Annotated in this window: 48 protein-coding genes and 1 riboswitch (1 of these 49 only partly in view); of the genes, 34 read left to right on the top strand and 14 right to left on the bottom strand. The window is 71.8% G+C overall.

The genetic code is table 11. From position 1 onward, the window contains the following. From ACFW9Z_RS22600 to ACFW9Z_RS22590, 3 genes are all read left to right on the top strand, one after another. On the top strand, positions 1-1,819 hold the 3' portion of the coding sequence (locus ACFW9Z_RS22600; protein ID WP_384643765.1) for a type IIA DNA topoisomerase subunit B. The gene continues 308 nt to the left of window position 1, outside the view; only the last 1,819 of its 2,127 coding nucleotides appear in the window; its start codon lies beyond the left edge, outside the window; the stop codon is at positions 1,817-1,819. A gap of 275 nt (positions 1,820-2,094) precedes the next feature. After that, entirely contained in the window at positions 2,095-2,595 is a 501-nt protein-coding gene (locus ACFW9Z_RS22595; RefSeq protein ID WP_384643763.1) for a DUF485 domain-containing protein, read from the top strand. Then, entirely contained in the window at positions 2,592-4,184 is a 1,593-nt protein-coding gene (locus tag ACFW9Z_RS22590) for a cation acetate symporter (RefSeq protein ID WP_384643761.1), read from the top strand. Before ACFW9Z_RS22595 ends, ACFW9Z_RS22590 begins: the two co-directional genes overlap by 4 nt. Here ACFW9Z_RS22590 and ACFW9Z_RS22585 read toward each other — a convergent pair. Both ACFW9Z_RS22585 and ACFW9Z_RS22580 read right to left on the bottom strand, forming a co-directional pair. Further along, positions 4,181-4,891: a response regulator gene (locus ACFW9Z_RS22585; RefSeq protein ID WP_384643759.1), complete on the bottom strand. Its 711-nt coding sequence runs from the start codon at positions 4,889-4,891 to the stop codon at positions 4,181-4,183. The genes ACFW9Z_RS22590 and ACFW9Z_RS22585 overlap by 4 nt on opposite strands. Further along, positions 4,888-6,558: an ATP-binding protein gene (locus ACFW9Z_RS22580; protein WP_384643757.1), complete on the bottom strand. Its 1,671-nt coding sequence runs from the start codon at positions 6,556-6,558 to the stop codon at positions 4,888-4,890. The genes ACFW9Z_RS22585 and ACFW9Z_RS22580 overlap by 4 nt, the downstream gene beginning before the upstream one ends. Positions 6,559-6,695: 137 nt before the next feature. Between ACFW9Z_RS22580 and ACFW9Z_RS22575 the strand changes: the two genes are divergently transcribed. Beyond that, on the top strand, positions 6,696-7,715 hold the full coding sequence (locus tag ACFW9Z_RS22575) for a LacI family DNA-binding transcriptional regulator (protein WP_384643755.1): 1,020 nt from the start codon (positions 6,696-6,698) through the stop codon (positions 7,713-7,715). An 84-nt stretch (positions 7,716-7,799) separates the two neighbouring features. On the opposite strand, the gene ACFW9Z_RS22570 is transcribed toward ACFW9Z_RS22575, so the two are convergent. Continuing rightward, positions 7,800-9,089, bottom strand: coding sequence for a citrate synthase (locus ACFW9Z_RS22570; RefSeq protein ID WP_384643753.1), 1,290 nt, complete (start codon positions 9,087-9,089; stop codon positions 7,800-7,802). Positions 9,090-9,200: 111 nt separating this feature from the next. Here ACFW9Z_RS22570 and ACFW9Z_RS22565 point away from each other — a divergent pair, with 111 nt between their 5' ends. Further along, positions 9,201-10,352, top strand: a complete 1,152-nt coding sequence (locus ACFW9Z_RS22565; RefSeq protein WP_384643752.1) for a citrate synthase — start codon at positions 9,201-9,203, stop codon at positions 10,350-10,352. A gap of 24 nt (positions 10,353-10,376) precedes the next feature. Continuing rightward, positions 10,377-11,570, top strand: a complete 1,194-nt coding sequence (locus ACFW9Z_RS22560; RefSeq protein ID WP_384643750.1) for a CobW family GTP-binding protein — start codon at positions 10,377-10,379, stop codon at positions 11,568-11,570. Between the two features lie 60 nt (positions 11,571-11,630). Here the strand turns inward: ACFW9Z_RS22560 and ACFW9Z_RS22555 are convergent, their stop codons facing one another. Then, on the bottom strand, positions 11,631-14,084 hold the full coding sequence (locus ACFW9Z_RS22555) for a DNA topoisomerase (ATP-hydrolyzing) subunit A (RefSeq protein ID WP_384643748.1): 2,454 nt from the start codon (positions 14,082-14,084) through the stop codon (positions 11,631-11,633). A gap of 246 nt (positions 14,085-14,330) precedes the next feature. Between ACFW9Z_RS22555 and ACFW9Z_RS22550 the strand changes: the two genes are divergently transcribed. The 4 genes from ACFW9Z_RS22550 (at position 14,331) to ACFW9Z_RS22535 (ending at position 19,332) form a co-directional block, all read left to right on the top strand. Then, positions 14,331-15,740 (top strand): M16 family metallopeptidase, encoded by a 1,410-nt coding sequence (locus tag ACFW9Z_RS22550; RefSeq protein WP_384643747.1) that lies wholly within the window; start codon positions 14,331-14,333, stop codon positions 15,738-15,740. Between the two features lie 26 nt (positions 15,741-15,766). Further along, positions 15,767-17,137, top strand: coding sequence for a M16 family metallopeptidase (locus ACFW9Z_RS22545; RefSeq protein ID WP_384643873.1), 1,371 nt, complete (start codon positions 15,767-15,769; stop codon positions 17,135-17,137). Positions 17,138-17,359: 222 nt separating this feature from the next. Continuing rightward, positions 17,360-17,528: riboswitch (cyclic di-AMP (ydaO/yuaA leader) on the top strand. A 13-nt stretch (positions 17,529-17,541) separates the two neighbouring features. Beyond that, positions 17,542-18,375: a M23 family metallopeptidase gene (locus ACFW9Z_RS22540; RefSeq protein WP_384643745.1), complete on the top strand. Its 834-nt coding sequence runs from the start codon at positions 17,542-17,544 to the stop codon at positions 18,373-18,375. A 249-nt stretch (positions 18,376-18,624) separates the two neighbouring features. Beyond that, positions 18,625-19,332, top strand: coding sequence for a GntR family transcriptional regulator (locus tag ACFW9Z_RS22535; RefSeq protein ID WP_384643743.1), 708 nt, complete (start codon positions 18,625-18,627; stop codon positions 19,330-19,332). Between the two features lie 201 nt (positions 19,333-19,533). Here ACFW9Z_RS22535 and ACFW9Z_RS22530 read toward each other — a convergent pair whose 3' ends face one another. Beyond that, positions 19,534-19,815 carry an HPr family phosphocarrier protein gene (locus ACFW9Z_RS22530; RefSeq protein WP_018105371.1) on the bottom strand — a complete coding sequence of 94 codons (282 nt, stop codon included), beginning with the start codon at positions 19,813-19,815 and terminating at the stop codon, positions 19,534-19,536. Positions 19,816-19,980: 165 nt separating this feature from the next. Between ACFW9Z_RS22530 and ACFW9Z_RS22525 the strand changes: the two genes are divergently transcribed. The 4 genes from ACFW9Z_RS22525 to ACFW9Z_RS22510 are packed head-to-tail and all read left to right on the top strand — an operon-like array spanning position 19,981 to position 25,446. Further along, positions 19,981-22,902, top strand: coding sequence for a GNAT family N-acetyltransferase (locus ACFW9Z_RS22525; protein ID WP_384643740.1), 2,922 nt, complete (start codon positions 19,981-19,983; stop codon positions 22,900-22,902). A gap of 50 nt (positions 22,903-22,952) precedes the next feature. Further along, positions 22,953-23,549, top strand: a complete 597-nt coding sequence (locus tag ACFW9Z_RS22520; RefSeq protein ID WP_070199656.1) for a DUF5998 family protein — start codon at positions 22,953-22,955, stop codon at positions 23,547-23,549. After that, positions 23,549-24,736, top strand: coding sequence for an alkaline phosphatase family protein (locus ACFW9Z_RS22515; RefSeq protein WP_384643738.1), 1,188 nt, complete (start codon positions 23,549-23,551; stop codon positions 24,734-24,736). Before ACFW9Z_RS22520 ends, ACFW9Z_RS22515 begins: the two co-directional genes overlap by 1 nt. A 56-nt stretch (positions 24,737-24,792) precedes the next feature. After that, the gene (locus ACFW9Z_RS22510) at positions 24,793-25,446 is read left to right on the top strand and encodes a thymidine kinase (protein ID WP_084750577.1); all 654 of its coding nucleotides are present in this window, start codon (positions 24,793-24,795) and stop codon (positions 25,444-25,446) included. 51 nt (positions 25,447-25,497) lie between these two features. On the opposite strand, the gene ACFW9Z_RS22505 is transcribed toward ACFW9Z_RS22510, so the two are convergent. Then, positions 25,498-26,274 (bottom strand): VOC family protein, encoded by a 777-nt coding sequence (locus ACFW9Z_RS22505; protein WP_384643737.1) that lies wholly within the window; start codon positions 26,272-26,274, stop codon positions 25,498-25,500. Between the two features lie 257 nt (positions 26,275-26,531). Between ACFW9Z_RS22505 and ACFW9Z_RS22500 the strand changes: the two genes are divergently transcribed. Beyond that, positions 26,532-27,362 (top strand): sulfurtransferase, encoded by an 831-nt coding sequence (locus ACFW9Z_RS22500; RefSeq protein ID WP_384643735.1) that lies wholly within the window; start codon positions 26,532-26,534, stop codon positions 27,360-27,362. A gap of 72 nt (positions 27,363-27,434) precedes the next feature. Here ACFW9Z_RS22500 and sepH read toward each other — a convergent pair whose 3' ends face one another. Continuing rightward, the gene (gene sepH, locus ACFW9Z_RS22495) at positions 27,435-28,490 is read right to left on the bottom strand and encodes a septation protein SepH (RefSeq protein WP_364692685.1); all 1,056 of its coding nucleotides are present in this window, start codon (positions 28,488-28,490) and stop codon (positions 27,435-27,437) included. A gap of 495 nt (positions 28,491-28,985) precedes the next feature. On the opposite strand from sepH, the gene ACFW9Z_RS22490 reads away from it, so the two are divergent. Next, entirely contained in the window at positions 28,986-30,242 is a 1,257-nt protein-coding gene (locus tag ACFW9Z_RS22490; RefSeq protein ID WP_384643733.1) for a hypothetical protein, read from the top strand. A 66-nt stretch (positions 30,243-30,308) separates the two neighbouring features. Here the strand turns inward: ACFW9Z_RS22490 and ACFW9Z_RS22485 are convergent, their stop codons facing one another. Then, positions 30,309-31,631, bottom strand: coding sequence for a D-arabinono-1,4-lactone oxidase (locus ACFW9Z_RS22485; RefSeq protein ID WP_384643731.1), 1,323 nt, complete (start codon positions 31,629-31,631; stop codon positions 30,309-30,311). After that, the gene (locus ACFW9Z_RS22480) at positions 31,588-32,835 is read right to left on the bottom strand and encodes an MFS transporter (protein WP_384643729.1); all 1,248 of its coding nucleotides are present in this window, start codon (positions 32,833-32,835) and stop codon (positions 31,588-31,590) included. The genes ACFW9Z_RS22485 and ACFW9Z_RS22480 overlap by 44 nt, the downstream gene beginning before the upstream one ends. Positions 32,836-33,235: 400 nt before the next feature. Between ACFW9Z_RS22480 and ACFW9Z_RS22475 the strand changes: the two genes are divergently transcribed. Both ACFW9Z_RS22475 and ACFW9Z_RS22470 read left to right on the top strand, forming a co-directional pair. After that, positions 33,236-34,363, top strand: coding sequence for a ferrochelatase (locus ACFW9Z_RS22475; RefSeq protein ID WP_384643727.1), 1,128 nt, complete (start codon positions 33,236-33,238; stop codon positions 34,361-34,363). A gap of 122 nt (positions 34,364-34,485) precedes the next feature. Further along, complete coding sequence (locus ACFW9Z_RS22470) at positions 34,486-35,286, top strand: inositol monophosphatase family protein (RefSeq protein WP_384643725.1); 801 nt, start codon at positions 34,486-34,488, stop codon at positions 35,284-35,286. Between the two features lie 101 nt (positions 35,287-35,387). Here the strand turns inward: ACFW9Z_RS22470 and ACFW9Z_RS22465 are convergent, their stop codons facing one another. Continuing rightward, positions 35,388-35,561, bottom strand: a complete 174-nt coding sequence (locus ACFW9Z_RS22465) for a hypothetical protein (RefSeq protein WP_162888441.1) — start codon at positions 35,559-35,561, stop codon at positions 35,388-35,390. Positions 35,562-35,911: 350 nt separating this feature from the next. Between ACFW9Z_RS22465 and ACFW9Z_RS22460 the strand changes: the two genes are divergently transcribed. The 4 genes from ACFW9Z_RS22460 to ACFW9Z_RS22445 all read left to right on the top strand — a co-directional run bounded on the left by ACFW9Z_RS22460 (position 35,912) and on the right by ACFW9Z_RS22445 (position 39,502). Continuing rightward, a complete protein-coding gene (locus ACFW9Z_RS22460; protein WP_069736840.1) occupies positions 35,912-36,565 on the top strand; it encodes a response regulator transcription factor in 654 nt (217 codons plus the stop codon). A 5-nt stretch (positions 36,566-36,570) separates the two neighbouring features. Next, positions 36,571-37,815, top strand: coding sequence for a sensor histidine kinase (locus tag ACFW9Z_RS22455; RefSeq protein WP_384643723.1), 1,245 nt, complete (start codon positions 36,571-36,573; stop codon positions 37,813-37,815). 405 nt (positions 37,816-38,220) lie between these two features. Next, positions 38,221-38,517, top strand: a complete 297-nt coding sequence (locus ACFW9Z_RS22450; RefSeq protein ID WP_003965732.1) for a DUF4193 domain-containing protein — start codon at positions 38,221-38,223, stop codon at positions 38,515-38,517. A gap of 13 nt (positions 38,518-38,530) precedes the next feature. After that, complete coding sequence (locus ACFW9Z_RS22445; protein ID WP_384643721.1) at positions 38,531-39,502, top strand: hypothetical protein; 972 nt, start codon at positions 38,531-38,533, stop codon at positions 39,500-39,502. 77 nt (positions 39,503-39,579) lie between these two features. On the opposite strand, the gene ACFW9Z_RS22440 is transcribed toward ACFW9Z_RS22445, so the two are convergent. After that, positions 39,580-40,038 (bottom strand): DUF3093 domain-containing protein, encoded by a 459-nt coding sequence (locus tag ACFW9Z_RS22440; protein WP_384643719.1) that lies wholly within the window; start codon positions 40,036-40,038, stop codon positions 39,580-39,582. Between the two features lie 58 nt (positions 40,039-40,096). Here ACFW9Z_RS22440 and ACFW9Z_RS22435 point away from each other — a divergent pair, with 58 nt between their 5' ends. The 8 genes from ACFW9Z_RS22435 (at position 40,097) to ACFW9Z_RS22400 (ending at position 47,962) form a co-directional block, all read left to right on the top strand. Beyond that, positions 40,097-40,681 carry a PaaI family thioesterase gene (locus ACFW9Z_RS22435; RefSeq protein WP_084750609.1) on the top strand — a complete coding sequence of 195 codons (585 nt, stop codon included), beginning with the start codon at positions 40,097-40,099 and terminating at the stop codon, positions 40,679-40,681. Next, positions 40,681-41,208: a dUTP diphosphatase gene (gene dut, locus ACFW9Z_RS22430; RefSeq protein ID WP_384643717.1), complete on the top strand. Its 528-nt coding sequence runs from the start codon at positions 40,681-40,683 to the stop codon at positions 41,206-41,208. Before ACFW9Z_RS22435 ends, dut begins: the two co-directional genes overlap by 1 nt. Before the next feature lies 1 nt (position 41,209). After that, positions 41,210-41,983, top strand: coding sequence for a DUF3710 domain-containing protein (locus tag ACFW9Z_RS22425; protein ID WP_384643715.1), 774 nt, complete (start codon positions 41,210-41,212; stop codon positions 41,981-41,983). A 350-nt stretch (positions 41,984-42,333) separates the two neighbouring features. Beyond that, a complete protein-coding gene (locus tag ACFW9Z_RS22420) occupies positions 42,334-43,068 on the top strand; it encodes an ABC transporter ATP-binding protein (protein ID WP_384643714.1) in 735 nt (244 codons plus the stop codon). A 279-nt stretch (positions 43,069-43,347) separates the two neighbouring features. Further along, positions 43,348-45,891: a DUF4118 domain-containing protein gene (locus tag ACFW9Z_RS22415; RefSeq protein WP_384643712.1), complete on the top strand. Its 2,544-nt coding sequence runs from the start codon at positions 43,348-43,350 to the stop codon at positions 45,889-45,891. Between the two features lie 76 nt (positions 45,892-45,967). Continuing rightward, complete coding sequence (locus ACFW9Z_RS22410; RefSeq protein ID WP_384643710.1) at positions 45,968-46,660, top strand: response regulator; 693 nt, start codon at positions 45,968-45,970, stop codon at positions 46,658-46,660. A 75-nt stretch (positions 46,661-46,735) separates the two neighbouring features. Beyond that, positions 46,736-47,152, top strand: a complete 417-nt coding sequence (locus ACFW9Z_RS22405) for an OB-fold nucleic acid binding domain-containing protein (RefSeq protein WP_384643709.1) — start codon at positions 46,736-46,738, stop codon at positions 47,150-47,152. Between the two features lie 3 nt (positions 47,153-47,155). Next, positions 47,156-47,962, top strand: a complete 807-nt coding sequence (locus ACFW9Z_RS22400; RefSeq protein ID WP_384643707.1) for a DUF3159 domain-containing protein — start codon at positions 47,156-47,158, stop codon at positions 47,960-47,962. A 139-nt stretch (positions 47,963-48,101) separates the two neighbouring features. Here ACFW9Z_RS22400 and ACFW9Z_RS22395 read toward each other — a convergent pair whose 3' ends face one another. Together ACFW9Z_RS22395 and ACFW9Z_RS22390 are read right to left on the bottom strand one after the other, a co-directional pair. Next, positions 48,102-48,782, bottom strand: coding sequence for a potassium channel family protein (locus ACFW9Z_RS22395; protein WP_384643705.1), 681 nt, complete (start codon positions 48,780-48,782; stop codon positions 48,102-48,104). Continuing rightward, positions 48,782-49,450, bottom strand: coding sequence for a TrkA family potassium uptake protein (locus tag ACFW9Z_RS22390; protein ID WP_364788335.1), 669 nt, complete (start codon positions 49,448-49,450; stop codon positions 48,782-48,784). The genes ACFW9Z_RS22395 and ACFW9Z_RS22390 overlap by 1 nt, the downstream gene beginning before the upstream one ends. Positions 49,451-49,770: 320 nt before the next feature. Here ACFW9Z_RS22390 and ACFW9Z_RS22385 point away from each other — a divergent pair, with 320 nt between their 5' ends. Both ACFW9Z_RS22385 and ACFW9Z_RS22380 read left to right on the top strand, forming a co-directional pair. Next, the gene (locus ACFW9Z_RS22385) at positions 49,771-51,819 is read left to right on the top strand and encodes an APC family permease (protein WP_384643704.1); all 2,049 of its coding nucleotides are present in this window, start codon (positions 49,771-49,773) and stop codon (positions 51,817-51,819) included. A 114-nt stretch (positions 51,820-51,933) separates the two neighbouring features. Beyond that, on the top strand, positions 51,934-53,262 hold the full coding sequence (locus ACFW9Z_RS22380; protein ID WP_384643700.1) for a class I SAM-dependent RNA methyltransferase: 1,329 nt from the start codon (positions 51,934-51,936) through the stop codon (positions 53,260-53,262). 158 nt (positions 53,263-53,420) lie between these two features. On the opposite strand, the gene ACFW9Z_RS22375 is transcribed toward ACFW9Z_RS22380, so the two are convergent. Beyond that, on the bottom strand, positions 53,421-53,729 hold the full coding sequence (locus ACFW9Z_RS22375) for a GntR family transcriptional regulator (RefSeq protein WP_384643697.1): 309 nt from the start codon (positions 53,727-53,729) through the stop codon (positions 53,421-53,423). Between the two features lie 544 nt (positions 53,730-54,273). Here ACFW9Z_RS22375 and lspA point away from each other — a divergent pair. After that, a complete protein-coding gene (gene lspA, locus ACFW9Z_RS22370) occupies positions 54,274-54,804 on the top strand; it encodes a signal peptidase II (RefSeq protein ID WP_384643694.1) in 531 nt (176 codons plus the stop codon). 783 nt (positions 54,805-55,587) lie between these two features. Beyond that, positions 55,588-56,352 carry a sensor histidine kinase gene (locus tag ACFW9Z_RS22365; protein ID WP_384643692.1) on the top strand — a complete coding sequence of 255 codons (765 nt, stop codon included), beginning with the start codon at positions 55,588-55,590 and terminating at the stop codon, positions 56,350-56,352. Positions 56,353-56,442: the final 90 nt, after the last annotated feature.

Genomic DNA, 56,442 nt, shown 5'->3' with positions numbered 1-56,442 from the left:
CAAGACCGGGCTCTCCGGCATCGAGGTCGTCATGACCAAGCTGCACGCCGGAGGCAAGTTCGGCGGCGGCTCCTACGCGGCCTCCGGCGGCCTCCACGGGGTCGGCGCCTCCGTGGTCAACGCCCTCTCCGCCCGCCTGGACGTCGAGGTGGACCGCAACAGCGCGACCCACTCCATCAGCTTCCGGCGCGGCGTCCCCGGCATGTTCACCGAGCAGGGCCCCGACAGTCCCTTCGACCCGGCCAACGGCCTGCGCAAGGGCAAGCGCGTCCCCAAGACCCGTACCGGTACGCGGGTCAGGTACTGGGCGGACCGGCAGATCTTCCTCAAGGACGCCAAGCTCAACCTGGAGACGCTCTACCAGCGCGCCCGCCAGACGGCCTTCCTCGTCCCCGGCCTCACGATCGTCGTCCGCGACGAGCGGGGGATCGACGGTGAGGGCAAGACCGAGGAGACGTTCCGCTTCGACGGCGGCATCAGCGAGTTCTGCGAGTACCTGGCTCAGGACAAGGCCGTCTGCGACGTCCAGCGGCTGACCGGCACCGGGACGTTCAAGGAGACCGTCCCGGTCCTCGACGACCGCGGCCACATGACCGCGACCGAGGTCACCCGGGAGCTCGGCGTCGACATCGCGCTCCGCTGGGGCACCGGCTACGACACCACCGTCCGGTCCTTCGTCAACATCATCGCCACCCCCAAGGGCGGCACCCACGTCAGCGGGTTCGAGCGCTCCCTCACCAAGACGGTGAACGAAGCGCTCCGCTCCGCCAAGATGCTGCGGGTCGCCGAGGACGACGTGGTCAAGGACGACGCCCTCGAAGGGCTCACCGCCGTCGTCACCGTACGGCTGGCCGAGCCGCAGTTCGAGGGGCAGACCAAGGAGGTGCTCGGCACCTCGGCGGCCAACCGGATCGTCGCGGCCGTGGTCGCCCGGGAGCTCAAGGCGTTCCTGACCTCCACCAAGCGGGATGCCAAGGCCCAGGCCAGGGCGGTCCTGGAGAAGGCCGTCGCCGCCGCCCGCACCCGGATCGCGGCCCGCCAGCACAAGGACGCCCAGCGCCGCAAGACCGCGCTGGAGTCCTCCTCGCTGCCCGCCAAGCTCGCCGACTGCCGCAGCGACGACGTCGAGCGCAGCGAGCTCTTCATCGTCGAGGGCGACTCGGCGCTCGGCACCGCGAAGCTGGCCCGGAACAGTGAGTTCCAGGCGCTCCTGCCGATCCGCGGCAAGATCCTCAACGTCCAGAAGTCGTCCGTCTCCGACATGCTGAAGAACGCCGAGTGCGGCGCCATCATCCAGGTCATAGGAGCCGGGTCCGGACGGACCTTCGACATCGACGCCGCCCGGTACGGCAAGGTCATCATGATGACCGACGCCGATGTGGACGGCTCCCACATCCGCACCCTGCTGCTGACTCTCTTCCAGCGCTACATGCGCCCGATGGTCGAGGCCGGACGGGTCTTCGCGGCGGTGCCGCCGCTGCACCGGATCGAGCTGGTCCAGCCCAAGAAGGGCCAGGACAAGTACGTGTACACGTACTCGGACAACGAGCTGCGCCAGACCCTGCTGGAGTTCCAGCGCAAGAACGTGCGCATCAAGGAGTCCATCCAGCGCTACAAGGGCCTGGGCGAGATGGACGCCGACCAGCTGGCCGAGACCACGATGGACCCGCGCCACCGCACGCTGCGCCGGATCAACATCGGCGACCTGGAATCCTCCGAGCAGGTCTTCGACCTCCTGATGGGCAACGAGGTCGCCCCCCGCAAGGAGTTCATCACGCGCTCGGCGGCGACCCTGGACCGCTCGCGCATCGACGCGTAACCCGTAATCAACGCGTAACCCGTAATCAACGCGTAAGCCGTAAAGGCTCACGCGTCGGCTTCTGAGGCCCCCGCTCCCCGGACCCATGTGGCCCCCGTTCCCCGGACCCACCGGAGAGCGGGGGCCTCGGTACGTTCCGGGGCCCGCGTCGCAGCCGTCCGGGACTTCTGTCACCTGAAGGGGTGAATTCGGGCGAATGACGCGCCCGGCATCTTCCCGAACCGCCCATGGTTGGTTACGCGGCCGAAAAGGTCCGTGGACAAGGGAGTTGCTCGGTGGAGAAGGAAGCAGGACCGGCGACCGCGGGAGTGCGGCTCGACGATCCGTGGTACGAGGCGTCGGCCGCCGGCTGGGACGGGGCGGAGGGCGCGGGAGGCACCGCGACCGACGGCGGACCCGGCCCCGAGGAGCCCCGGCCGGGGCCCGACGCGGCCGAGATCTACCTTGCGGTGCACCGGAGCGCCGCCTTCCGCGAGGTGCGCCGCCGCTACCGCCGCTTCGTGGTGCCCGCCGCCCTCGCCTTCCTCCTCTGGTATCTCGCCTATGTCGTCGCCGCGACCACGGCACCCGGGCTGATGGCCCGCCCGGTCGTCGGTGCGGTCAACGTGGCGATGGTGGCCTGTCTCGGCCAGTTCCTCACCACCTTCCTCCTCACCTGGGCGTACGCACGCCACGCACGGCTGCGCAGGGACCGGGCGGCGCTCGATCTGCGGTGGGACACCCAGGAGATGACGCGGGGAGCCGGACAGCCGGTGACGGGAGGGCCGGTCCGTTGAGAGGCGACCACCAGACACTCGCCCTGCTGCTGTTCTGCGCGTTCATCGCGGTGACGCTCTTCATCACCACCTGGGTCAGCCGCAACCGGCAAGGTTCCGCCGAGGAGTTCTACGCGGGCGGACGCCTGTTCTCGCCGATGGAGAACGGATTCGCCATCGCCGGCGACTACATGTCGGCCGCCTCCTTCCTCGGCATCTCCGGCCTGATCGCACTCTTCGGCTACGACGGCATGCTCTACTCCGTGGGCTTCCTGGTCGCCTGGCTGGTGGTCCTGCTCCTCGTCGCCGAACTCGTCCGCAACTGCGGCCGGTTCACCCTCGCCGACGTGGTCGCCGCCCGGCTGGCCGCGCGCCCGGTGCGCACGGCGCTCGGCACCTCCTCCGTCACCGTCTCCGTGCTCTACCTGGTCGCCCAGATGGTCGGCGCGGGCTCCCTGGTGGCCCTGCTGCTCGGCGGTACGAGCGACGCGGCCCGCTCCTGGACCGTGGTCGGCGTAGGGGCGCTCATGGTCATCTACGTCTCCTTCGGCGGGATGCGCGCCACCACCTGGATCCAGATCGTCAAGGCCGTGCTGCTGATGGGCGGGGCCGTCGCCCTCACCGTGCTCGTCCTGGTCCACTTCCGCGGGGACATCAACAGCCTGCTCAACACCGCCGCCGAACGCAGCGGCCACGGCAAGGACTTCCTCGCCCCCGGCCTGCGCTACGGCGGCGACTGGATCTCCCGGTTCGACTTCATCAGCCTGGGCGTGGCCCTCGTCCTCGGTACGGCGGGGCTGCCGCACATCCTGGCGCGCTTCTACACCGTGCCCACCGCCCGCGCCGCCCGCCGGTCCGTCGTCTGGTCCATCGGCCTCATCGGCAGCTTCTATCTGATGACGATCGCGCTCGGCTTCGGCGCCGCCGCCCTGGTCGGCTCCGCCGAGGTCCGCTCCTCGAACGCCGCGGGCAACACCGCCGTACCGCTGCTGGCCCTCAACCTCGGCGGCGGCGAGGGCTCCACCGGCGGAACGGTTCTCTTCGCCGTCGTCGCCGCCATCGCCTTCGCCACCATCCTGGCCGTCGTCGCGGGGATCACCCTCGCCTCCTCGGCCTCCGTCGCCCACGACCTCTACGCCTCGCTCCGCCGCCCCGGCCGCAAGCAGTACGGCGAAGTGGCCGTCGCCCGGTTCGCCGCCGCCGGGATCGGGGCGGTCGCCATCGCGCTCGGCCTCCTCGCCCAGAACCTCAACGTGGCCTTCCTGGTCGGCCTCGCCTTCGCCGTGGCCGCGTCGGCGAACCTCCCGGCCCTGCTCTACTCGCTGTTCTGGCGGAACTTCACCACCCGGGGCGCGGTCTGGGCGGTGTACGGCGGCCTCGTCCCGGCCGTCGTCCTGGTCCTGGTCTCACCCGTCGTGTCGGGCAGCCCCGCGTCCCTCTTCCCGGGCGTCGACTTCCAGCTCTTCCCGCTGGAGAACCCGGGGCTCGTCTCGATCCCGCTCGGCTTCCTGGCGGGCTGGCTCGGTACGGTCACCTCGCGGGAGAAGCCGGACGAGGCCAAGCACGCCGAGACCGAGGTCCGGGCGCTGACGGGGGCGGGGGCCGCCTAGGAAGCCTCCTGGGGGCCGTCGGGCGCGTCGGACGGCCCCTGGGACCACGCGTACCGGTGCTCCGGGCGGCCCGTCTCGCCGTACCGCAGCGTCAGCCGGACCCTGCCCGTCCGCTCCAGCAGCTTCAGATAGCGCTGCGCGGTCTGCCTGCTCATCCCCGCGCTCTCCGCGACCTCCTGCGCGGAGAGCGGGCCGTCCGCCTCGCGCAGCGCCCGCCGGACCAGCCCGGCAGTGGTGGGGGAGTGGCCCTTGGGCAGCTCCGGCTCGCCCGCCGCCCACAGGGCGCCGAAGATCCGGTCCACTTCCGCCTGCTCGGCCTCGCCACCGCCGTCGAGCGTGCGGCGCAGGGCCGCGTACGCGGTCAGTTTCGAGCGCAGACCGGCGTACGTGAACGGCTTCACCAGGTACTGGAGCGCACCGTGCCGCATCGCGTCCCGCACGGTGGCCACATCGCGGGCGGCGGTCACCATGATCACGTCGGCCCGGTGGCCCAGCCGCCGCAACTCCCGTACGACGGCGAGGCCGTTGCGGTCCGGGAGGTGGTGGTCGAGCAGGATCAGGTCCACCGGGACCTCCTCGGCCACGGCCAGCGCCTGCGCCGCCGAATGGGCCTGCGCGGCCACCCGGAACCCGGCGACCTTGGCCACGTACGCGGCATTGATCCGCGCCACCCGGACGTCGTCGTCCACGATCAGGACCTGGATCACCGGTTCTCTCCCGTCGTGGCAGTGTCCGTGGCCGTGTCCCGTACGGGCTCCGAGGCTGCCAGCGCCTCCGGGAGGACCACGGTGAACACCGCCCCGCCCCCGTCGGCCCCGGCGACACTCACACCGCCGCCCTGCCGCTCCGCGAGTCGGCGCACCAGCGGGAGCCCGAGGCCGCGCTTGCCGTGGGCCGGGAGGTCCTTGGTGGACCAGCCCTCGGTGAAGATCGACCCGTACTGCTCCGGCGGGATGCCGGGGCCGCTGTCCCGCACCCGCAGCACCACCGTACGGCCCTGAGCCCGCAGCCCGACCTCGATCCGGGCGTCCTGCGACCCGGCCGCCGCGTCCGTGGCGTTGTCGACGAGGTTGCCGACCACCGTGACCAGGCCGCGCGGGTCCACCACCCGGTCCGGCAGCAGCGTGCCGGGGGCCAGCCGCAGCGCGACACCGCGCTCGGCGGCCACCGTCGCCTTGCCGACCAGCAGCGCGGCCAGCAGCGGGTCCCGTACCTTCTCGGTGACCTGCTCCGCCGTCGCCCGGTGGACGCCCACCACCTCCGTGACGAACTCCATCGCGTCCTCGTGCAGCTCCAGCTCCAGCAGGCCCAGCAGGGTGTGGAGCCGGTTGGCGTGCTCGTGGTCCTGGGCGCGCAGCGCGTCGATCAGCCCGGTGGTGGAGTCGAGTTCACGGCCGAGGTGTTCCAGCTCGGTCCGGTCCCGCAGGGTCACCACCGCCCCGCCGTCGTCCGTCGCCATCCGGTTGGCCAGCAGCACCCGGCCGCCCCGGACGGCCAGCAGGTCCTCGCCCACCACCCGGCCCGCCAGCACGTCCGCCGTCCGGCCGCCGTCCAGCACCTCGTCCACCACCCGGCCCGCCGCCCCGGGACCCAGCCCGAGCAGCCGCTGCGCCTCGTCGTTGAGCAGCCGGATGCGGCCCGTGCCGTCGAGCGCGACGACCCCTTCGCGGATGGAGTGCAGCATCGCCTCGCGCTCGGTCAGCAGCGCGGAGATATCGGAGAAGGCCAGGTCATGGGTCTGCCGCTGGAGCCGCCGGGAGATCAGGTAGGCGGCCAGCGCGCCGACGGCCAGGGCCGTGCCCGCGTACGCGAGGAGCCCCGGGATCGCGCCGAGGAGGCGCGCGCGGACGCTGTCGTACGCGATCCCGACCGAGACCGCCCCGGCCACCTCGCCCGAGGCGTCCCGCAGCGGCGCCTTGCCCCGGGCGGAGCGGCCGAGGGTCCCGCTGTCGATCTCCATCACCTCCTCGCCGCGGAGCACGTCCCCGGGGTCGGTGGAGACCACCTCGCCGATCCGGTCCGCCTCCGGGTGCGACCAGCGCACGCCCCGGCGGTCCATGACGACGACGTACTCCGCGCCGGTGGCCCGTCTGACGCCCTCGGCGGTGGACTGTACGGGGCCGGGGGCGGACGGCTCCGTGGTGCGCAGGTCCTCCGCGATCCCCGGCTGGGCGGCCGTGCTGCGGGCGATGGCCAGTGCGCGGCGCATGGCCTCCTCGTCGAGCTGGGCGCTGAGGGGGGCCAGGAACAGGCCGGTGACCAGCACGGTGACGCCCGTGATGATGGCCAGCTGCATCAGCAGCACCTGAGAGAAGACCCGCTGCGGCCAGCCGAACCGGTGCGGTCCCCGGTCGGAGAGCTGTGGGGCGTTCATCGTACGAACGGTAGCTCCCTTCCCCTTGCCTGCCGACGCGCCTTCTGTGAGCGTTCGCGTACGGGCGTTCTGGGGGCGTTGCGGAGAGTTCGTCAGTAACGCAATCCACTTGCACTTCTTGCGCTAATCTTGCGCTCATGACGCGACGACTTGCTCAAGTGGCCCAGAAGGTGGGAGTCAGCGAGGCGACGGTCAGCCGGGTGCTGAACGGTAAGCCGGGCGTCTCCGACGCCACCCGGCAGGCCGTGCTCTCCGCGCTGGACGTCCTCGGCTACGAGCGGCCCACCCAGTTGCGGGGCGAGCGCGCCCGGCTGGTCGGGCTCGTCCTGCCCGAGCTGCAGAACCCGATCTTCCCGGCCTTCGCCGAAGTGGTCGGCGGCGCACTCGCCCAGCAGGGGCTCACCCCGGTGCTCTGCACCCAGACCAAGGGCGGGGTCTCGGAGGCCGACTACGTGGAACTCCTCCTCCAGCAACAGGTCTCCGGCGTGGTCTTCGCGGGCGGCCTCTACCACCAGGAGGACGCCCCGCACGACCACTACAAGGTGCTCGCCGACCGCAAGATCCCCGTCGTCCTGATCAACGCGGCCATCGACCGCCTCGGCTTCCCGGGCGTCTCCTGCGACGACGCCGTCGCCGTCGAGCAGGCCTGGCGCCACCTCGTCTCGCTCGGCCACGAGCGCATCGGCCTCGTCCTCGGCCCCTCCGACCACGTGCCCTCGCAGCGCAAGCTCGCCGCCGCCCGGACGCTCGCGGAGGAGACCGGCACGAGCATCCCGGACGAGTGGGTGGCGCGGGCCATGTTCTCGCTGGAGGGCGGGCAGGCGGCCGCCATGCGGCTGCTGGAGCGGGGCGTCACCGGCATCATCTGCGCCAGCGACCCGCTCGCCCTGGGCGCGGTCCGGGCCGCCCGCCGCCGGGGGCTCTCGGTGCCCGGCGACGTATCGGTCGTGGGCTACGACGACTCGGCGTTCATGAACTGCACCGAGCCGCCGCTGACCACCGTCCGCCAGCCCATCGAGGCCATGGGGCGCGCGGCCGTGGAGCTGCTCTCGGTGCAGATCGGCGGGCGGACCGTGCCCTCGGACGAGCTGCTCTTCGAGCCCGAGCTGGTGGTCCGGGGATCCACCGCACAGCCGCCACGCGGGAATTCCCTCTGATCCGTAGCTAATTTGCGCTGGTACGGACCTAAGGGTCCAAGGGACCATGGGCTTATGGGCTTATGGGCTTATGGGCTTATGGGCTTATGGGACGGGCTGGGGCGGCCGGGGGCCGACGTACTGCCCGCTCGGGCGGATGCGGAGCGGGCGCTCCCCGTACTCCTCCAGCGCGTGCGCGATCCACCCCGCCGTGCGGGAGACCGCGAACACCGTCTCGCCCGCCTCCGCCGCCATCCCGCAGGCCACGGAGAGGACGGCGAGCGCCAGGTCGATGTTGGCGTGCAGCGGCGCGTGGCGGGCCGTCGTGCTGACCACCTCACGGGCCGCCGCCAGTGCCCCGGCTGCCTGCGGCACGTCCTCCAGCAGGGCGAACAGGGCCCGGGCCCGGGGGTCCTCGCCCCGGTACAGCCGGTGGCCCAGGCCCGGCACCCGGCGCCCGGTCCGCAGATGGTCGGCGACCACGGGGACCGCGCTGCCCCGGTCCACGGCCTCCTGGAGCATGCGGTGGGCCAGCCCGCTCGCGGCGCCGTGCAGCGGGCCCTCCAGGACCCCGAGGCCGGCGGAGACCACGGCGTACGGATGGGCGTGCGCCGAGGCCGCGACCCGGGCGGCCAGGGTGGAGGCCGCCAGATCGTGGTCGATGAGGAGCACCAGGGCCGCGTCCAGGACGGCGAGGGCGGGGGCGTCCACCGGCCGCGTGGTCAGCCGGGGCCACAGCTGCCGGGCCAGGGAGCCGGGATCGCTGTCTTCCTTTGCCGCCGCGCTGTCCACGGCGGCTTCTTCCGCCACCGCGTCGCCCACCAAAGGCAACGCGCCCACCAGTGTGGGGATCAGACTCCGCGCACTGCTCAGCACCGCCTCGGGCGAGAGGTCGAACCGCAGCGGGTCCGTGGCGGCGGCAGCGGTCACCGCCGCCCGCAGCCGGTCCGCCGAGCCGCTGTGCGCGGGCAGCGCGCCCATGGTCCGACGGGCCGCGGCAAGGGTCTCCGGCGGCGCCTGGAACCGTGCGCCCGGCCGCAGCTCACCCGTCCACAGCCACTCCGCGACCTCCTCATAGCCGTGGCTCCGGGCCAGCTCCGTGGCGTCGACCCCCCGGAAGAAGAACCGGTCCTCCTCGATGAGGGTGATGCCGGTACGGAACACGAGGTCGCCCCCGGCCGGTGAGGGCTCGCGGCGCCCCGAACGCCGGGCCAGGGTCCGCACCTCCTCGGCGTCGAACGTGCTGCCCCGGCCCCCGGCCGCCCGCACACTGCTGAGCTGCCCCCGGCTGACATACGCGTACACCGTCTCGGGCTTCACCCCCAGCAGCTCGGCCGCCTCCCGGGTGGTCAGTCGGGGTGCGTCCCGCACGCCGGGCTCTGGTTGATCCGTCATGGGCACCACCGTATCCACTCCGCCTATGCATTGATTCAATCAACATTGACAGATTTCAAGTCAAGCATGGACAGTCGAATCAATGTCAGATGTACGGAGGAGAGAACAGCCATGACCACGACCACCACCCCTGTCGTCCCCCGAGGTCTGGCCGGCGTCGTCGTCACGGACACTGCCCTCGGCGATGTCCGTGGCCGCGAGGGCTTCTACCACTACCGCCAGTACTCGGCGATCGAGCTCGCGCGGACCCGCGGCTTCGAGGACGTCTGGTACCTGATGTTCCACGGCGAGCTGCCCGACCGGGCGGCGGCCGCCGACTTCGCGGCCCGTACGGCGAAGCTGCGCGCGCTCCCCGCCGACGTACGCGAGGCGCTGCCCGCCCTCGCCCGCGCGGGAGCCGTCTCGGGACCGCTCGCCGGACTCCGTACGGCCCTGTCGCTGCTCGGCGCCTCCGCCGGATTCCGCCCGGTCTACGACCTCGACACCGACCGCCGCCGTACGGACGCGCTGGCCGCCTGCGCCGCCGTACCCACGATCCTGACCGCCCTCCAGCGCCTTGGCGAGGGCCTCGAACCCGTCGAGCCCCGCGAGGACCTGCCCTACGCGGCCAACTACCTGTACATGCTCACCGGCACGGAGGCGGAGCCCGAGCGGGTCCGGGCCGTCGAGCAGTATCTGATCTCCACCATCGACCACGGCTTCAACGCCTCCACCTTCACCGCCCGCGTCGTCGCCTCCACCGGCGCCGACCTCGCCGCCTGTCTGGTCGCCGCCGTCGGGGCGCTCTCCGGACCGCTGCACGGCGGGGCGCCCAGCCGCGCCCTGGACACCCTGGACGCCATCGGCACCCCGGACCGCATCGACGGCTGGATCCGCGAACAGGTCCTCTCCGGCCGCCGCGTCATGGGCTTCGGCCACCCCGTCTACCGCACCGAGGACCCGCGCTCCCGGATGCTCAGGTCCATCGCGCAGGGCTTCGGCGGGCCGCTCGTCGACTTCGCCGTGGAGGTCGAGAGCCAGGTGGAGGCCATCCTCGCCGAGCTCAAGCCGGGGCGGGAGCTGCACACCAACGTGGAGTTCTACGCCGGGGTCGTCATGGAGCTCTGCGGGCTGCCGCGCGCGATGTTCACGCCCACCTTCGCCGCGGCGCGGGTGATCGGGTGGAGCGCCAATATCCTGGAACAGGCGGAGGACTCGAAGATCATCCGCCCGGCGGCCCGCTACATCGGCACACCCCCGCCGCAGCCGGTCCCCGCGCCCTGACCGCCCCTCCGAGGAAGGCCCCCGTTGACCCCGCCCCGCACCCCGCAGATCCCGGTCGTCGTCCTGGCGGGCTTTCTCGGATCAGGCAAGACCACCCTCCTGAACCACCTCCTCCGCAACCGCGAAGGCACCCGGATCGGCGTGATCGTCAACGACTTCGGGTCCATCGAGATCGACGCCATGACCGTCGCGGGGCAGGTCGGCTCGACGGTCTCCCTCGGCAACGGCTGCTTGTGCTGCGCGGTCGACGCGAGCGAACTCGACACCTTCCTGGAGACGCTGACCCGCCCCTCCGCCCGGCTGGACGTGATCGTCATCGAGGCGAGCGGCCTCGCCGAGCCCCAGGAGCTCGTACGGATGCTGCTGGCCAGCGAGAACCCGCACATCCTGTACGGGGGACTGGTCGAGGTCGTCGACGCCGCCGAGTTCGACGGGGTCCGGGAGCGCCATCCGGAGATCGACCGCCATCTGGCCGTCGCGGACCTCGTCGTCCTGAACAAGACCGACCGGGTGGGGGAGGCCGAGCGGGAGCGGCTGCGCCGAGCCGTCGCTGAGCTGAGCGGGCCCGCCGCCGTCATCACCGCCGTGCACGGCCGGATCGATCCCGAGCTGCTCTTCGATCCGGCGATGCGGCCGGACGGCGAGGAGAAGATCCGTCAGCTGACCTTCGAGGACCTGCTGCGGGAGGAGGCGTGCGGCGACCACGACGACCACGGGGACCATCTGCACGCGGCCTACGAGAGCGTCGACTTCACCTCGGACATCCCCATGGACCCGCGCCGCTTCATCGCGTTCCTGGACTCCCGGCCCGAGGGGCTCTACCGGATCAAGGGGTTCGCGGACTTCGGGGCGGGGGACCGGGACAACCGGTACGCGCTGCACGCGGTCGGCCGGTTCCTGCGCTTCGTGCCGCAGCCGTGGGCGCGGGGCGAACAGCGGCTCACCCAGCTCGTCATGATCGGGGCCGGGATCGACGCCGAGGCGCTGCGCGCCGGGCTCGCCGCCTGCCGGGCGGAGCCGACAGACCGCCCCGTGGCGGAACACCGCCCCGACACCCCGGACGCCGAACGTGCCATGTGGGGCGTGCTCCGGTACGTACAACAGGAGCGGGAACCCGAGGACGTATACGTACAACAGGAGCGGGAACCCGAGGACGTATACGTACAACGGGAGCCGGAACCCGAGGACGTACGAGAAGAAGCGGCCGCGGAGGCGTAACAGGAAGCGGCCCGGAGGCGTGAACACCCCAGGCCGCTCCCCATCGCACGATGAGCGCGCCTACAGCGGCGGCCCCGCGATCACGGCCACCGGCTGCACCAGCGGCGTGCCCGAGCCGTCGCGGCGCGGGTCCGGCTCCGGCAGTTGCGCCGGGGTGCCGTTCTTCTGGGCGGCGCGGGCCGGGGTGGCGCCCGCCCAGGCGAAGACCAGGACGTCCTCGCCCTTCAGGAACCGCTGGCAGCGCACCCCGCCGGTCGCCCGGCCCTTGCGCGGATACTGGTCGAACGGGGTGAGCTTCGATGTCAGCACCGAGTCGTCCAGCGTGCCGTGCGAACCGGCCACCGTGAACACGATCGCGTCCACCGCCGGGTCGACCGCCGTGAACGACAGCACCTCGGCCCCGGCCGCCAGCTTGACGCCCGCCATGCCTCCGGCGGCCCGCCCCTGCGGACGCACCGACGCCGCCGGATAGCGCAGGAGCTGGGCGTCGGAGGTGATGAAGACCAGATCCTCCTCGCCCGTACGCAGCTCGGTCGCGCCCACGATGCGGTCACCGTCCTTGAGGGTGATGACCTCCAGCTCGTCCTTGTTGGCCGGATAGTCCGGCACGACGCGCTTCACCACGCCCTGGAGCGTGCCGATCGCCAGCCCCGGTGAGGCCTCGTCGAGCGTGGTGAGGCAGATCAGCTCCTCGTCCGGATCGAGATTCAGGAACTCCGAAATCATCGCCCCGCCCGACAGGTTGGGCTCCGCGTGGGTGTCCGGCAGCTGCGGCAGGTCGATCACCGAGAGCCGCAGCAGCCGCCCGGTGGAGGTCACCGCCCCCACATCGCCGCGCGCCGTCGCCGCGACCGCCGAGACGATCACGTCGTGCTTCGTCCGCCGGGCGTCCTCGGCGATCCCGACCGGCTCCGCGTTGGCCGTACGGGCCAGCAGACCCGTCGAGGAGAGCAGCACCCGGCACGGGTCGTCGGCGACCTCCAGCGGTACGGAGGCGATCTGCGAACCCGCCGACTCCAGCAGCACCGTGCGCCGGTCCGTGCCGAACTTCTTCGCCACGGCGGCCAGCTCCGAGGAGACCAGCTTGCGCAGCTCCGCGTCCGACTCCAGGATCGCCGTCAGCGCCTCGATCTCGCCGTTGAGCTTGTCGCGCTCGCTCTCCAGCTCGATCCGGTCGAAGCGGGTGAGCCGGCGCAGCGGGGTGTCCAGGATGTACTGCGTCTGGATCTCGCTCAGCGAGAAGTGCGCCATCAGACGCTCCTTCGCCTGCGCCGAGTTGTCGCTGTCCCGGATGATCCGGATGACCTCGTCGATGTCGAGGAGGGCGACGATCAGACCCTCGACCAGGTGCAGCCGGTCGCGGCGCTTGGTGCGGCGGAACTCGCTGCGCCGGCGCACCACCTCGAAGCGGTGGTCGAGATAGACCTCCAGCAGCTCCTTGAGGCCCAGGGTGAGCGGCTGGCCGTCGACCAGCGCCACGTTGTTGATGCCGAAGGACTCCTCCATCGGCGTCAGCTTGTAGAGCTGCTCCAGCACCGCTTCCGGCACGAAGCCGTTCTTCACCTCGATGACCAGACGCAGGCCGTGCGCCCGGTCGGTGAGGTCCTTGACGTCGGCGATGCCCTGGAGCTTCTTCGACGAGACCAGGTCCTTGATCTTGGCGATCACCTTCTCCGGGCCGACGGCGAAGGGCAGTTCGGTGACGACGAGGCCCTTGCGGCGCGCCGTCACGTTCTCCACGGCCACGGTGGCACGGATCTTGAACGTGCCTCGGCCCGCCGTGTACGCGTCCTTGATGCCGGTGAGTCCGACGATGCGGCCGCCGGTGGGCAGGTCGGGGCCCGGGACGAAGCGCATCAGCGTCTCGACGTCGGCGCCCGGGTGCTTGATCAGGTGGCGGGCGGCGGCGATGACCTCGCCCAGGTTGTGCGGGGGCATGTTGGTCGCCATGCCGACGGCGATCCCCGAGACCCCGTTGACCAGGAGGTTGGGGTAGGCGGCGGGGAGGACGACCGGCTCGCGCTCCTGGCCGTCGTAGTTCGACTGGAAATCGACGGTGTCCTCGTCGATCGCCTCGGTCATCAGTGACGTGGCGTCGGCCATCCGGCACTCGGTGTACCGCATGGCGGCCGGCGGGTCGTCGTTGCCGAGGGAGCCGAAGTTGCCGTGGCCGTCGACCAGGGGCAGCCGCATCGAGAAGGGCTGTGCCATCCGCACCAGGGCGTCGTAGATCGACGCGTCACCGTGGGGGTGCAGCTTGCCCATGACCTCACCGACGACGCGCGCGCACTTCACATAGCCGCGGTCGGGGCGCAGTCCCATCTCGTTCATCTGGGACACGATGCGCCGGTGCACCGGCTTCATGCCGTCGCGGGCGTCGGGCAGGGCCCTGGAGTAGATCACCGAGTACGCGTACTCGAGGAAGGAGCCCTGCATTTCGTCGACGACGTCGATGTCGAGGATCTTCTCCTCGAAGTCGTCCGGCGGCGGGGTCTTCGTGCTACGGCGGGCCATCGCGGCTGCGACTCCTTCTCGGATTCACGGATTCTGATCGGACAACCTGGGGTACTGATGCGGACCATTGTGGACCGCCGCACTGACAACGCGGACCTCGACCCGTCCGAAGCGGTCCGAGGCGGCCCGACCCGGGACACCATCGACGGAAACTTCCGCGGAACGGGAACTTCGCCAGGTGCCGGTGCGCTTGCTTAGAGTGGCAGGTCTGGCAGAAAGTCCAGCATCGCGATCGAAGGGACGTACATGCCCATGGGTCACACGGCCACAGCACAGGCCGGTTCCGGCGGTTTGACAGCGACCGAGCACCGCCTGGCCAACGGCCTGCGTGTGGTGCTCTCCGAGGACCATCTGACCCCGGTCGCCGCGGTCTGCCTCTGGTACGACGTCGGTTCGCGCCACGAGGTCAAGGGACGCACCGGTCTGGCTCACCTCTTCGAGCACCTGATGTTCCAGGGCTCGGGACAGGTCAAGGGAAACGGCCACTTCGAGCTCGTCCAGGGAGCCGGCGGCTCGCTCAACGGGACGACGAGCTTCGAGCGGACCAACTACTTCGAGACCATGCCCACCCACCAGGTGGAGCTGGCTCTCTGGCTGGAAGCCGACCGTATGGGCTCCCTCCTCGCCGCGCTCGACGAGGAGTCCATGGAGAACCAGCGCGACGTCGTCAAGAACGAACGGCGCCAGCGCTACGACAACGTGCCCTACGGCACCGCGTTCGAGAAGCTGACCGCCCTCGCCTACCCCGAGGGCCACCCGTACCACCACACCCCGATCGGCTCCATGGCCGACCTTGACGCGGCCACGCTGGAGGACGCCCGCGCGTTCTTCCGTACGTACTACGCGCCCAACAACGCGGTGCTCTCGATCGTCGGGGACATCGACCCCGAGCAGACCCTCGCCTGGGTCGAGAAGTACTTCGGCTCCATCCCGTCCCACGACGGCAAGCAGCCGCCGCGCGACGGCACCCTGCCTGAGATCATCGGCGAGCAGCTGCGCGAAGTGGTCCACGAGGAGGTCCCGGCGCGTGCGCTGATGGCCGCCTACCGCCTCCCGCACGACGGCACCCGCGCCTGTGACGCGGCCGACCTGGCGCTGACCGTGCTGGGCGGCGGCGAGTCCTCCCGGCTGCACAACCGCCTGGTCCGCCGCGACCGTACGGCGGTGGCGGCGGGCTTCGGGCTGCTGCGGCTCGCCGGGGCGCCCTCGCTGGGCTGGCTGGATGTGAAGACCTCCGGCGGTGTCGAGGTGGCGACGATCGAGGCCGCGGTCGACGAGGAGCTGGCCCGGTTCGCCGAGGAGGGGCCCACTCCGGAGGAGATGGAGCGCGCCCAGGCGCAGTTGGAGCGCGAGTGGCTGGACCGCCTCGGTACGGTCGCGGGCCGCGCCGACGAACTGTGCCGCTACGCGGTGCTGTTCGGCGACCCGCAGCTCGCCCTGACCGCCGTGGGACGCGTCCTGGACATCACCGCGGAGGAGGTGCGCGAGGCGGCCCGGGCGGCCCTGCGCCCCGACAACCGGGCGGTGCTGGTCTACGAGCCCATCGAGCCGGCCGAGGAGTCCGATGAGTCCGGCGACGGCGTCGGGGCCGCCGGGGCCGCCGGGGCCGTCGAGGACGCAGCAGGCACCGACGCGCCCGAGGGGGCGGACAAGTGAGCGACGCCGCCGTGACTGGAGTAGCCATGGAGTACCACCCGCAGCCGACCCCGGGCACCGCCCGGCCGTGGGCCTTCCCCGCCCCCGAGCGCGGTGCCCTGCCCAACGGGCTGACCGTGCTGCGCTGCCACCGCCCCGGCCAGCAGGTCGTCGCCGTGGAGATCTTCCTGGACGCCCCGCTGGACGCCGAGCCCGAGGGCCTGGACGGTGTGGCCACGATCATGTCGCGGGCGCTCTCCGAGGGCACCGACAAGCACAGCGCCGAGGAGTTCGCCGCCGAGCTGGAGCGGTGCGGCGCCACCCTGGACGCGCACGCCGACCACCCCGGCGTCCGGGTCTCCCTGGAGGTCCCGGCCTCCCGGCTGGCCAAGGCACTCGGACTGGTCGCCGAGGCCCTGCGCGCCCCGGCCTTCTCCGAGAGCGAGATCGAGCGGCTCGTCGGCAACCGCCTCGACGAGATCCCGCACGAGCAGGCCAACCCGTCCCGGCGCGCCGCCAAGCAGCTCTCCAAGGAGCTCTTTCCGGCCACCGCCCGGATGTCCCGCCCGCGCCTGGGCACCGAGGAGACGGTGCGGCGGATCGACGCCGCCGCCGTGCGCGCCTTCTTCGACGCCCACATCCGCCCGGCCACCGCGACGGCCGTGATCGTCGGCGACCTCACGGGCATCGACCTGGACGCCCTGCTCGCCGACACCCTCGGCGACTGGTCGGGCAACCCGGGCCAGGCCCGCCCGGTCCCGCCGATCACCGCCGACGACACCGGCCGTGTGGTCATCGTGGACCGCCCCGGCGCGGTCCAGACCCAGCTGCTGATCGGCCGCATCGGCGCCGACCGGCACGAGCGCGTCTGGCCCGCCCAGGTGCTCGGCACGTACTGCCTGGGCGGCACCCTCACCTCCCGGCTGGACCGGGTGCTGCGCGAGGAGAAGGGCTACACCTACGGCGTACGGGCCTTCGCCCAGGTCCTGCGCTCGTCCGGCCCCGAATCGGGCGGCGCGGCGATGCTCGCCATCAGCGGTTCGGTGGACACCGAGTCCACCGGCCCGGCGCTGGAGGACCTCTGGAAGGTCCTGCGGACGCTGGCGGCCGAGGGGCTGACCGACGCCGAGCGCGAGACGGCCGTGCAGAACCTGGTGGGCGTCGCCCCGCTGAAGTTCGAGACGGCCGCCTCGGTCGCGAGCACCCTGGCCGACCAGGTCGAGCAGCACCTGCCCGACGACTACCAGGCCCAGCTGTACGCCCGCCTCGCCGAGACGGGCACCGTGGAGGCGACCGCGGCCGTGGTCAGCGCCTTCCCGGTGGACCGGCTGGTCACGGTCCTCGTCGGGGACGCCTCCCGGATCGAGGAGCCGGTGAAGGCGCTCGGCATCGGAGAGGTGACCGTCGTCAGCGGCTGACGCACCGTCGGCACATCAGGACGAAAGGGACCCCGGTGGACAGCAGTCCGCCGGGGTCCTCCCTTTTGTCCACTTAGTGCCATTTACCTGCTCTCAGGGGGGTAACTCCCTCTACGCCCTGTGGGATGCGCGACAAATCCCCCTGTCCGTTTGGTGCTGGGAAGGCGGCCCGCCTAGCGTCGGCCCGGCTGTCCGTCACCCGTACGCCGCATCCGCGGCCCCGGGCAGCCATCGCCGAGTCCCCGTCAGGCGCGAGCCTGGGGAGCCGGGGACCCACACGCAGTCCCTGGGGTGAATCGGATCCCCGTGCCGTGACCCGGCGCGGACATCCGTAGGAGACCTTCCTGCTCCGAACCCGTCAGCTAACCCGGTAGGCGAGAAGGAAGGAAAGGATCAGCCCCTCCATGGCGTTCACCCGTGCCACCGGGAAGCACCGTGCCCCGAGCCGCCTGAAGTGCCGCGGCGCCCGGGCCACCGGCATCGCGGCCCTGGCCACCACCGGAGTCATCGGCTCCCTGGCCTCCCCGGCCGCCGCGGCGGACTCCGGGTCCCCCGAGGCAGCCGAGACCGGACTCACCCGGACCATCGCCCTCGACGCCACGATCGCCGAGCAGATCCAGGCCCAGGCCCGGGCGCAGAAGCAGCGCGCCGAGGCCGTCGCGAAGGCGGAGGCCGAGGCGGCAGCGGCGGCCAAGGTCAAGGCCGCGAAGGCCAGGGCGAAGGCGGAGGCCAGGGCGAAGGCGGAGGCCCAGCGCAAGGCCGAGGCCCGCGCCCAGGAGGTCCGCGAGGAGAAGGCCCGGGCCGCCCGCGCCGCCGAACGCGCCCGGCTCAACGCCTTCCACCTCCCGGTCGCCGGTTCGTACGTCACCACCGGCTACAAGTCGGGCGGCGCGCTCTGGTCCTCCGGCAGCCACTCCGGCGTGGACTTCCGCGCCGCCTCCGGCAGCTCCGTCGTCGCGGTCGGCGCCGGTACGGTCGTCGAGGCCGGCTGGGGCGGCGCGTACGGCAACAACGTCGTGCTGCGGATGGCCGACGGCACGTACACCCAGTACGGCCACCTCTCCTCGATCGGCGTCTCCGTCGGCCAGAGCGTCGCCTCCGGCCAGCAGATCGGCCTCTCCGGCTCCACCGGCAACTCCACCGGCCCCCACCTCCACTTCGAGGCCCGGACCACCCCGGAGTACGGCTCGGACATGGACCCGGTCGCCTACCTGCGCTCGCACGGCGTACGCGTCTGACCCGGCCCCGTACGACCTGCCCGCAGGACCTGCCCGTACGTCCTGCTCGTCCGAAGGCCCCGGCTTCCCGCCGGGGCCTTCGGCAACGCACCCGAAAAGCCCCGCCGCCGGTCTCTCCGCCCCCGGTCCCTGGCCGGAAGATATCCATGGATTCCGGCCCGCCATCGGAAATTGCGGCAGATTGCAATAGAGTCACGGAACAGGCGTCGGCCGGCCGCGTTTCGCGGGGATTAAGGCGGAGGTTCGGACATGCGCATTCCCGCGCATTCGGTATGCACGGCAATCCGTGACGACATCGTCTCCGGTGTCTACGAGCGCGGCGGCCGCCTCACCGAGGAGCTGCTGGCACGGCGGTACGGGGTCTCCCGCGTCCCGGTGCGCGAGGCGCTGCGCACCCTGGAGTCCGAAGGCTTCGTCACCACCCGCAGGCACGCCGGGGCCTGTGTCGCCGAACCCACCGAGCGGGAGGCGGCCGACCTGCTGGAGGTCCGGATGCTCCTGGAGCCGCTGGCCGCCGCGCGGGCCGCCCAGCGCCGTACGGAGGCCCACCTCAAGGTGTTGCGCGGGCTGGTCAGACTGGGCCAGGAGCGGGCGCGCAGGGGGGAGGGGGAGGATCTGCGGTCGCTGGGCGGCTGGTTCCACGAGACCCTCGCCCAGGCCTCCGGCAGCCCCGGCCTCATCGCGCTGCTCACCCAGCTCAGACACAAGGTCGCCTGGATGTACGCGGTCGAGCAGCCGGCCCGCCCGGCCGACTCCTGGGCCGAGCACGGCGCCATCGTGGACGCGGTCGCGCGCGGCGACGCGGAACGGGCCAGGGCGCTCACCGCCCAGCATGCGGAACGGGCCGCGGGCGCCCACCGGCTGCGCCGCCCGGACCGGCCCGGCCGGCGCACTGCGCCCCCGCCCCGGGTGAGTTCTTCGCAACACGGCGTAAACATCGCGGGTGTCCGTCATTAACAAGGACGCCGTATACAAAGAGAAGTAATTGCCGAGGGTTTTATTCGTGCTGCCCGAATAATTCCCGAGTGGTCGATACGCCGATATGCCGATGCAGTCCGTTCGTCGGTGCGTCGGTGCCGGGAATAACGAAAGAGCCGTGGTTCCCCTCGGGGGAACCACGGCTCGGGTCCGTCGCCGTTGGATACGGGCCCGGGATCGTCAGACGGTCTCGGGAAGCTCTTCGAGACCCTCGGCGACCAGCTTCGCCAGACGGTCCAGGGCGGCCTCGGCGTTGTCCGCGTCGGAGGCGAGCACGATCTCCTCGCCGCCCTGCGCACCCAGACCGAGCACCGCGAGCATGGAGGCGGCGTTGACCGGGTTGCCGTCGGCCTTGGCGATCGTCACGGGGACGCCGGAAGCCGTGGCGGCACGGACGAAGATGGAAGCGGGGCGGGCGTGCAGGCCCTCGGCCCAACCGACGTTTACGCGGCGCTCAGCCATGGTTCTGCCCTTCACATATCAACGGTTGTCTAGACCAGTCTCTCATGCGGTGCGCAATGCTCTGCCCGGCCTCCCTCCCCTCCGGCAGGCCCTGGCCGGGGCCGTCCTCAGACTGCCCCGGTACCGGTCCCTCCGCGACCGGGATGTCAGCCGTAGGCTTTGCCCATGGAGCCCACCCCGGAGCCGATTCCGCATCACGCGTACCCCGACCACTGGGAAGCGGACGTGGTCCTCCGCGACGGTGGCACCGCGCGCATCAGGCCGATCACCACGGACGATGCCGAGCGGTTGGTCAGCTTCTACGAGCAGGTGTCCGACGAGTCGAAGTACTACCGGTTCTTCGCCCCGTACCCCCGCCTTTCCGACCGGGACGTGCACCGCTTCACCCATCACGACTACGTCGACCGGGTGGGACTGGCCGTCACGATCGGCGGCGAGTTCATCGGAACCGTCCGCTACGACCGCATCAACGAACAGGGCAGGCCCGCCTCCGCCCCCGCCGACGAGGCCGAGGTCGCCTTCCTCGTCCAGGACGCCCACCAGGGCCGCGGAGTCGCCTCGGCGCTGCTCGAACACATCGCCGCCGTCGCCCGCGAGCGCGGCATCCGGCGCTTCGCCGCCGAGGTGCTCCCCGCCAACAACAAGATGATCAAGGTGTTCCGGCACGCCGGCTACACCCAGCAGCGCAGCTTCGAGGACGGCTCCGTCCACCTCACCCTCGACCTCGAACCCACCGAGAAGTCCCTCGCCGTCCAGCGCGGCCGGGAGCAGCGCGCCGAGGCCCGCTCAGTGCAGCGCCTCCTCGCCCCCGGCTCCGTCGCCGTCATCGGCACCGGCCGCACGCCCGGGGGAGTGGGCCGCACGGTCCTGCGCAACCTCCTCGCCGCCGGGTTCACCGGCCGCGCCTACGCCGTCAACCGCGCCTTCGACGAGGACCTCACCACCCTCGACGGGGTCCCCGCCCACCGCTCCGTCGGGGAGATCGACGAGCAGGTCGACCTCGCCGTCATCGCGGTCCCCGCCCACCGGGTCCCCGAGGCCGTCGCCGACTGCGGCGAGCACGGCGTCCAGGGCCTGGTCGTCCTCTCCGCCGGTTACGCCGAGCGGGGCTCCGCGGGCCGCGAGCTCCAGCGCGAACTGGTCCGACAGGCCCGCTCGTACGGCATGCGCATCATCGGCCCCAACGCCTTCGGCATCATCAACACCGCCGACTCCGTCCGGCTGAACGCCTCCCTCGCCCCCGAGTCGCCCGCGCGCGGCCGGATCGGCCTCTTCACCCAGTCCGGCGCGATCGGCATCGCCCTCCTCTCCGGCCTCCACCGGCGCGGCGCGGGCCTCTCCTCGTTCATCTCGGCGGGCAACCGGGCCGATGTCTCCGGCAACGACTTCCTTCAGTACTCGTTCGAGGACCCGGACACCGACGTCGCCCTCCTTTACCTCGAATCGCTCGGCAACCCCCGCAAGTTCACCCGCCTCGCCCGCCGCACCGCCGCCGTCAAGCCCGTCGTCGTGGTGAAGGGCGCCCGCCACAGCGGCTCCAACCCGCCCGGCCACGCCGTCCCGGTCAGCCGCATCCCCGACACCACCGTCTCCGCCCTGATGCGGCAGGCGGGCGTCATCCGGGTCGACACGGTGACCGAGATGGTCGACGCCGGACTGCTCCTGGCCGACCAGCCGCTCCCGGCCGGGCCCCGGGTCGCGATCCTCGGCAACTCCGAGTCCCTCGGCCTCCTCACGTACGACGCCTGCCTCGCCGAGGGGCTTCGCCCGCGACCGCCGCGCGACCTCACCACGGCCGCCTCCCCGCAGGACTTCCGGGACGCGCTGGCCGAGGCGCTCGCCGACGGGACCTGCGACGCCGTGATCGTCACCGCCATCCCGTGGGTGGGGGAGAACGGTGAGGCCGAGACCGGTGACGGCGAGGTGCTGGCAGCCGCCCTGCGCGGGGCCGCCGCCGGGGGACCGGCCAAGCCCGTCGCCGTCGTCCATGTGGAGATCGGCGGCCTCGCGGAGGCCCTGGCCGCCGCGAGCAGCACGGCCGCGCCCCACCCCCGGCCCACGACACGCGCCGCCCAGCCCTCCGGCCCGCCCGCCGCGACCACCCCGCCCACCCCCACGGAGCCCGCGACCGTAGAAGCCGCAGGAACCGCAGGAACCGCAGGAACCACAGGAACCGAGGAAGCCCAAGGGGCCCAGCCCCCCGCCCGCCCCGGCCGCATCCCCGCCTACCCGGCCGCCGAACGTGCCGTACGGGCCCTCGCCGAAGCCGTGAAGTACGCGCAGTGGCGGCGCCAGGCGGCCACCCCCGGCAAGGTGCCCGAGTTCCTCGACGACACCATCGACGGGCCCGGCGCCGCCGCCCTGATCGAGACCCTGCTCGGCACCGCCCCCGACCCGCGCGGCCGCCCCCTCACCCACGACGAGGCCCGCGAGCTGCTCGGCCGCTACGGCATCCCCGTACCCCCCACGTTCCCCGCCCCGGACGCCGAGGCCGCCGTGGCCGCGGCCGCCCGCCTCGGCTACCCGGTGGCGCTGAAGACCACCGCACCCCATCTGCGCCACCGCGCCGACCTCGGCGGCGTACGGCTGGATCTCGCGGACGAGGACGCCCTGCGCCGCGCGTACGGCGACCTCACCGACCTCCTGGGCAAGCCCGCCGAACTCCTCCCGGTCGTCCAGTCCATGGCCCCGCGCGGTGTGGACACGGTCGTACGGGCGTCCATCGACGCCGCCGCCGGGGCGGTCCTCTCCTTCGGCCTGGCGGGTGCCCCCTCCGAGCTGCTCGGCGACACCGCGCACCGGCTGGTTCCGGCCACCGACCGCGACGCAGCCGAACTGATCCGGTCGATCAAGGCGGCCCCGGTGCTGTTCGGCTGGCGCGGCTCGGCGCCCGTCGACACCCCGGCCCTGGAGGAGCTGCTGCTGAGGCTGTCCCGGCTGGTCGACGACCATCCCGAAGTGGTCTCCGTGGCGCTGGAACCGGTGGTCGTCGCCCCCCACGGCCTCACCGTGCTCGGCGCGAGCGTCCGTCTCGCCCCACCGCCCCCACGCGGCGACCTGGGCCCCCGCCGCCTCCCGAACTACTGACCGCCCCAGAGCGTCCCCGGCAGTCACCGGCCCCCCGTAGGATGGTGCACATGGCAAAGACCGGTACGACGACCCAGGGGCTGCGCGCGGCGATCGAGCGCAGCGGCTACTACCCGGCCCTCGTGGCCGAGGCGGTCGAGGCCGCCGTCGGCGGGGAGCCGGTCGCCTCGTACCTGGTCCACCAGGAGACCACCTTCGACTCCAACGAGGTGCGCCGCCATGCCACGGTCCTCGTCCTGACCGAGAACCGGTTCATCGTCAGCCACACCGACGAGCAGGCCGCGGACACCAGCTCCCCGACGCCGTACGCCACCACCTCCACGGAGTCGGTCAAGCTGGAGCGGATCTCCTCCGTCGTGGTCAGCCGGGTGGTGGCCAACCCGGAGAAGTACGTCCCGGGCACCCTGCCCCGCGAGGTCGTCCTCACCATCGGCTGGGGTGCGGTCTCCCGGATCGACCTGGAGCCCGCCGCCTGCGGCGACAGCAACTGCGAGGCCGACCACGGCTACACGGGCAGCTCGACCGCCGACGACCTGAGCCTGCGCGTCAGCGAGGCCGGTGACGGCCCCGACGCCGTCCGGCAGACCCTCGCCTTCGCCCAGTCGCTCTCCGAGGCCACGGCCGCCACCGCGGCGACCGGCCGGTGATGGCCCAGGCCGCCTGGCAGGACCCCGTCCCGCTCGCGCTCGACACCGCCCCCGTCCCCGCGTACGGCAGCGGCTCGCTGGCCGACCTGCTGCCGACGCTCGCCGCCGGGCAGGGGGTGGAGGGCTGCACCGCCGTCATCCCCGAGCTGGAGCCCGCCGACCGCAACTGCGTCTTCCTGGTCGACGGCCTCGGCTGGGAGCAGATCAAGGCCCACCCGGACGAGGCCCCCTTCCTGCACTCCCTGCTCCCCACCTCGCGCGGCGGCACCGGGCAGCCGATCACCGCGGGCTTCCCCTCCACCACCGCGACCTCGCTCGCCTCGGTCGGTACGGGGCTGCCGCCCGGCGCCCACGGCCTGCCCGGCTACACCGTGCGCAACCCGGAGACCGGCGCGCTGATGAACCAGCTGCGCTGGCGGCCGTGGACCGAGCCGAAGGTCTGGCAGCCCCACCCCACGGTCTTCCAGCTGGCCGACGCGGCGGGCGTGCGCACCGCGCAGGTCTCCTCCCCGGACTTCGAGCAGACCCCGCTCACCAAGATCGCTCTCAGCGGCGGCTCCTTCCTCGGCCGGCTCTCCGGCGAGGACCGGATGGACGTCTCCGCCCAGCGGCTCGCTGCAGGTGACCGCTCGCTCGTCTACACGTACTACAGCGAGGTCGACGGCAAGGGCCACCGCTTCGGCGTCGACTCCGACGCCTGGCGCGGCCAGTTGATGTACGTCGACGGGCTCGCCCAGCGCCTCGCCGAGCAGCTTCCGCCGCGCTCCGCGCTCTACATCACCGCCGACCACGGCATGATCGACATCCCGTTCGACGAGCAGTCCCGGATCGACTTCGACGAGGACTGGGAGCTGCGCGCGGGCGTCGCCCTGCTCGGCGGCGAGGGCCGCGCCCGCCATGTCTACGCGGTGCCCGGCGCCCAGGGGGACGTCCTGGCCGTCTGGCGCGAGGTGCTCGGCGAGCAGTTCTGGGTGGCGAGCCGGGACGAGGCGATCGCGGCGGGCTGGTTCGGGCCCGTCATCGACGAGCGGGTGTACGGTCGGATCGGCGATGTGGTCGCCGCCGCCCACGACGACGTGGTCATCACGGCCTCGGTCAACGAGCCGCACGAGTCGGCGATGGTCGGCATGCACGGCTCCCTGACCCCCGTCGAACAGCTCGTCCCGCTGCTCGAAGTACGCTCGTAACCGCGTTTTCTCCCCTGAACGTTTCCCCTGCCGCTGTGAAAGGTGCTCGACCCCTCATGCCCGAGCTGGTGTTCTTCTCCGGAACCATGGACTGCGGAAAGAGCACGCTGGCCCTGCAGATCGGTCACAACCGCTCCGCACGCGGCCTCCAGGGCGTGATCTTCACCCGCGACGACCGGGCGGGCCAGGGCAAGCTCTCCTCCCGGCTCGGCCTGGTGACGGACGCGGTCGAGGCCGACGAGGGCATGGACGTGTACGCGCACATCGTCGACCGGGTCAGCCGCGGCGGCCGGGTCGACTACGTGATCGTGGACGAGGCGCAGTTCCTCGCCCCGGTCCAGATCGACCAGTTGGCCCGGGTCGTCGACGACCTCGGCCTGGACGTCTTCGCCTTCGGCATCACCACCGACTTCCGCACGAAGCTCTTCCCGGGCTCCCAGCGGCTGATAGAGCTGGCCGACCGGATAGAGGCCCTCCAGGTCGAGGCGCTCTGCTGGTGCGGCGCCCGCGCCACCCACAACGCCCGTACGGTGGACGGCGAAATGGTCGTGGAGGGCGCCCAGGTGGTCGTCGGGGACGTCAACCGGCAGGCGGGCGAGGTCGGTTACGAGGTGCTGTGCCGGCGCCACCACCGCCGCAGGCTCACCGCGGAGACGGCCCGCGCCGGAGCCCTCTCCCCGGACGTGCTCCCGGTGGCCGCCGAGGGCTGAGGGCTCCGGCGCGGGACCGTCAGCCCCCGGGGCGTCGTACGAGAGGGGTCCTCAGCCCTCGGACGTCCGTACGATCGTGAAGGCAGCGCCCTCCGGATCGGCCACCGTCGCCAGCCTGCCGCTCGCCCCCTCGCGCGGCGGCTGAAGGATGTGTCCGCCCAGCTCCACCACCCGGGCGGCGGACTCGTCCACGTCCGCGACCTCGAAGTACGTCATCCAGTGCGGGCCCCGGTCACGCGGCAGCGCCTGGCCCACCCCGTGCAGGGCGGCCACCGGGCTGCCGCCCAGGTGCAGGGTCTGGTAGTCGAAGTCGGCGGAGACCACCGCCTCGGTCTCGTAGCCGAAGACCGTCTGGTAGAACTTCGCGACCATCGAGGTCTCCCGGGTCACCAGCTCGTTCCAGACGGGGGTGCCGGGGGTGCCCGCCGTCATGGTCCCGATGTGCTCCGAACCCTGCCAGGCGCCGAAGACCGCCCCGCCCGGGTCCGAGGCGATGACGAGCCGCCCCGCCTCGCCCGCGTCGAGCGGGCCGACCGCGACCGTGCCGCCGCAGGAGCGGATCGCCTCGGCCGTCAGGTCCGCGTCATCCGTGGCCAGATAGGTGGTCCAGGCGATCGGGAGATGCCGGTCGGGCGGCAGCTGGCCGATGCCCGCGACCTCCTTCCCGTCGAGCAGACCGCGCACATAGGGGCCCAACTGGTCGGGTCCCGGCCGGAACTCCCAGCCGAACAGGGCTCCGTAGAACTCCTGGGTCGCGGTCAGACCGTGCACGATCAGACTCACCCAGCAAGGTGTTCCGGGCGTGCGCCGGGCAGCAGCCTCGGTCATCGTCTTGTCTCTCCTCGGACCGTTGTGGTGGCCGTACGGGGGAACGGGGCGGGGGGCGGCCGTCCCGGGTCAGGACGCGGTCCGCACACCCCGTGCAGATGCTCGCACCACCCGGCGCCGGTGCGGCTCCGGCCGCGCCGCGTTCTCCAGGTTCTCCGGCTTCTCCGGGTTCTCGACGGGGGCAGGAACGCTTCGGTGGGGTATATCGGTTCATGCGTCGGTACGGGTGCCACGGCCTCTGCGCGAGGATGGCACCCATGAAGCCCATCATCACCGCATCCGAATACGCGAGCGAGTCGGCGGGACCGCGGCCCCCGGTGCTCCTGGACGTCCGCTGGCAGTTGGGTGGTCCGCACGGCCGCCCCGCCTACGAGGCCGGTCATCTGCCCGGTGCCGTCTTCGTCGACCTCGATACGGAACTGGCCGGACCGGCGGGCAGCGGCGGCCGCCACCCCCTCCCGGACCCGGAGGCCTTCGGCGCCGTGATGCGCCGCGCCGGGGTCGGGCAGTCCACCCCGGTCGTGGTCTACGACGGCGGACAGGGCTGGGCCGCCGCCCGCGCCTGGTGGCTGCTGCGGTGGACGGGGCATCCGGACGTACGGGTCCTGGACGGCGGGCTCGCCGCGTGGACCGGCGACCTCTCCACCGGGATCCCGCACCCCGCCGAGGGCGATTTCCGGCCGAAGCCGGGCGCCCTGCCCACCCTGGACGCGGACGGGGCCGCCGCGCTCGCCCGTACGGGGCTGCTCCTGGACGCCCGGGCGGCCGAGCGCTACCGGGGCGATGTCGAGCCGATCGACCGCGTCGGCGGCCATATCCCCGGCGCGGTCTCCGCCCCGACCACGGAGAACGTGGCCGAGGACGGGCGCTACCTTCCGGCCGACCGGCTCGCCGAGCGGTTCGGCGCCCTGGGAGCGGGGAAGAGCGCCGAAAACGTCGGCGTCTACTGCGGATCCGGGGTCTCCGGCGCGCACGAGGTGCTCGCCCTGGAGATCGCCGGAATCAGTGCCGCGCTCTACCCCGGTTCCTGGTCCGAGTGGTCCGCGGACCCGTCCCGTCCGGTCGCCACCGGCCCCGAGCCGGCCTGATAAGCGCGACGACGGAGAGGGGCCCGTACGCCATCGCGTACGGGCCCCTCTCCTGCCGACCGTCACTCCCGGTCAGTCCTGCTTCTTGCGGCGGGTGCCGAAGACGATCTCGTCCCAGCTGGGCACGGCGGCCCGGCGGCCCGGCCGGACCCCGTCCGCCTCGGCCTGACGGTCCGTCGTCCCGGTCAGCCGGTCGCGGTGACCGGCCACCGCGCGGGGCATCAGCACATCCGCATACGCCGAACCGGCACCGGCGGAGGCCGCGGCGGCGGGCGGCTCGTCCGCCTCGCTCTCCTCGACGGCGGGTTCGAGCGCGGGCGGCTCGGGCTGCGTGGGCCGCTCCGGGACCACCATGTCGCCGCGGAAGCTCGGCACCGCCTCCAGCAGGCTGGTCAGCGAGTCGCGCTCACCGGCCGACGCGCTGCTCACGTACTCCTCCGGCTCGGCGGCCGGTGCGGGCCGCTCGATCTGCCGGTCGAGCGCGCGGTCCAGCGGCCGGTCGCGCGGCAGCCGGGCGATCCGGGGCACGAACGGGAAGCTCGGCTCGGGCGCCGCGCCGTCGGTCTCACCGATCAGCGAGCGCGCCTCGTCGTCGACGGCCTGGACCAGCCTGCGCGGCGGGTCGTACGTCCAGCTCGCCGAGTGCGGTTCCCCCGCGACCCGGTAGACCAGCAGGACCTCCCACGTGCCGTCGTCGCGGCGCCAGGAGTCCCACTGGACGGTCTCCTTGTCGGCGCCGCGCAGCAGAAGCCTCTCCTGCACCGCCTCGCCGAGCTGGGGGCCGGTGTTCTCGCCGGGACGGCGCACGGGGGTCTTCCGGGCCCGCTCGGCCATGAAGGCGCGCTCCGCGAGCACGGGGCCCTCGAAGCGGCGCACACGGTCGACCGGGATACCGGCGAACTGAGCGACCTCCTCCGCGGAGGCACCGGCCCGTATGCGGGCCTGGATGTCGCGGGGGCGGAGGTGGCTCTCCACCTCGATCTCGATCTGGCCGAGCCGGGCGCGGTCGTTGCGCACGGCGGCGCGCAGCCGCTCATCGATCGGAAGCGTGTATTCCGTGCTGTCCGCAGCCTTGAGCACCAGTCGTGTGCCGTCGTTGGAGACGGCCACGACACGCAGTTCGGGCATGGGGACCTCCCGGGTGGTGCCTGCCGACGTCACGTGCGTCGCTGCTTCCGCTAGTCGAGTGTGACCTGCCCGGGTGCAGCCTGCCACAACCTTGCCAAGTTGCCCGGCGTGTCGGGCGCTCGCCCTGGAACGCCGCCATGGCACGGTTGCCTCTTGCGTCCCAAAGTGACCGATTTGGCCGCTCTGTGCAGCAAGCATCCGTGCAATGCCTTGGCGCCGCCGGTCCGAGTGGAGCCGCCGGCCCCCTCCCGTAGCTGCGGATACCCGTGTGGGAGTCCGCCCCAGGGCTCGTCACAGTACTCCATTCGGGCCACCGGGGTGGACCGGCGCGCCGCCGAACTTCTCGGGAGGCACGGGAGTTGGGTTACCCAGTTCTCCGCGAAATGCCCCTGATGCGTGTTGTGCTTCACACAATCGCCGGAAACGGAACTATCCACTTCGCTCATTTGTCCCTTCCTGTTGCATGGTGGGAGAGATGTCAAGCAAGGGCTGGTAATGGTTCAGAAGCCGGAAAGTGACACAGAACCCAAGGAAAGGCGCATAGATCTGAGTCTGCCGCAGGTCGCCGGGAGCGCGGTGGCGGCCGTCGCGGCAGCCGTGGCGGCCTCGCAGCTGGGCGTGTACGGCACCATCGCCGGGGCCGGCGTGATGAGCGTCGTCGCCACCTGCGGAGGCTCGGTCTTCCAGCACTTCTTCCGCCGCACCGGAGAGCAGATCCGCGAGGTGACGGTCCAGGTGACCCACCCGGAGGGCCGCCAGGTGACGGTGCACACCAAGGAGACGACGCCGGCCGGGCGCAGAGGCGCCGAGCGGCGGACGGAAGCAGCGCCGGAGCACGCGCCGGAGCCGCCCGAGGACGCCACCACGGTGCTTCCCACGGTCGACCCGGGCACGGTCCCGGAGGTGCTCCCGGACCCGGAGAGCACGCAACTGCTGCGGCCCGCCGCCGATACGGACCGTACGCAGATGCTGGACCTCGGCGACGCCCGGACCCGGATGCTGCGGGCGCGGCCCGGCGCGGCGGCGGGTGCCGGACAGGACCCGGAGCGTACGCGGCTGCTGCGGCAGGCCGGAGACCGTACGCAGGCGCTGCCGCAGGCCGGAGACCGTACGCAGGTCCTGCGGCAGGCCGCACCGGGCCAGGCCGGCGCCGGTGCCGTGGCCGCCGACGACACGTTCACCCAAGGCACGACCCACGGCACCCGGCTGCGCGGCTGGAAGCGTCCCGCGCTCGCGGCGGCGGCCGTCTTCGCCGTGGCCATGGGCGGGATCACCGTCTTCGAGGTGATTGCGGGCAACGACCTCAGCGGTGGCAAGGGCACCACCTTCGGTTCCGCCGTCCGGGGCGGTGGCGGCGACCGCGACTCCGGACCCGCCGACCCCGCGCCCTCCGGCGACACCGGCCGGGACGGGGGAGAGGGCGAGCAGCGGCAGACCCCCGGCAGCGGTGACGGTGACGGCGGGAGCGACGGCAGCGGTACGGGCTCCGCCACCGACCCCGGCAGGGGCGGCGGTACGAGCCCCGACCCCGGCACGGGCACCGGCACCGGCGGCGAGAGTCCGGACACCGGCTCCACCCCCACGCCCACCCCCTCCGGCGGCGGCCAGACCACTCCCGCTCCCACACCGACCCCGTCCGACCCGGGCGACAACGGGACCGGTGCCCCCGACCCGACGACCGGCACGGGCCCCGGCGGTGCCCCCGGCCAGGGCGAGCAGGCCCCGCCCGCCAACGGCACCGGCGCCGAGTGACGACGTACCGCGGGAAACATCTCGGCCCCCTTGACGGATCAAGGGGGCCGACGCCGTATGGGTGCCTCAGTCGCCGAGGACCCGCCGCAGATAGTCGTTGCCGAACATCCGGTCCGGGTCGAGCCGGTCCCGTACGGCGGTGAACTCGCCGAAGCGCGGGTAGACCCCGGACAGATACTCCGCGTCCCGGGTGTGGATCTTGCCCCAGTGCGGCCGGCCCGCGTGCGCGGTCATGATCCGCTCGACCGCCGTGAAGTACGAGCGGTGGGGCGTGCCCTTGTAGAGGTGTACGGCGATGTACGCGCTGTCGCGGCCCGAGGCCGTCGAGAGGGCCATGTCGTCGGCGGGCGCGGTGCGCACCTCGACCGGGAAGCTGATCTTCAGCGGTGAGCGCTCCACCATCGCCTTCAGCTCCCGCAGCGCCGCCACGGCCCGCTCGCGCGGAACGGCGTACTCCATCTCCACGAACCTCACCCGGCGCGGGCTGGTGAACACCTTGTACGGGATGTCGGTGTAGGTCCGGGCGGAGAGGGCCCGGCTGGAGAGCTTCGCGATGGAGGGGATGGTCGCCGGGACCGCCCGGCCGACCGAACAGGCCACCTGGAAGACCCCGTTGGAGAGCAGCTCGTCGTCGATCCAGCCGCTCACCTTCCCGGGCGGGGCGGCCGGGCCCGCGCTGCGGTTGTTGCGCTTGGTGTTGCAGTTGCCGGTGTGCGGGAACCAGTAGAACTCGAAGTGCTCGTTTTCGGTGACCAACTGGTCGAAGTCGCTCGTGACCCGGTCGAAGGTCATCGGTTCCTCACGGGCGGTCAGCAGGAAGACCGGCTCCACGGCGAGGGTGACCGCGGTGATCACCCCGAGGGCGCCGAGCCCGACCCGGGCGGCGGCGAACACCTCCGGGTTCTCCCGCTCCGAGCAGACCAGCACGGTGCCGTCGGCGGTGACCAGTTCGAGGGCGCGGATCTGGGCGGATATCGACGCCGAGTCACGGCCGGTGCCGTGCGTTCCGGTGGAAGTCGCCCCGGCGATCGTCTGCTCCATGATGTCGCCCATGTTGGTGAGCGAGAGCCCCTCGCGGGCGAGCGCGGTGTTGAGGCGCTTGAGCGGAGTGCCAGCCTCCACGGTGACGGTCATCGCCCCGCGGTCGATGTCCCGGATGCCGGTGAGCAGGTCCGGGCGTATCAGCACGCCTTCGGTGGCGGCGGTGGCCGTGAAGGAGTGGCCCGTGCCGACCGGCTTCACCGTCAGGCCGTCGGTGTGCGCCCGGCGCAGTACGTCCACGAGCTCGTCCACGGACGCGGGGGACTCGGCCCGGGCCGGCCGGGCGGTGACATTGCCCGCCCAGTTACGCCACGCGTTCGTCGTCGTCCGTGCGTAGGTGTCGGTCATCTTCCCCGCGCCCTCCCGTAGGAACCGGCTTGGCCAGCCGGCGATACCCCAGGAACGCCACCGCCGCCGCGATCGCTCCCGCCACGGCGGGCACCGCGTACCCCGCCTTCGCCCCGGCGGCGTCGACCACCCAGCCGGCGGCCGAGGAGCCGAGCGCCACTCCGACCGCGAGCCCGGTACTGGTCCAGGTCATGCCCTCGGTCAGCTTGGTGCGCGGTACGTGCGCTTCGACGAGGGCCATGGTGGTCACCATCGTCGGTGCGATGGCGAGGCCCGCGACAAAGAGCGCCACGGCCAGCAACGCAAGGTTCCCGGCCAGTTGGAGGGGGATCATACTCACGGCCATCGCGCAGACACCCACCAGCCACCTGGTCGCGGGCTTCCCCTTCAGGTGCAGCAGCCCGAAAACGGCCCCCGCGAGGCACGAGCCGAGCGCGTAGACGGCCAGCACGAGGGAGGCCGCCGCCTTGTGGCCGCTCTCCTCGGCGAACGCCACGGTCACCACGTCGACAGCTCCGAAGATCGCGCCCGTCGCCACGAACGTGATCACCAGGACCTGGAGGCCGGGTGAGCGCAGCGCCGAGCCGCCGGTGTGCTGCGACTTGGGGTGCGGGACCGGCTCGGTGGCGCGCTGGGCGGTCAGCCAGAAGACCCCGACCAGCAGGAAGGCGGCGGCGATCAGCGGACCGGCCTCCGGGAACCAGGCGGTGGAGAGGCCGATCGAGATGATCGGGCCGAAGATGAAGCACACCTCGTCGACGATCGACTCCCAGGAGTACGCCGTGTGCAGCTCGCGGTCGGAACCCCGGTAGATCGCCGCCCAGCGGGCCCGGACCATCGACCCCACGCTCGGCACACAGCCCGCGCCCGCCGCGAAGACGAACAGCGTCCAGTCCGGCGCCCCCTGCTGGGCGCAGATCAGCAGCCCCGCCACCGCCGCCACCGCGACCAGCGTGACGGGGCGCAGCACCCGCCGCTGGCCGTAGCGGTCGACCAGGCGCGAGACCTGCGGGCCGAAGACCGCGGCCGCCATGGCCAGCGTGGCGGTGAGCGCCCCGGCCAGCCCGTAACGGCCGGTGAGCTGCGAGATCATGGTCACGACGCCGATGCCCATCATGGACAGCGGCATCCGCCCGAAGAACCCGGCGGCGGAGAACCCCTTGGAGCCGGGGGCGGAGAAGATGGCGCGGTAGGGGCTGGGCAAGGGGGTACTCCGGTCGTGCCTGTCAGGGGTATAGCTGGCTGATACAGCTTACGGTCGGCGGAGGGCGACGGACACCGGGTTTCGGAGCGGCCCCGGGGGCGCGCGCGGAAGCATGGCTTCGGGGCGGCGGGGGGCGTACGGGAGCATGCGGCTCCGGGGTGGCCGGAGGCGCGCGGAAGCATGGCTTCGCGGTGGCCGTGGCGCTGGCCGAAAGCGGATCCTGGTGCTCCGGGGTGGTGGCCGAAGGTGGATCCCGGCGCTCTGGGGCGCTGGCCGAAAGCGGATCCCGGTGTTCCCGGGTGGTGACCGGACGCGGCTGCCGGAGCGGTCCGGCCGGTTGCCGACGCGGCGTCGGATGTCGGTTGCCGCCCTGTCGGCGGCGGGTGGCAGGATCGGTGTCATGTCCGATCTGCGCGATCCCGCTCCCTACGACGCCCTGTTGCTGCTCTCCTTCGGCGGTCCCGAGGGCCCGGACGACGTGGTCCCGTTCCTGGCGAACGTGACCCGTGGCCGGGGCATCCCGGAGGAACGGCTGAAGGAGGTCGGCAAGCACTACTTCCTGTTCGGCGGGGTCAGCCCGATCAACGCCCAGAACCGCGCGCTGCTGGACGCCCTGCGCAAGGACTTCGCCGACCACGGCCTGGACCTCCCGGTCTACTGGGGCAACCGCAACTGGGCGCCGTACCTGACCGACACCCTGCGCGAGATGACCGCCGACGGGCACCGCCGGATCGCCGTCCTGGCCACCAGCGCCTACGCCTCGTACTCGGGCTGCCGCCAGTACCGCGAGAACCTCGCGGACGCGCTGGCCGCCCTGGAGGCGGAGGGGCTCGATGTGCCGCGCGTGGACAAGCTGCGCCACTACTTCAACCACCCCGGCTTCGTGACGCCCATGGTGGACGGGGTCCTCGCCTCGCTCGCCGATCTCCCCGAGGACGTCCGCGCGGGCGCCCACCTCGCCTTCACCACCCACTCCATCCCGACCTCCGCCGCCGACGCCTCCGGCCCCATGGAGACGCACGGCGACGGCGGCGCGTACGTCGCGGAGCACCTGGACGTGGCCCGGCTGATCGTGGACGCGGTGCGGGAGGAGACCGGCGTCGACCACCCCTGGCAGCTCGTCTACCAGTCGCGCAGCGGCGCCCCGCACATCCCGTGGCTGGAACCCGACATCTGCGACCACCTGGAGACGCTGCACGGCGAGGGCGTCCCCGCCGTCGTGATGGCGCCCATCGGCTTCGTCTCGGACCACATGGAGGTCCTGTACGACCTCGACACCGAGGCCACCGCGAAGGCGGCCGAGCTCGGCCTGCCGGTCCGCCGGTCCGCGACGGTGGGCGACGACCCGCGCTTCGCCGCCGCCGTACGGGAGCTGCTGCTGGAGCGCGCCGCGAGTGAGCGGGGGCGTGAGGTGAAGCCCTGCGCGCTGGGCTCCCTCGGCCCCTCCCACGACCTCTGTCCGGTCGGCTGCTGCCCGGCCAGGGCCCCCAGGCCGGCCGCGGCGGGCGCCGACAGCCCGTACGCGTAAGAGCCCCGCACGCCGTATGAGCAAGAGCCCCCGCCGTACGCGTAATGAAGTCCTCGCCGTACGTGTAGTGCCTCCGCCGTACACGTAAAGCCCCTGATTCCGTCGAGCCCTCTGGGAGCACCGTGACCGACCCCGCCCTGACCGAACTGCTCGACCTCGCCCTGGAGGCCGCGCGCCGGGCCGGAGCCCTGCTGCGCGACGGCCGCCCCGCCGACCTGGGGGTGGCGGCGACCAAGTCCAGCCCCATCGACGTGGTCACCGAGATGGACATCGCCGCCGAGAAGCTGATCACCGGCTACCTCTCCGACTTCCGCCCCGACGACGGCTTCCTCGGCGAGGAGGGGGCCAGCTCCCCGGGTTCCACCGGCATCCGCTGGGTCATCGACCCGCTCGACGGCACCGTCAACTACCTGTACGGCCTGCCCACCTGGGCGGTCTCCATCGCCGCCGAGCGCGACGGCGAGCGGGTCGTGGGCGTCGTCGAGGCCCCGATGCGCGGGGAGACGTACCGGGCGGTCCTGGGCGGCGGCGCGTACGCGAACGGCAACGCCCTGCGCTGCCGCCCCGCCCCGCCGCTTGACCAGGCCCTCGTCTCGACCGGCTTCAACTACGTCGGCCACGTCCGCAGCCACCAGGCGGACGTCGCCCAGCGGCTGATCCCGAGGCTGCGCGACATCCGGCGCAGCGGTTCGGCCGCCGTCGACCTCTGCGATGTGGCGGCGGGGCGGCTGGACGGCTACTACGAGCGCGGGCTGCACCCCTGGGACCTGGCGGCGGGCGACCTCATCGCCCGGGAGGCGGGCGCGCTGACCGGCGGCCGCCCCGGACTGCCGGCCGACGGCGACCTGACGGTGGCGGCCACCCCCGGCGTCTTCGAACCGCTGCAAGCGGCCCTCGACGAGCTGGGCGCCTGGCACGACTGACCCCTCCCGGCCGGAGGCCCTGGTGAGCGGTGTGACGGCCGCGCGGCACAGCAGAGGGCCCCGGGTGCCAGGACGGCATCCGGGGCCCTCTGTCGTACGGCTCAGACGCTCGTGGCGCCGATTTCCACGCCGTGCTCGGCCGCGAGGCGGTGCAGGTCGTCCAGCTCGCCCTGCTCGACATCCGCCAGGAAGTCGTCGCCGTCCTCGCGAGCCCGCGTGAGGTCGGACTCGGTCGTCTTGATGCGTTGCAGCAGACCTGCGGTGAAAGCGTCCATGATGCGCCCCCTCATCGTGGGTCGGTGGCACGGGGGTGTGCCCGGAAGTCCTCCGGCAGGGGAGCCGGAGGGGCGGGTGATCTCGCCGCTTCTCCGGAGATACGGAGCGGGGTCGTGGCATGCCACGTACCGGGCGTGATCGCGGGTGTGAACCCCTCATCCCCACGCGCTGCCTCAGAGAAACCTCAACTGGCCGGTAGTTCCGCCGGATTCCCGGGCTCCGGTCGCCCGCAGCGCCGCCTTACCGCCGGTTTATACGCGTTGCGGGCAGGATGGAAGCACACAGTCGGCCCCCTGAGGGGGCCGCTCGCTGTGTGAACCCGTAGAAGGACCTAAGGAAGGACTGCGCTGTGCGCGTACTCGTCGTCGAGGACGAGCAGCTGCTCGCCGATGCGGTGGCCACCGGACTGCGCCGGGAGGCCATGGCCGTCGACGTCGTCTACGACGGTGCCGCCGCCCTGGAGCGCATCGGGGTCAACGACTACGACGTCGTCGTGCTGGACCGGGACCTTCCTCTGGTGCACGGCGACGACGTCTGCCGCCGGATCGTCGAGCTCGGCATGCCCACCCGGGTGCTCATGCTCACCGCCTCCGGCGACGTCAGTGACCGGGTCGAGGGCCTGGAGCTGGGCGCCGACGACTATCTGCCCAAGCCCTTCGCCTTCAGCGAGCTGACCGCCCGCGTCCGCGCGCTGGGCCGCCGTACGACGGTCGCCCTGCCCCCGGTCCTGGAGCGCGCCGGGATCAAGCTCGACCCCAACCGCCGCGAGGTCTTCCGGGACGAGGTGGAGATCCAGCTCGCCCCGAAGGAGTTCGCCGTGCTGGAGGTCCTGATGCGCAGCGAGGGTGCCGTCGTCTCGGCGGAGCAGCTCCTGGAGAAGGCCTGGGACGAGAACACCGACCCCTTCACCAACGTGGTGCGGGTCACGGTCATGACGCTCCGCCGCAAGCTCGGCGAACCGCCCGTCATCGTCACCGTGCCGGGCTCCGGATACCGGATCTGAGGATCATGGCCACCACCCCCCAGCCCCCCGCGGCGCCCCCCAAGCCCACCTGGGAGCCCAAACAGCAGGAGTCCCCGTACCCGTGGCTGCGCCCGACCATCCGGATACGGCTCACGCTGCTCTACGGCGGGATGTTCCTGATCGCGGGCATCATGCTGCTCTCGATCATCTACATGCTGGCCGCGCAGGGGCTGCACATGGGCAACGAGCTGCCGTTCAAGCTGCTGCCCGACAGTAAGATCCAGCTCACCAACAACGCCTGTCCCGCCCTCACCCCGGGCCTCTCGGCGGACGAGGCGAACGCCGCGCTCAAGGCGTGCAACGGAGAGCAGCGTCAGCAGGCTCTGGACACCCTGCTCAACCGCTCCCTCCTGGCCCTCGTCGGCCTCAGCATCATCGCCTTCGCCTTCGGCTACGCCATGGCGGGACGCGTCCTGTCCCCGCTCGGCCGGATCACCCGGACCGCGCGCAGGGTGGCGGGCACGGACCTCACCCGGCGCATCGAGCTGGACGGCCCGGACGACGAGCTGAAGGAGCTCGCGGACACCTTCGACGACATGCTGGACCGGCTGGAGCGGGCGTTCACCGCACAGCAGCGGTTCGTCGGCAACGCCTCGCACGAGCTGCGCACCCCGCTGGCGATCAACCGCACGCTGCTGGAGGTGCACCTCTCCGACCCGGAGGCCCCGCCCGAGCTCCAGCAGCTCGGCAAGACGCTCCTGGCCACCAACGAGCGCAGTGAGCAGCTGGTCGAGGGCCTGCTGCTGCTGGCCCGCAGCGACAACCAGATCGTCGAGCGCAAACCGGTCGACCTCGCCGAGGTCGCCGACCGCGCCATCGACCAGGCCCGGGCGGAGGCGGTGGAGCGGAACGTCGAGATCCGCGGCGAGCGGGCCGGTGCCGTCGTCCAGGGCAACGGGGTCCTGCTGGAGCGGATCGCGCTCAACCTCGTACAGAACGCCGTGCGCTACAACGTGGCCGAGGACGGCTGGGTGGAGGTCACCACCTCCCTCCAGCCCGGCCAGGCCCTGCTGGTCGTCTCGAACACCGGTCCGGTGGTGCCCGCGTACGAGATCGACAACCTCTTCGAGCCCTTCCGGCGGCTGCGTACGGAGCGTACGGGCAGCGACAAGGGGGTCGGACTCGGCCTGTCGATCGCCCGGTCCGTCGCGCGGGCCCACGGAGGCCGTATCATCGCGGAGCCCCGCGAGGGCGGTGGTCTCGTGATGCGCGTCACCCTGCCGGTCTGAGAGGCTGCACGGTGTGGTTCCGCACCGAATCTCCATGTTCGCTTTGAGCGGAATTTTCAGGACCTGCCCCCGGGCGGGTCGTGTGTGATCGATCACAGCAGCCGTTTTGGGGCCATCTACCCTCCGTGATCGCACCTCGGTCGGAAAGCCGGTAATCGTCCGGGTTTTCGGAGGGTGTTATCACGGGAAGTACACGGGGTGGCGCCTGTGAACTGCACAGTCGGGACCGTGTACGGTCCCCATCGCCACCCAAGCCGAGCCTCGCCGAGGCGGCCGGTTGGGTGTCGATTGAGTAACAGACCTTGATGTGAGGCAAAATCTCCGCCTCAGGTCGGGCACAAGTCCGGCCTCTCACGCGTTACGTGCGCTGAGACACCCGTAGACACCCAAGAGGGGGAGAGCGACATGGCAACGGATTACGACACCCCACGCAAGACCGACGACGACGTGGACCAGGACAGCCTCGAAGAGCTCAAGGCTCGTCGGAGCGACAAGACGGCCTCCGCCGTCGACGTCGACGAGTTCGACGCGGCCGAAGGCCTGGAGCTGCCCGGTGCGGACCTCTCCAACGAGGAGCTGGCCGTCCGGGTCCTGCCCAAGCAGGCCGATGAGTTCACCTGCATGAGCTGCTTCCTGGTGCACCACCGCAGCCAGCTGGCCCGCGAGAAGAACGGTCAGCCCATCTGCCGCGACTGCGACTGAGGTCGGGTCGGCCGTGGCAGGCGACACACCGTTCCGCAAGCGGCGCCCCTGGCGCCGGCACGGACCGGAGGCGAATCAGGGCGGCACAGGCCCGGCAGCAGGCGTCAGCCCGGCTGCCGAGCGGTCCGCCGCCCTGCCGGACCCCTCCGGTGTCTCCGGTTCCGGTATCTCCGGTACGTCCGACGACGAGCGGGGCCGTTCGGCCTCGCTCGAAGTGGCGGGGGCGGCGGCACTGCCGGAGCGTGGCGGAAAGAAGGACCAGGCGGAGCCCACGACCGGGGCAGGCCGTCTGGACGCAGTGAAACGGGGGGTGCGCAGAGGCGGGGAGGGCGCCCGTGCCCTGGTCGGCCGACTGGCTGACCAGATCATCGAAACGGCTCCCCGCGTCCCGGTGCGCGATCTCGCCACCCTGCGCAAGCAGTTCCCCGGGCTGGGGCCCGAGGAGCTCGCCGACAAGCTGGTGCTGGGCGCGAGCCGGGCCAGTGCCACCGTCGGCGCGGGCATCGGCGCGGCCGCCATGCTGCCCGTACCGCCCGCCATGCTCGCCGAGCTGACGGCGGAGGTCACCGGCGTCGCCGCGATCGAGATGAAGCTCGTCGCCGAGCTCCACGAGGTCTACGGCCGCCGCCCGCCGGGCAATCTCGCCCAGCGCTCCACCGCGTATCTGACGTCGTGGACGGAGGAGCGCGGCATCGACGTCACCCGGCCCACCACACTCAACGCGGCCCTGGGCGGCCAGATGAAGCGTGAGCTGCGCCAGCAGATCACCAAGCGCATGGCCCGCAACCTGCCCAACCTGATCCCGTTCATGATCGGTGCCGCGGTCGGCGCCACGATGAACCGCCGCGACACCCGCAAGCTCGCCGACCGGGTCAGGGACGACCTGCGCGGGCAGCAGATCCCCTGGGACCGGCTCACCGAACTGCCCCCGCTGGAGCGGCCCGCCCTGCCGGTCGTGCTGCCCAAGGAGACCGAGGGCGCCTGACCCGCGCCCCTGTCCGCTCCGGGCGCTTCAGGCCGCAGGCCGCCGCCTACCGGCCGTCGGGCTTCCGTACCGGCCCCTCAGGCCGCCGGTACGGCCGTCAGCGCCGCCGCCAGGCCGTGCGGGTCCCGGGTGGAGAGGAAGACGTACGGAGTCGGGTCCTCCGGATCCGTGATCTCCACCCGCACCGCCGTCCCCACATAGCTGCGCAGCAGCATGAACGCGCGGGCGTCCGCCCTGTGCGTGCGCCAGGCCCGCGCCTCCTCCACGTCCAGCACCTGCGGCTCCCCGAGCGCGGAGAGCGGGATACGGGCGTCACCGGCCACCAGCGCCCCGGCCACCACCCGGATCCGGACGGAGCCGTAACTGCTCACCGCCGCCGCGGCCGCCGCCGTACCGCCGACCAGTCCGGCCAGCATCGGCAGGGTGCCGAGCGGCAGGAGCATCAGCGCACAGGCGACACCGATCCCGAAGGCGATGAACCACCAGGAGCGGGGTGCGGTGAGACGTTCGTCGAAGGGCGGTGCGGAAGGCTGCATGACAGCAAGCTTGGCACGGCGCGACCGGCGCACCGCCGCGCGGGTAAGGTCTGCGCCTGTGAGTGGAACATCAGCGGCTCTGAGACCCCCGGCCGACGCCGTCGCCCCGGTCCGGCACCCCGACGCACCCGCCCCCGGGGAGCTCCTCGGCGCGCACTACGAGTACTGCTTCGGCTGCGGCGAGGGACAGCCGCACGGGCTGCACCTCCAGGCGCGGGCCGGTGAAGGCGTGAGCGTGACCGCCGAGTTCACCGTCAAGCCCGCCCACCAGGGCGCCCCCGGCCTCGCCCACGGCGGCGTGCTCGCCACCGCGCTGGACGAGACCCTCGGCTCGCTGAACTGGCTGCTGCGCACCATCGCGGTGACCGGACGGCTGGAGACCGACTTCGTGCGCCCCGTCCCGGTGGACACCGTGCTGCACCTGGACGCCCGCATCACCGCCGTGCACGGCCGGAAGATCTACTCCACCGCCACCGGCCGGATCGGCGGCCCCGAGGGCCCCGTGGCGGTCCGGGCCGACGCCCTGTTCATCGAGGTCAAGGTGGACCACTTCATCGAGAACGGCCGGCCCGCCGAGATCCAGGCCGCCATGGCCGACCCGGACCAGGTCAAGCGTGCCCGAGCCTTCGAGGTGAACCCCTGATGCGCAGCCCCGTCGACGTACTGATCCGTCTGATCGATCCGGACGTGCCGATTCCGGCGTACGGGCACCCGGGGGACGCCGGGGCCGACCTGGTGACCACCGAGGCCGCCGAACTCGCCCCCGGCGAGCGCGTGGTGCTGCCCACCGGGGTCTCGATCGCCCTGCCCGACGGGTACGCCGCCTTCGTGCACCCGCGCTCCGGGCTCGCGGCCCGCTGCGGAGTGGCCCTCGTGAATGCCCCAGGGACGGTGGATGCCGGGTACCGTGGGGAGATCAAGGTGATCGTGGTCAACCTCGATCCGCGCGAGAGCGTGCGATTCGAACGGTTCGACCGGATTGCCCAATTGGTTGTCCAGCAGGTCGAGAAGGTGCGCTTCCACGAGGTGGCGGAACTTCCCGGCTCGGCGCGGGCCGAAGGGGGCTTCGGGTCCACCGGCGGCCACGCGTCGGTGGACGTCGCCGAGGGCGGGATCACCCACGGTGGGAACAGCTACGCTTCGGTCGTATCCGACCGGGAAGGACAGTGACGTGTTCGGACGTCGCAAGAAGAGTGGTTCCGCCGAGGACGCGGCGGACGAGGTGCGCGAGACCGAGCAGGTCGCCGACGAGCTCGACGGTACCGACGGGGCCGCGTCAGGCGCCCGCCGGACGAATCTTCCGCCGGCCCCCCGGCCGGACGGGCCCTGGGACCTCTCCGAGGTCTCCCAGCCCGGCGAGGGCCGGGTCGACCTGGGCGGCATCTTCGTGCCCGGTGTCGAGGGCATGGAGCTGAGGGTGGAGGTGGCCGGGGACGCGATCGTCGCCGCCACCGTCGTGCTGCGCGACAGCGCGGTCCAGCTGCAGGCCTTCGCGGCCCCCAAGCGCCAGGGCATCTGGGGCGAGGTCCGCGAGGAGATCGCCTCGGGCATCACCCAGCAGGGCGGCATCATCGACGAGGTCGAGGGCCCGCTGGGCTGGGAGCTGCGCGCGCAGGTCCCCGTACAGCTCCCGGACGGCACCAACGGCGTCCAGCTCGTACGCTTCGTCGGCGTCGACGGCCCCCGCTGGTTCCTGCGCGGTGTCATCTCCGGCCAGGGCGCCGTCCAGCCGGAGGCCGCGGGCCTGCTGGAGACGGTCTTCCGGGACACCGTGGTGGTCCGCGGGGACGGCCCGATGGCCCCCCGGGACCCGATCGTCCTGAAGCTCCCGAACGACGCCCAGATGGTGCCCGAGGGTGTCCAGCAGGAGGAGCAGGAGGGCTCGAAGTTCTCCGGCGGCATGGGCCAGCTCCAGCGCGGACCCGAGATCACCGAGGTCCGCTAGCAGCGGCGGCCGGTGCGGTCGGCGGTCCGCCGCGCGCACCGGCAGGCATCAGTATCGGCCGGTGGGCCGCCCCCTCTCCGGGGCGCGGCCCACCGGCCTTTTCCGTGCTCCGGCCCTCCGGGAGGCCCTAAAGGGTGTTGCACAAGGTCCGAACGATCTCCAGATCCAGCCTGCGGGCGCCAGCCAGGCCGGTGGAAAGCGGTGCAAAAGCGGCCATTGATCATGCCTGGAGTGGCCGAATCCAGAGGTGATCGCCGTTGTGCAACACGCTTTAGGCCATTGCCCGACCGTGTGCCGCATGCACATACTGGCGTGCGACGACGCGGACAACGTACGTACGGGGGAACAGCATGACCGAGAGCACCAGCGGGCAGTCCGGCACGGCCCTCGCCGAGGACCCGGCCCGCACGGTCATGGTCCGGGTCGAGGACCTGCACCGGTCGTACGGGAGCGGCGCGGCCGCCGTGCACGCCCTGCGCGGCGTCTCCTTCGAGATCCCCCGGGGCGAGCTGGTCGCGCTCAAGGGCCGCTCAGGATCCGGCAAGACCACCCTGCTGAACCTGGTCGGCGGCCTGGACACCCCGGACGGCGGCCGGATCACCGTCGACGGCACGGAGCTGGCCGGGCTCGGCGAGAAGGGCCTGCTGGAGCTGCGCCGGGACCGGGTCGGCTTCATCTTCCAGTCCTTCGGCCTCATCCCGATCCTGACCGCCGCCGAGAACGTCGGCGTACCGCTGCGGCTGCGCAAGGCGGACCCGGCCGAGCGCGATGAGCGGGTCGCGCTGCTGCTCTCCCTCGTCGGCCTCGCCGACCACGCCGAGCAGCGCCCCGGCGAGCTCTCCGGCGGCCAGCAGCAGCGCGTCGCCATCGCCCGCGCCCTCGCCAACCGCCCCGCCCTCCTGATCGCCGACGAGCCCACCGGACAGCTGGACGCCGAGACCGGGCTCGCCGTGATGGAACTGCTCCGCGCGGTCGTCCGCAGTGAGAACGTCACCGCCCTCGTCGCCACCCACGACCCCCAGCTGCTGGGCCTGGCCGACCGGGTCCTGGAGCTGAGCGACGGCCACATCGTCGAGTACGTCTGAGGTACGTCGAGCACGCCTGAGGTACGTCGAGTACGTCTGAGAGATCCACGGCTGAGGACCGTCGGGCACGCCTCAGGTCCGTGGGGCACGCCTCAGGTCCGTGGGGCACGCCTCAGGTCCGTGGGGCGCGCTTGGGGACCGTCGAACGTGTCCGAGGCCACGTCCCCGCTCTTCCATTCCCTGACCACGGGCCGGGCGGAGTAGCGTCGACGGTGGCAGCCGCACCGGGCGCCACCGGCCGTCGTCAGAGACGGCCGGACGGAAGAAGACAATGGGGCCATGGGACGCGGCACACTCCGGATCTACCTGGGCGCGGCACCGGGCGTCGGCAAGACGTACGCGATGCTCTCCGAGGCCCACCGCAGGGTCGAGCGCGGCACCGACTGCGTGGTGGCCTTCGTCAACCACCACGGACGGCCCCGCACCGAGGCGCTGCTGCACGGGCTGGAGCAGGTCCGGCGCAGCGAGATCACCTACCGTTCGACCTGTGCCTCCGAGATGGATGTCGACGCCGTCCTGGAGCGCGCCCCCGCCGTCGCCCTGGTGGACGAGCTGGCCCACGCCAATCTGCCCGGCTCCCGCAACGCCAAGCGCTGGCAGGACGTCGAGGAGCTGCTGCGGGCCGGGATCGACGTCATATCGACGGTCAACATCCAGCACCTGGAGTCGCTGGGCGACGTCGTCGAGTCGATCACCGGCGTACGCCAGCAGGAGACCGTCCCCGACGAGGTGGTGCGCCGGGCCGACCAGATCGAGCTGGTCGACATGTCGCCCCAGGCGCTCCGCCGCCGGATGGCGCACGGCAACATCTACCAGCCCGACGAGCTGGACGCCGCCCTCTCCAACTACTTCCGCCCCGGCAACCTCACCGCCCTGCGCGAGCTGGCTCTCCTGTGGACGGCGGACCGGGTCGACGAGTACCTCCAGCAGTACCGGGGCGAGCACAACATCCGCACCCCCTGGCAGGCCCGCGAACGCATCGTCGTCGGCCTGACCGGCGGGCCCGAGGGCCGCACGCTCATCCGCCGCGCCTCCCGGATGGCCGCCAAGGGCTCCGGCAGCGAGATCCTGGCCGTCTACATCGCGCGCAGCGACGGGCTGACCTCCGCGTCGCCCAAGGAGCTCGCCGTCCAGCGCACCCTGGTCGAGGACGTCGGCGGAACGTTCCACCACGTCATCGGCGACGACGTGCCCGCCGCCCTCCTGGAGTTCGCCCGCGGCGTCAACGCCACCCAGATCGTGCTGGGCTCCAGCCGCCGCAAGACCTGGCAGTACATCTACGGCCCCGGGGTCGGCGCCACCGTCGCCCGGGAGTCCGGCCCCGACCTGGACGTCCACATCGTCACCCACGGTGAGGTCGCCAAGGGCCGGGGACTGCCGATCGCCCGTGGCGCCCGGCTCGGGCGGGCCCGGATCATCTGGGGCTGGCTCGTCGGCGTCGCCGGCTCGGTCCTGCTCTCCCTGCTGCTGCGGAGCCTGGAGAGCGGTCCCGGTCTCGCCAACGACGTCCTGCTCTTCCTCTTCCTGACGGTCGCCGCGGCCCTGCTCGGCGGACTGAGGCCCGCCCTCGCCTCGGCCGCCGTCGGCTCCATGCTCCTGAACTACTGGTTCACGCCGCCGACCCACACCCTGACCGTCCAGGACCCGGAGAACTTCGTCGCCATCGTGATCTTCTTCGCGGTGGCGGTGGCGGTCTCCTCGGTGGTGGACCTGGCGGCCCGGCGCACCCACCAGGCCGCCCGGCTGCGCGCCGAGTCGGAGATCCTCTCCTTCCTGGCGGGCAGCGTGCTGCGCGGCGAGACCGCCCTGGACGCCCTGCTGGAGCGGGTCCGCGAGACCTTCGCGATGGAGTCCGTCGCCCTGCTGGAGCGGGCCAGCGACGTCGACCCGTGGACCTGTGCCGGGTCCGTGGGGCCCGCCCCGGTCGCCCGGCCCGACGACGCCGACGTGGACATGCCCGTCGGCGACAACATCGCCCTCGCGCTCTCCGGCCGGGTGCTGCCCGCCGAGGACCGCCGGGTGCTCGGCGCGTTCGCCGCCCAGGCGGCCGTCGTCCTGGACCGGCAGCGGCTGGTCTGGGAGGCCGAGCAGGCCCGCAGGCTCGCCGAGGGCAACCGGATCAGGACCGCGCTGCTCGCCGCCGTCAGCCACGACCTGCGCACCCCGCTCGCCGCGATCAAGGCCGCCGTCAGCTCGCTGCGCTCCGACGATGTCGCCTGGTCCGAGGAGGACGAGGCCGAACTCCTCGAAGGCATCGAGGACGGCGCCGACCGGCTCGACCACCTGGTGGGCAACCTGCTGGACATGTCCCGTCTCCAGACCGGCACCGTGACCCCGCTGATCCGCGAGATCGACCTCGACGAGGTGGTGCCGATGGCGCTCGGCGGGGTCCCCGAGGGCAGTGTCGACCTGGACATCCCCGAGACGCTGCCCATGGTCGCGGTCGACCCCGGGCTGCTGGAGCGGGTCGTCGCCAACGTCGTCGAGAACGCCGTCAAGTACAGCCCCGGCGGGGAGCCCATCGCCGTGGCCGCCAGCGCGCTCGGCGAACGCGTGGAGCTGCGGGTCGTCGACCGGGGGCGCGGGGTCCCCGACGAGGCCAAGGAGCGGATCTTCGAGCCCTTCCAGCGGTACGGTGACGCCCCGCGCGGCGCCGGAGTGGGCCTCGGCCTCGCCGTCTCCCGGGGCTTCGCCGAGGCCATGGGCGGCACCCTGGACGCCGAGGACACCCCCGGCGGCGGGCTGACCATGGTCCTGACGCTCACCGCGGCACGGGGACGGCCCCGGACCGAGGCGGTCCTCCCCGCCGAGGTCACCTCATGACGGCCCCGCCCCACCCCCGCTCCCAGCTCAGCCCTCACAGCCCGTACACCCCGTTCAGCAGAAAGGCAGGTCCGCGATGACCCGGGTGCTTGTGGTCGACGACGAGCCGCAGATCGTACGCGCCCTCGTGATCAACCTGAAGGCCCGCCAGTACGAGGTCGACGCCGCGCCCGACGGGGCGACCGCCCTCCAGCTCGCCGCCGCCCTCCACCCCGACGTCGTCGTCCTCGACCTCGGGCTGCCCGACATGGACGGGGTCGAGGTGATCAAGGGCCTGCGCGGCTGGACCCGGGTCCCGATCCTCGTCCTCTCCGCGCGCCACACCTCCGACGAGAAGGTGGAGGCCCTGGACGCGGGCGCCGACGACTACGTCACCAAGCCGTTCGGCATGGACGAGCTGCTGGCCCGGCTGCGCGCCTCCGTACGCCGCTCGGAACCGATCGGGCAGGACGTCACCGAGGACGTGGCGATCGTCGAGACGGCCGGCTTCACCGTCGACCTGGCGGCGAAGAAGGTGCACCGCGCCGGGCGTGACGTACGGCTCACCCCCACGGAGTGGCACCTGCTGGAGGTGCTGGTCCGCAACGGCGGCCGCCTGGTCAGCCAGAAACAGCTCCTCCAGGAGGTCTGGGGCCCCTCCTACGGCACCGAGACCAACTATCTGCGGGTCTACATGGCCCAGCTGCGCCGCAAGCTGGAGACGGACCCCTCGCACCCCCGCCACTTCGTCACCGAGCCCGGCATGGGATACCGCTTCGAGCGCGGCTGAGACCCGGCCCGCCATCCTTTCGGGTGGTTCACCCGGGCCTCCTTACGGGCCACGCGGGACCGGTACCCTTCGGGTATGAGTGCTGTTCCCCGACGTGAGAAGGCCGGCAGGGCGGAGAGGCCGTCCGGCCGCTTCCGCCGTATGCTCGACCGGCTCTCCAGCTCCCAGGAGGACCTGGAGTCCGAGGAGCTGCGGGAGGACACCCAGGCCACCGGATGCACCCGGATATCCGAGTGCTCCGACCGGCAGATCGTGAAGGTGGCTGGTACGTTGCGGACCGTCACTCTCCGCCCCCGGGCCGGAGTGCCCGCCCTGGAGGCGGAGCTCTTCGACGGCACCGAGCCGCTGGACGTGGTCTGGCTCGGCCGGCGCTCGATCGTCGGCATAGAGCCCGGCCGCCGGATCATCGCCTCGGGCCGGGTCGCCATGAGCCACGGGCGCCGGGTGCTGTTCAACCCCACATACGAACTCCGACCGCTCGGCAAGGAGTAGCCGGTGACGTCTCTCGACAAGCCGACGTCCGAAACGGACCAGCCCCACCCCACCGGCCGGCAGGACGCCGGCGGGAAGCACGCCGCTCAGCAGGACGTCGCGTCGAAGGCGGTCACCGAAGCCGCCCTCTTCGAGGCCTTCGGCGGTGTGCGCGGCATGGTGGAGACAGTCCTGCCCGGGCTGCTCTTCGTCACGATCTTCACCATCAACAAGGACCTGCACGTCTCGGCCATCGCGGCACTCGCCGTGTCCCTGGCCCTGGTCGCCGTACGGCTGATCCGCCGGGACACCGTGAAGCACGCCTTCAGCGGTGTCTTCGGGGTGGCCTTCGGTGTCGTCTTCGCGATGATGACGGGCAACGCCAAGGACTTCTACCTGCCGGGCATGCTCTACACCCTGGGGCTGGCCACGGCCTACCTGGTCACCGCCGCCGCCGGGGTGCCGCTGATCGGACTGATCCTCGGCCCGGTCTTCAAGGAGAACCTCTCCTGGCGGACGCGTAACCCGGGCCGGAAGAAGGCGTACACCAAGGCCAGTTACGCCTGGGGCCTCATCCTGCTCGCCAAGTGCGCGATCCTCTTCCCGCTCTACTGGTGGGCCGACACCACCCAGTTCGGCTGGGTGCTGGTCGCGCTGAAGATCCCGCCGTTCCTGCTCGCGGTCTATCTGACCTGGGTCTTCCTCGCGAAGGCGCCGCCGCCCATCGACGTCTTCGCCGAGATGGAGGCCGAGGAGAAGGCCGCGGAGCAGGCCGAGAAGGACCGTAAGGCCCAGCAGGCCGCGGCAGCCCTCCGCAACCCGGAGGCGTAACACACGTAAAGGAAGGGCCCGTAACCGCTGGTGTGCGGCACGGGCCCTTCTTGTGTTCACGCGTCAGCCCTATGCCCACGCGTCAGCCTTACGTCTACGCGTCAGCCTTATGCCTGCGCGTCGGCCTTACGGCTACGCGTCAGCTGTCGGATGGCGGGTCGCGGCGGACCGACAGCAGGTCCTCCAACTGCTCCTCGCGCGCCTGGGCGGCCACGAACAGCAGCTCGTCACCGGCCTCCAGGGACTCCTCGGCGCTCGGTGTCAGCACCCGCGTCCCCCGGATGATGGTGACCAGCGAGGTGTCCTGGGGCCACGCCACCTGCCCGACCCGGGTGCCGGCCAGCGCCGACTCCGGCGGCAGCGTCAGCTCCACCAGGTTGGCGTCGCCGTGGCTGAAGCGCAGCAGCCGGACGAGATCGCCGACGCTCACCGCCTCCTCCACCAGGGCCGACATCAGCCGGGGGGTCGAGACCGCGACATCGACGCCCCAGGACTCGTTGAACAGCCACTCGTTCTTCGGGTGGTTGACCCGGGCCACCACCCGGGGGACGCCGTACTCGGTCTTCGCGAGCAGCGAGACGACCAGGTTCACCTTGTCGTCGCCCGTCGCCGCGATGACCACGTTGCACCGCTGCAGCGCCGCCTCGTCCAGCGAGGTGATCTCGCAGGCGTCCGCGAGCAGCCACTCCGCCGACGGGACCCGCTCCACCGAGATGGCGCTCGGCGCCTTGTCGATGAGCAGCACCTCGTGGCCGTTCTCCAGCAGCTCGGTGGCGATGGAACGGCCCACCGCGCCCGCCCCGGCAATCGACACACGCATCAGTGACCGCCCTCCTCGGGACCCTCGGCGAAGGCCTCTTCGACCTTGGCGATCTCATCCGTACGCATCATGACGTGCACCAGGTCACCCTCCTGAAGGACGGTCTGCGACGTCGGCAGTATGGCCTCGCCCAACCGGGTGAGGAAGGCGACGCGGACGCCGGTCTCCTCCTGGAGGGTGCTGATCCGGTGGCCGATCCAGGACGGCGTCGTGTGCACCTCGGCGAGCTGCACACCCCCGCTCGGATCGCGCCACAGCGGCTCCGCGCCCGAGGGCAGCAGCCGCCGCAGCATCTGGTCCGCCGTCCACCGCACCGTCGCCACGGTGGGGATGCCGAGCCGCTGGTAGACCTCGGCCCGCTTCGGGTCGTAGATGCGGGCCGCGACGTTCTCGATGGAGAACATCTCGCGGGCCACCCGGGCCGCGATGATGTTGGAGTTGTCGCCGCTGCTGACGGCCGCGAACGCCCCGGCGTCCTCGATACCCGCCTCGCGGAGGGTGTCCTGGTCGAAGCCGACCCCGGTGACCCGGCGACCGCCGAATCCGGAGCCGAGACGGCGGAACGCCGTGGGGTCCTGGTCGATCACCGCGACCGTGTGCCCCTGCTGCTCCAGGGTCTGCGCGAGAGCGGCTCCGACGCGCCCGCAGCCCATGATGACGATGTGCATGGTTGCGCCTACCCCGCCGTCCTGGTAGACCGGCTGACCTGCGAAAACACGCTGCTCACACTCTCTCTCGGCTTGCCGGGCAAACAACGGGGCAACGATCTCGGCGTTGCCCGGGACGAGCTTATGCCGCTGTGGGCCCGCTGTTTCCTCCGAGTGTGCGTTGCCCCGGACACATGGGCAAAGGGGGAGTAAAAGTGCTGGGCCGGGCGCAAGGATTCCGTCAAGGATTACGGCCGGATTCCGCTCCCACCGCAGGAGACGGGCGGGCCACGGCGCTCAGGCGTCCTCGACCGGTACGGGCTCCGCTTACGATCCTCACCGTGTCCAAACTGACCGACGTGCCCAAGAGGATCCTGATCGGCCGGGCGCTGCGCAGCGACAAGCTGGGGGAGACCCTCCTCCCCAAGCGCGTCGCGCTCCCCGTCTTCGCGTCCGACCCGCTGTCCTCGGTGGCGTACGCACCCGGAGAAGTCCTCCTCGTGCTGTCCATCGCGGGCGTGTCGGCGTACCACTTCAGCCCCTGGATCGCGCTGGCCGTCGTGGTCCTCATGTTCACGGTCGTCACCTCCTACCGGCAGAACGTCCGCGCCTACCCGAGCGGTGGCGGCGACTACGAGGTCGCCACCACCAACCTCGGTCCCAGGGCCGGACTGACCGTCGCCAGCGCCCTGCTGGTCGACTACGTGCTCACCGTGGCCGTGTCGGTCTCCGCCGGGGTGGAGAACCTGGGCTCCGCGATCCCCTTCGTCGTCGAGCACAAGACCCTCTGCGCCATCGGTGCGATCGTCCTGCTCGCCCTGATGAACCTGCGCGGGGTCAGGGAGTCGGGGAAGCTGTTCGCCGTCCCCACCTACCTCTTCGTCGCGGGCATCTTCCTCATGCTCCTGTGGGGCGCGTTCCGGGGCCTGGTCCTCGGGGAGACGATGCAGGCCCCGACTGCCGAGTTCGAGCTCAAGCCCGAGCACCAGGGCCTGGCCGGTTTCGCCCTTGTCTTCCTTCTCCTGCGGGCCTTCTCCTCCGGCTGCGCCGCCCTTACCGGGGTCGAGGCGATCAGCAACGGGGTGCCCGCCTTCCGCAAGCCGAAGAGCCGGAACGCGGCGACCACGCTGGCCATGATGGGCCTGCTCGCCGTCACCATGTTCTGCGGGATCATCGCCTTGGCCATGGCCACCGACGTCAAGATGGCCGAGAACCCGGCCCAGGACCTGATCCGCGACGGCGTCCCGGTCGGCGACGGCTACACCCAGCACCCGGTGATCGCCCAGGTCGCGGAGGCGGTCTTCGGCCACGGCTCGTTCCTCTTCATGGTGCTCGCCGTGGCCACCGCGCTGGTCCTCTTCCTGGCCGCGAACACCGCGTACAACGGCTTCCCGCTGCTCGGCTCGATCCTCGCCCAGGACCGCTACCTGCCGCGCCAGCTCCACACCCGCGGCGACCGGCTCGCCTTCTCCAACGGCATCGTGCTGCTGGCCGGCGCCGCTGTCCTGCTGGTCTGGATCTACGGCGCCGACACTACGCGCCTGATCCAGCTCTACATCGTGGGCGTCTTCGTCTCCTTCACCCTCAGCCAGACCGGCATGGTGAGGCACTGGAACCGCCACCTGGCCGCCGAACGGGACCCCGCCCGGCGCCGCCACATGATCCGCTCCCGCGCCATCAACGCCTTCGGCGCCTTCTTCACCGGCCTGGTCCTGGTCGTCGTCCTGGCCACCAAGTTCAGCCACGGCGCCTGGGTCGCCCTGCTCGGCATGGTGATCTTCTACGGCACGATGACCGCGATCCGGAAGCACTACGACCGGGTCGCCGCCGAGATCGCGGCGGACGACGCCTCCCCGGACGAGAGCGTCCGCCCCTCCCGCGTCCACGCGATCGTCCTGGTCTCCAAGCTCCACCGGCCGACCCTGCGCGCCCTCGCCTACGCCCAGCTGATCCGCGCCGACCACCTGGAGGCGCTCTCCATCAGCGTCGACCCGGCCGAGACGAAGGCGCTGCGCGAGGACTGGGAGCGGCGCGGCGTCAACGTACCGCTCAAGATCCTCGACTCGCCCTACCGCGAGGTGACCCGCCCGGTCATCGAGTACGTGAAGGGCCTGCGCCGCCGGAGCCCGCGTGATGTGGTCAGCGTCTACATCCCGGAGTACGTGGTCGGCCACTGGTACGAGCACCTGCTCCACAACCAGAGCGCCCTGCGGCTCAAGGGCCGCCTGCTCTTCACCCCCGGCGTGATGGTCACCTCCGTCCCGTACCAGCTCCAGTCCTCCGAGGCGGCCAAGAAGCGGGCCCGGAAGCGGGCGGAGTGGAGCGCTCCGGGTTCGGTGCGGCGGGGCCCGGTGGAGCGCAGGCCCAAGGAGCCGAACCGGAAGGGGTGAGAGGCGTGGCGGGGGCGGCTCGTGGTGAGCGCCCCGACGGCACGCACGTAGACTGGTGGGCTGTTGTCCGGCCGCGTTCCCGCCTCACCCCCTTCCTCCCTGGAGCCTCCCCTCATGCAGAACGAACCCACGTCGTCGCTGATCGGGGAGGAGTACGAGGTCGAGGTCGGGCCCGTCGCACACGGCGGCCACTGCATCGCCCGTACGGCGGAGAACCAGGTCCTCTTCGTACGCCACACGCTCCCCGGCGAGAAGATCATCGCGAAGGTCACCGACGGCGACGCGGACTCCCGCTTCCTGCGGGCCGACGCGGTACGGATCCTGGAGCCGTCCAAGGACCGGGTCGAGGCCCCCTGCCCGTACGCCGGCCCCGGCATGTGCGGCGGCTGCGACTGGCAGCACGCCAAGCCCGGCGCCCAGCGCCGCCTCAAGGGCGAGGTGATCGCCGAGCAGCTCCAGCGCCTGGCGGGCCTGACGCCCGAGGAGGCCGGCTGGGACGGCACGGTCATGCCCGCCGAGGGCGACAAGCTCCCGCCCGGTGAGGTCCCGGCCTGGCGCACCCGCGTCCAGTACGCGATCGACGCCGACGGCCGGGCGGGCCTGCGCAAGCACCGCTCGCACGACGTCCAGCCGGTCGACCACTGCCTGATCGCCGCCCCCGGGGTCTCCGAACTCGGCGTCGAGAAGCGCGAGTGGCCGCAGATCTCCGCCGTCGAGGCGATCACCGCCACCGGCTCGAACGACCGCCAGGTCATCCTGACTCCCCGGCCCGGCGGCCGGCTCCCCCTGGTCGAGCTGGACAAGCCGGTCTCCGTACTCCGCGTCGAGGAGAAGGACGGCGGCGTCCACCGCGTCCACGGCCGAGCCTTCGTCCGCGAACGCGCCGACGACCGCACCTACCGCGTGGGCTCCGGCGGCTTCTGGCAGGTCCACCCGCAGGCGGCCAACACCCTGGTCCGCGCGGTCATGCAGGGCCTCCTGCCCCGCAAGAACGACACGGCCCTCGACCTCTACTGCGGCGTCGGCCTCTTCGCCGGAGCCATCGGCCAGCGCATCGGCGAGAAGGGCGCGGTGCTCGGCATCGAGTCCGGCAAGCGCGCGGTCGAGGACGCCCGCCACAACCTGAAGGACCTGGACCGCGTCCGCATCGAACACGGCAAGGTCGACCAGGTCCTGCCCCGCACCGGCATCACGGAGTGCGACCTGATCGTCCTGGACCCACCGCGCGCGGGCGCGGGCAAGCAGGTGGTCAAGCACCTGTCGGCCCTGGGCGCCCGCAAGATCGCCTACGTCGCCTGCGACCCGGCGGCCCTGGCCCGGGACCTGGCGTACTTTGCGGAGGGCGGGTACAAGGTGCGGACGCTGCGGGCGTTCGATCTGTTCCCGATGACGCATCATGTGGAGTGCGTGGCGATTTTGGAGCCGGTGAAGAAGGACGCCTGACCTGGGGTTTTGCGGGTGGGTTATATATGCGGTGTGGGCGTTACGGGCGATATTCCGACGCTGAAACGACGCCCGTGACGCTCGTTCTGATGGCGGCCTCCCGGGCGGCGGATTCGGCGGGTGGGCACGGTGGTGCCTTCCACCGTGCCCACCCGCACTCACCGCGTGTCTCCTCCCCGGCGCAGGCGCCCCGGCGGCGGGACGCGTGCCTGCGCGGTCGTGGCCACATGGGTGCCCGACCCCCTGATACTGATCAGGAGCCCCTCGGCCGTCGGCATCTTGAGGATTGCGGACACGACGTCGGCGGTGACATTCGCTTCCTCCACGAGCCGCGCACGGGTCGGAATCTGCGTACTGGGCAGCCAGGTGCCTTGGACGATGCGTCGCCTTGAGCGCCGGGCCAGTTGGTGAGCGTGCGAGGCGGGCAGGGGTGGGACGGGCCGCTCGGTGTCGGCCTTCTCGCGCATCGCCCGTACGACGGCGACGAGTGTTCCCCCAGGGCCCGCGAGGGCGGCTTGAGCACGACGATCGCCTCGCCCTCGCCGCGTTCCCGCGACCGCGTGCGGAGTTCGCGCCGCCGGGCCCGAACGGTCCAGCAGCAGGGAGTAGTCGTGGGACGCGGCCTCGACGAGGCGGCCTCTCGCGGGGAGATACCGAAGAACTCCGCATCGAATTGCTCGACGCCCCTCCAGGAATCCGCCGAGCCGCGCACTGCGGAGCTGCTTCAGCACGGTCCTGGGGCACGCGAAGTGAACTGCGTCTGACCGACTGCCGCATATGCTGATCCTGACCCGGACGACGCTGCCATGCCGCCCCCCGCTCTGGGCAAGGGTTGGCGGACCGCAAAGGGAAGAGTTTCAGCCAGTTGCACAGGTTGCCGGAAAAATCATGCCAAGAACTTAAATATGCCATATTCTCTCGCTCTCTGACCCTTCGGGCTCTGCTTCATGAGGAAGTGTTTGTCCGAATTCAGGCAGCAGGGGCGGGCGGAGCCTTGGGGGTAAGGGGAGGGTGAGCGAATTGAGCGAAGTGAGAAATCGACATGTTGGCCTTATTGCTGCCTTGGCGGCAGTGGCGCTCATCGCGGATCTGGTCACCAAGCAGATTGCTTTGGCGAATTTCTCCCTTGCGGAGCCGGTAAGTATCCTCGGTGGGTTCCTGAAGTTCACCCGAGTTTCCAACTCGGGGGCCGCCTTCTCCCTCGGTGAAGACGCGACATGGCTGTTCAGTGCGGCTAAAATCGTCGTCATCATCGTTATTCTCTGGATTTCCCGCCGTGTACGTGTCCCCATCTGGGCCGTGATCTTCGGTCTTCTGGTAGGTGGCGCGTCTGGAAACCTGGTGGACCGCGTATTCCGCCCGCCGTCTCCCTTCCAGGGGGCAGTCATCGACTGGATCCAGCTTCCCAACTGGCCCGTTTTCAACATCGCCGACATGGCCGTGGTCTGCGGTGGCGCGCTGGCGGTATGGGCCAGCTTCCGTGGTATCAACCTGGACGGCTCCATCGAGACGAAGTCGGCCGAGGAGGAGAAAAAGGGCTGACCCAAGCCCAGCGGGTACCCCCAGACCGAAGACCAGCCCGCCGCTGCTGCACCACTACAAGGGACATGACCCACGTCCGGTGGGCGAGGGCCCGCCGAGGTCTCTTTGATCCTGATGAATCGTCCATTGCCTGACTTGCACGCAGGCCTCCGTTGAAGCGTCCGAACCCGGCATGGTCACCGTCCCCCCATGCGGACACAACGAGCTGGGGCTGCGCGGACTGAGCCTGAGGGGGGTGCGAAGGGGCACGTTCGAACCTCTCGAACTGGCCGGTTCGCGAGCATCCGGTATGCCTGGCAATGGCCTCTTGATCGTTCCTACGGGCATACGCCCCGGCCGCCCTGGACGTGTATGCGGGAGGCGGCCTACGTTCACCGGATGACTGGGACATCACGGTGGTACCGGGGTCTGTCCGACGCGCTGGCAGCTATCGGATTCGCACTCTTTCCACAGGTCGCGGTGGTGCAGGAGGCATTCGCGGGTGGGGCGGACGAAGGAGCGGTGTGGGCGGTGGCCCTCCCCGCGGCGCTGCCGCTCACGGTCCGTCGACTGTGGCCGGTGCCGGTGTTCAGCGTGGTCTTCGCCGCTGCTTGCTGGGGTTTGTCCACGGGGGTCGGGCCGGTCGGGTTTCCCGCGGCGGCGTGGGCGTTGTACGCGGTGGCAGCAGCACGAGGCCGTTCGCGGCTGTCGGCTGCCCTCGTCGGAGGGACATGCCTGGCGGTCGCAGCCGTGTTGACGCTGACGGGAGGTCACGGATTCGCCGGTAGTGCGGTGGTGACGCACATGGTGTTCGCACTTCTGCTGCTCGGCGTCGCCTGGGCGGCGGGGACGGCGGTGCGCGAGCGGCGGGAGGGCGTTCGCCGGGAGGTCGCGGCGGCGGCGGAGCGGGCGAAGATCGAGGAACGGCTGCGCATCGCCCGGGACATCCACGACGTGGTCTCGCACAGTGTGGGGCTGATCGCGGTCAAGGCCTCGATCGCCAACCATGTGCTTCTCACGCGCCCGGAGGAGGCGAAGAAAGCATTGGCGGCGATCGAGGAGGTGAGCCGCGGGGCGCTGCGCGACCTGCGGTCCACGCTGACGGTGCTGCGCAAGGACGACGCGCACAGCCGGACCGGCGACGACTCGCTCCGGCCGGCGCGGGGCTTGGCCGATGTGCCCGAGTTAGTACGGTCGGCAGAGGAGGCAGGTGTGCGGGTGGTCCTCGACTCCCGGTGCACAGGGGCGGTTACCGAGGGGGTGGCACTGTCCGTGTTCCGGATTGTCCAGGAGGCGTTGGCCAACGTGGTGCGGCACGCTGCCCCGACCCGGTGCCGGATGACACTGGTGACGGAGGACGGGGTCCTGCGGGTCGAGATCGTTGACGAGGGGCCCTTGCCGTCGGGCGCCGCACCAGCAGTCGGCCGGGGCACTGGGCCCGCATCCGTATCCGGAGCCGGGATGGGCTTGGTCGGTATGGCTGAAAGAGTCGCAGCTCACGGCGGCACGCTGCACACCGGACCCACCGTGCACGGCGGTTTCGAGGTGCGGGCCACGCTGCCGTGCTGAGCTGTCGAGCCGGCCGGGGTGTCGAAAGTGGGGTGCAGGTACCAGGCCGGGGCGCACGGAGAGTTTTAAAGAGAAGGGACCAATGGGGCG

Source organism: Streptomyces sp. NPDC059452 (assembly GCF_042750035.1).
Taxonomy (GTDB): Bacteria; Actinomycetota; Actinomycetes; order Streptomycetales; family Streptomycetaceae; genus Streptomyces.
The sequence above is the reverse complement of the archived record's forward strand: the minus strand, read 5'-3'. Positions and strand labels throughout refer to the sequence as shown.

Excerpts from the sequence above, each read along its gene's own strand:
- ACFW9Z_RS22580 (WP_384643757.1), bottom strand. The coding sequence starts at position 6,558 with ATGAACGCCCCACAGCTCTCCGACCGGGGACCGCACCGGTTCGGCTGG.
- ACFW9Z_RS22575 (WP_384643755.1), top strand. The coding sequence starts at position 6,696 with ATGACGCGACGACTTGCTCAAGTGGCCCAGAAGGTGGGAGTCAGCGAG.
- ACFW9Z_RS22570 (WP_384643753.1), bottom strand. The coding sequence starts at position 9,089 with ATGACGGATCAACCAGAGCCCGGCGTGCGGGACGCACCCCGACTGACC.
- ACFW9Z_RS22565 (WP_384643752.1), top strand. The coding sequence starts at position 9,201 with ATGACCACGACCACCACCCCTGTCGTCCCCCGAGGTCTGGCCGGCGTC.
- ACFW9Z_RS22555 (WP_384643748.1), bottom strand. The coding sequence starts at position 14,084 with ATGGCCCGCCGTAGCACGAAGACCCCGCCGCCGGACGACTTCGAGGAG.
- ACFW9Z_RS22550 (WP_384643747.1), top strand. The coding sequence starts at position 14,331 with ATGCCCATGGGTCACACGGCCACAGCACAGGCCGGTTCCGGCGGTTTG.
- ACFW9Z_RS22545 (WP_384643873.1), top strand. The coding sequence starts at position 15,767 with ATGGAGTACCACCCGCAGCCGACCCCGGGCACCGCCCGGCCGTGGGCC.
- ACFW9Z_RS22540 (WP_384643745.1), top strand. The coding sequence starts at position 17,542 with ATGGCGTTCACCCGTGCCACCGGGAAGCACCGTGCCCCGAGCCGCCTG.
- ACFW9Z_RS22535 (WP_384643743.1), top strand. The coding sequence starts at position 18,625 with ATGCGCATTCCCGCGCATTCGGTATGCACGGCAATCCGTGACGACATC.
- ACFW9Z_RS22530 (WP_018105371.1), bottom strand. The coding sequence starts at position 19,815 with ATGGCTGAGCGCCGCGTAAACGTCGGTTGGGCCGAGGGCCTGCACGCC.
- ACFW9Z_RS22525 (WP_384643740.1), top strand. The coding sequence starts at position 19,981 with ATGGAGCCCACCCCGGAGCCGATTCCGCATCACGCGTACCCCGACCAC.
- ACFW9Z_RS22520 (WP_070199656.1), top strand. The coding sequence starts at position 22,953 with ATGGCAAAGACCGGTACGACGACCCAGGGGCTGCGCGCGGCGATCGAG.
- ACFW9Z_RS22515 (WP_384643738.1), top strand. The coding sequence starts at position 23,549 with ATGGCCCAGGCCGCCTGGCAGGACCCCGTCCCGCTCGCGCTCGACACC.
- ACFW9Z_RS22510 (WP_084750577.1), top strand. The coding sequence starts at position 24,793 with ATGCCCGAGCTGGTGTTCTTCTCCGGAACCATGGACTGCGGAAAGAGC.
- ACFW9Z_RS22505 (WP_384643737.1), bottom strand. The coding sequence starts at position 26,274 with ATGACCGAGGCTGCTGCCCGGCGCACGCCCGGAACACCTTGCTGGGTG.
- ACFW9Z_RS22500 (WP_384643735.1), top strand. The coding sequence starts at position 26,532 with ATGAAGCCCATCATCACCGCATCCGAATACGCGAGCGAGTCGGCGGGA.
- sepH (WP_364692685.1), bottom strand. The coding sequence starts at position 28,490 with ATGCCCGAACTGCGTGTCGTGGCCGTCTCCAACGACGGCACACGACTG.
- ACFW9Z_RS22490 (WP_384643733.1), top strand. The coding sequence starts at position 28,986 with ATGGTTCAGAAGCCGGAAAGTGACACAGAACCCAAGGAAAGGCGCATA.
- ACFW9Z_RS22485 (WP_384643731.1), bottom strand. The coding sequence starts at position 31,631 with ATGACCGACACCTACGCACGGACGACGACGAACGCGTGGCGTAACTGG.
- ACFW9Z_RS22475 (WP_384643727.1), top strand. The coding sequence starts at position 33,236 with ATGTCCGATCTGCGCGATCCCGCTCCCTACGACGCCCTGTTGCTGCTC.
- ACFW9Z_RS22465 (WP_162888441.1), bottom strand. The coding sequence starts at position 35,561 with ATGGACGCTTTCACCGCAGGTCTGCTGCAACGCATCAAGACGACCGAG.
- ACFW9Z_RS22455 (WP_384643723.1), top strand. The coding sequence starts at position 36,571 with ATGGCCACCACCCCCCAGCCCCCCGCGGCGCCCCCCAAGCCCACCTGG.
- ACFW9Z_RS22450 (WP_003965732.1), top strand. The coding sequence starts at position 38,221 with ATGGCAACGGATTACGACACCCCACGCAAGACCGACGACGACGTGGAC.
- ACFW9Z_RS22440 (WP_384643719.1), bottom strand. The coding sequence starts at position 40,038 with ATGCAGCCTTCCGCACCGCCCTTCGACGAACGTCTCACCGCACCCCGC.
- dut (WP_384643717.1), top strand. The coding sequence starts at position 40,681 with ATGCGCAGCCCCGTCGACGTACTGATCCGTCTGATCGATCCGGACGTG.
- ACFW9Z_RS22420 (WP_384643714.1), top strand. The coding sequence starts at position 42,334 with ATGACCGAGAGCACCAGCGGGCAGTCCGGCACGGCCCTCGCCGAGGAC.
- ACFW9Z_RS22415 (WP_384643712.1), top strand. The coding sequence starts at position 43,348 with ATGGGACGCGGCACACTCCGGATCTACCTGGGCGCGGCACCGGGCGTC.
- ACFW9Z_RS22410 (WP_384643710.1), top strand. The coding sequence starts at position 45,968 with ATGACCCGGGTGCTTGTGGTCGACGACGAGCCGCAGATCGTACGCGCC.
- ACFW9Z_RS22405 (WP_384643709.1), top strand. The coding sequence starts at position 46,736 with ATGAGTGCTGTTCCCCGACGTGAGAAGGCCGGCAGGGCGGAGAGGCCG.
- ACFW9Z_RS22395 (WP_384643705.1), bottom strand. The coding sequence starts at position 48,782 with ATGCGTGTGTCGATTGCCGGGGCGGGCGCGGTGGGCCGTTCCATCGCC.
- ACFW9Z_RS22390 (WP_364788335.1), bottom strand. The coding sequence starts at position 49,450 with ATGCACATCGTCATCATGGGCTGCGGGCGCGTCGGAGCCGCTCTCGCG.
- ACFW9Z_RS22380 (WP_384643700.1), top strand. The coding sequence starts at position 51,934 with ATGCAGAACGAACCCACGTCGTCGCTGATCGGGGAGGAGTACGAGGTC.
- ACFW9Z_RS22375 (WP_384643697.1), bottom strand. The coding sequence starts at position 53,729 with ATGCGCGAGAAGGCCGACACCGAGCGGCCCGTCCCACCCCTGCCCGCC.
- ACFW9Z_RS22365 (WP_384643692.1), top strand. The coding sequence starts at position 55,588 with ATGGTGTTCGCACTTCTGCTGCTCGGCGTCGCCTGGGCGGCGGGGACG.